This is a genomic window from Streptomyces sp. NPDC006711 (genome assembly GCF_042869775.1).
Taxonomy (GTDB): domain Bacteria; phylum Actinomycetota; class Actinomycetes; order Streptomycetales; family Streptomycetaceae; genus Streptomyces.
In genome coordinates this window covers 1-57,671 of sequence record NZ_JBIAGO010000023.1, presented here as the reverse complement: position 1 = coordinate 57,671, position 57,671 = coordinate 1, and the positions used below count along the sequence as shown (strand labels likewise).

General features: G+C 69.0%; 32 protein-coding genes and 1 pseudogene. 21 read left to right on the top strand and 12 right to left on the bottom strand.

Features of this window, described 5'->3' with window-relative positions:
- Positions 1-350 precede the first annotated feature (350 nt).
- Positions 351-1,421, top strand: coding sequence for a serine hydrolase domain-containing protein (locus tag ACFYM2_RS31260; RefSeq protein ID WP_388840927.1), 1,071 nt, complete (start codon positions 351-353; stop codon positions 1,419-1,421).
- Between the two features lie 344 nt (positions 1,422-1,765).
- Here ACFYM2_RS31260 and ACFYM2_RS31255 read toward each other — a convergent pair whose 3' ends face one another.
- Both ACFYM2_RS31255 and ACFYM2_RS31250 read right to left on the bottom strand, forming a co-directional pair.
- Complete coding sequence (locus tag ACFYM2_RS31255) at positions 1,766-3,292, bottom strand: UDP-N-acetylglucosamine 1-carboxyvinyltransferase (protein ID WP_350233224.1); 1,527 nt, start codon at positions 3,290-3,292, stop codon at positions 1,766-1,768.
- Between the two features lie 356 nt (positions 3,293-3,648).
- Positions 3,649-8,646, bottom strand: a complete 4,998-nt coding sequence (locus ACFYM2_RS31250) for a ricin-type beta-trefoil lectin domain protein (protein WP_388840880.1) — start codon at positions 8,644-8,646, stop codon at positions 3,649-3,651.
- A gap of 438 nt (positions 8,647-9,084) precedes the next feature.
- On the opposite strand from ACFYM2_RS31250, the gene ACFYM2_RS31245 reads away from it, so the two are divergent.
- Both ACFYM2_RS31245 and ACFYM2_RS31240 read left to right on the top strand, forming a co-directional pair.
- Positions 9,085-16,404, top strand: a complete 7,320-nt coding sequence (locus tag ACFYM2_RS31245; RefSeq protein WP_388840877.1) for a polymorphic toxin-type HINT domain-containing protein — start codon at positions 9,085-9,087, stop codon at positions 16,402-16,404.
- A 6-nt stretch (positions 16,405-16,410) separates the two neighbouring features.
- Positions 16,411-17,046 carry a hypothetical protein gene (locus tag ACFYM2_RS31240; protein ID WP_388840874.1) on the top strand — a complete coding sequence of 212 codons (636 nt, stop codon included), beginning with the start codon at positions 16,411-16,413 and terminating at the stop codon, positions 17,044-17,046.
- Positions 17,047-17,168: 122 nt separating this feature from the next.
- Here the strand turns inward: ACFYM2_RS31240 and ACFYM2_RS31235 are convergent.
- Positions 17,169-17,977, bottom strand: a pseudogene (locus tag ACFYM2_RS31235) (tyrosine-type recombinase/integrase); the annotation flags it as partial.
- Between the two features lie 98 nt (positions 17,978-18,075).
- Between ACFYM2_RS31235 and ACFYM2_RS31230 the strand changes: the two are divergent.
- The 5 genes from ACFYM2_RS31230 (at position 18,076) to ACFYM2_RS31210 (ending at position 25,483) form a co-directional block, all read left to right on the top strand.
- The gene (locus tag ACFYM2_RS31230; RefSeq protein ID WP_359005834.1) at positions 18,076-18,273 is read left to right on the top strand and encodes a hypothetical protein; all 198 of its coding nucleotides are present in this window, start codon (positions 18,076-18,078) and stop codon (positions 18,271-18,273) included.
- Between the two features lie 134 nt (positions 18,274-18,407).
- Positions 18,408-19,190: a hypothetical protein gene (locus ACFYM2_RS31225; protein WP_388840870.1), complete on the top strand. Its 783-nt coding sequence runs from the start codon at positions 18,408-18,410 to the stop codon at positions 19,188-19,190.
- Between the two features lie 175 nt (positions 19,191-19,365).
- Positions 19,366-19,632 (top strand): hypothetical protein, encoded by a 267-nt coding sequence (locus ACFYM2_RS31220; protein WP_388840867.1) that lies wholly within the window; start codon positions 19,366-19,368, stop codon positions 19,630-19,632.
- A 1,828-nt stretch (positions 19,633-21,460) separates the two neighbouring features.
- Positions 21,461-24,190 carry an aconitate hydratase AcnA gene (acnA, locus tag ACFYM2_RS31215; RefSeq protein ID WP_359005843.1) on the top strand — a complete coding sequence of 910 codons (2,730 nt, stop codon included), beginning with the start codon at positions 21,461-21,463 and terminating at the stop codon, positions 24,188-24,190.
- A 954-nt stretch (positions 24,191-25,144) separates the two neighbouring features.
- On the top strand, positions 25,145-25,483 hold the full coding sequence (locus tag ACFYM2_RS31210) for a MerR family transcriptional regulator (protein ID WP_359005846.1): 339 nt from the start codon (positions 25,145-25,147) through the stop codon (positions 25,481-25,483).
- Between the two features lie 167 nt (positions 25,484-25,650).
- Here the strand turns inward: ACFYM2_RS31210 and ACFYM2_RS31205 are convergent, their stop codons facing one another.
- Positions 25,651-26,640: an aldo/keto reductase gene (locus ACFYM2_RS31205; protein ID WP_388840864.1), complete on the bottom strand. Its 990-nt coding sequence runs from the start codon at positions 26,638-26,640 to the stop codon at positions 25,651-25,653.
- A 10-nt stretch (positions 26,641-26,650) separates the two neighbouring features.
- Positions 26,651-27,631: an alpha/beta hydrolase gene (locus ACFYM2_RS31200; RefSeq protein WP_359005852.1), complete on the bottom strand. Its 981-nt coding sequence runs from the start codon at positions 27,629-27,631 to the stop codon at positions 26,651-26,653.
- Between the two features lie 130 nt (positions 27,632-27,761).
- Here ACFYM2_RS31200 and ACFYM2_RS31195 point away from each other — a divergent pair, with 130 nt between their 5' ends.
- On the top strand, positions 27,762-28,415 hold the full coding sequence (locus tag ACFYM2_RS31195; RefSeq protein ID WP_359005855.1) for a TetR/AcrR family transcriptional regulator: 654 nt from the start codon (positions 27,762-27,764) through the stop codon (positions 28,413-28,415).
- A 139-nt stretch (positions 28,416-28,554) separates the two neighbouring features.
- Here ACFYM2_RS31195 and ACFYM2_RS31190 read toward each other — a convergent pair whose 3' ends face one another.
- Both ACFYM2_RS31190 and ACFYM2_RS31185 read right to left on the bottom strand, forming a co-directional pair.
- Positions 28,555-29,511, bottom strand: a complete 957-nt coding sequence (locus ACFYM2_RS31190; protein ID WP_388840861.1) for an FG-GAP repeat domain-containing protein — start codon at positions 29,509-29,511, stop codon at positions 28,555-28,557.
- A 140-nt stretch (positions 29,512-29,651) separates the two neighbouring features.
- On the bottom strand, positions 29,652-33,476 hold the full coding sequence (locus ACFYM2_RS31185; RefSeq protein ID WP_388840858.1) for a GH92 family glycosyl hydrolase: 3,825 nt from the start codon (positions 33,474-33,476) through the stop codon (positions 29,652-29,654).
- A 482-nt stretch (positions 33,477-33,958) separates the two neighbouring features.
- Between ACFYM2_RS31185 and ngcE the strand changes: the two genes are divergently transcribed.
- The 11 genes from ngcE (at position 33,959) to ACFYM2_RS31130 (ending at position 49,000) form a co-directional block, all read left to right on the top strand.
- Positions 33,959-35,383: an N-acetylglucosamine/diacetylchitobiose ABC transporter substrate-binding protein gene (ngcE, locus tag ACFYM2_RS31180; RefSeq protein WP_388460419.1), complete on the top strand. Its 1,425-nt coding sequence runs from the start codon at positions 33,959-33,961 to the stop codon at positions 35,381-35,383.
- A 52-nt stretch (positions 35,384-35,435) separates the two neighbouring features.
- On the top strand, positions 35,436-36,362 hold the full coding sequence (locus tag ACFYM2_RS31175; protein WP_350233235.1) for a sugar ABC transporter permease: 927 nt from the start codon (positions 35,436-35,438) through the stop codon (positions 36,360-36,362).
- 10 nt (positions 36,363-36,372) lie between these two features.
- Entirely contained in the window at positions 36,373-37,284 is a 912-nt protein-coding gene (locus ACFYM2_RS31170; RefSeq protein ID WP_388840855.1) for a carbohydrate ABC transporter permease, read from the top strand.
- 248 nt (positions 37,285-37,532) lie between these two features.
- Positions 37,533-38,732, top strand: a complete 1,200-nt coding sequence (locus ACFYM2_RS31165) for an ROK family transcriptional regulator (RefSeq protein WP_359005868.1) — start codon at positions 37,533-37,535, stop codon at positions 38,730-38,732.
- 133 nt (positions 38,733-38,865) lie between these two features.
- Positions 38,866-39,969, top strand: coding sequence for a sugar ABC transporter substrate-binding protein (locus ACFYM2_RS31160; RefSeq protein WP_350234814.1), 1,104 nt, complete (start codon positions 38,866-38,868; stop codon positions 39,967-39,969).
- Positions 39,970-40,237: 268 nt separating this feature from the next.
- Positions 40,238-41,026 (top strand): ATP-binding cassette domain-containing protein, encoded by a 789-nt coding sequence (locus ACFYM2_RS31155; protein ID WP_328308512.1) that lies wholly within the window; start codon positions 40,238-40,240, stop codon positions 41,024-41,026.
- The gene (locus ACFYM2_RS31150) at positions 41,023-42,327 is read left to right on the top strand and encodes a sugar ABC transporter permease (protein WP_388840852.1); all 1,305 of its coding nucleotides are present in this window, start codon (positions 41,023-41,025) and stop codon (positions 42,325-42,327) included. Before ACFYM2_RS31155 ends, ACFYM2_RS31150 begins: the two co-directional genes overlap by 4 nt.
- A 178-nt stretch (positions 42,328-42,505) precedes the next feature.
- Positions 42,506-44,431 carry a 1-deoxy-D-xylulose-5-phosphate synthase gene (gene dxs / locus ACFYM2_RS31145; protein WP_359005874.1) on the top strand — a complete coding sequence of 642 codons (1,926 nt, stop codon included), beginning with the start codon at positions 42,506-42,508 and terminating at the stop codon, positions 44,429-44,431.
- A gap of 147 nt (positions 44,432-44,578) precedes the next feature.
- Positions 44,579-46,072 carry an amino acid permease gene (locus ACFYM2_RS31140; RefSeq protein ID WP_359005877.1) on the top strand — a complete coding sequence of 498 codons (1,494 nt, stop codon included), beginning with the start codon at positions 44,579-44,581 and terminating at the stop codon, positions 46,070-46,072.
- A gap of 110 nt (positions 46,073-46,182) precedes the next feature.
- A complete protein-coding gene (locus ACFYM2_RS31135; protein ID WP_388840849.1) occupies positions 46,183-47,640 on the top strand; it encodes a glycosyltransferase family 39 protein in 1,458 nt (485 codons plus the stop codon).
- 205 nt (positions 47,641-47,845) lie between these two features.
- The gene (locus ACFYM2_RS31130; protein WP_359005882.1) at positions 47,846-49,000 is read left to right on the top strand and encodes a hypothetical protein; all 1,155 of its coding nucleotides are present in this window, start codon (positions 47,846-47,848) and stop codon (positions 48,998-49,000) included.
- A gap of 152 nt (positions 49,001-49,152) precedes the next feature.
- On the opposite strand, the gene ACFYM2_RS31125 is transcribed toward ACFYM2_RS31130, so the two are convergent.
- From ACFYM2_RS31125 to ACFYM2_RS31105, 5 genes are all read right to left on the bottom strand, one after another.
- On the bottom strand, positions 49,153-51,285 hold the full coding sequence (locus ACFYM2_RS31125) for a 3-hydroxyacyl-CoA dehydrogenase NAD-binding domain-containing protein (protein ID WP_359005885.1): 2,133 nt from the start codon (positions 51,283-51,285) through the stop codon (positions 49,153-49,155).
- The gene (locus tag ACFYM2_RS31120) at positions 51,282-52,508 is read right to left on the bottom strand and encodes an acetyl-CoA C-acyltransferase (RefSeq protein ID WP_359005888.1); all 1,227 of its coding nucleotides are present in this window, start codon (positions 52,506-52,508) and stop codon (positions 51,282-51,284) included. The genes ACFYM2_RS31125 and ACFYM2_RS31120 overlap by 4 nt, the downstream gene beginning before the upstream one ends.
- Before the next feature lie 614 nt (positions 52,509-53,122).
- Positions 53,123-54,406: a ribonuclease D gene (locus ACFYM2_RS31115; RefSeq protein ID WP_359005891.1), complete on the bottom strand. Its 1,284-nt coding sequence runs from the start codon at positions 54,404-54,406 to the stop codon at positions 53,123-53,125.
- 99 nt (positions 54,407-54,505) lie between these two features.
- Positions 54,506-55,168, bottom strand: a complete 663-nt coding sequence (locus ACFYM2_RS31110; protein WP_114039865.1) for a response regulator transcription factor — start codon at positions 55,166-55,168, stop codon at positions 54,506-54,508.
- Positions 55,169-55,773: 605 nt separating this feature from the next.
- The gene (locus tag ACFYM2_RS31105; RefSeq protein WP_359005894.1) at positions 55,774-56,427 is read right to left on the bottom strand and encodes a DUF3000 domain-containing protein; all 654 of its coding nucleotides are present in this window, start codon (positions 56,425-56,427) and stop codon (positions 55,774-55,776) included.
- 91 nt (positions 56,428-56,518) lie between these two features.
- Between ACFYM2_RS31105 and hemE the strand changes: the two genes are divergently transcribed.
- Positions 56,519-57,586: a uroporphyrinogen decarboxylase gene (hemE, locus tag ACFYM2_RS31100; RefSeq protein WP_359005897.1), complete on the top strand. Its 1,068-nt coding sequence runs from the start codon at positions 56,519-56,521 to the stop codon at positions 57,584-57,586.
- Positions 57,587-57,671 lie beyond the last annotated feature (85 nt).

The following is a 57,671-nucleotide window of genomic DNA, read 5'->3' as shown; positions in this document are numbered from 1 at the left end:
GGAGCCGGGCCTGCGCGGTTCGCCGGGTGGCGTCGCGCACGTGGTCGCCCGGGGTTGGACGTGAGGTGCGCCGGTACGGGGTCTGGGAGTGGTACCTCAGCCGCCCGGAGGCCGGACGTCTCCGGGGGGTAACCCCACCTGGGGTTGGGCGGGTAGCGGGATCGTGGCGGAAGGCGGTGCCCGGACATGCTGGACCGACCGCACACCGCTGCGTTGTCCGCAGATCCCGTAGGAGTCACTTCGTGCACGAGCAGCAGTCATGGACGTTTTCCCGTCCTTCCCAGCAGCGCCGGACGAGTTGGCGCAGAGCCGTGCCGGCCGTGGCCGCCGTGGCCGTGGGCGTGCTGACGATGAGTGCCATGACCCCGTCCGCGGCGTCCGCCGCCACCCGGCACGACACCGTCCAGCAGGGACTGAACGCGCTGGTGGCGGAGGACGGCATCCCTGCCGCGCTGGCGAGCGTCCAGAGCCGCGACGGCCAAAACCGTACCTACACCGCCGGGGTCGGCGACCTCGCCACCGGTGCGGCGGTGCCCCGTGATGGTCAGGTGCGCGTCGGCAGCAACACCAAGACGTTCACCGCCGTGGTCGTCCTGCAACTGGTCGGAGAGGGGAAGATCAGCCTCGACGCGCCGATCGACACCTACCTGCCGGGCGTCGTCCGCGGGGACGGCATTGACGGAGGCCGCATCAAGGTCCGCCATCTCCTGCAACAGACCAGCGGTCTTCCCAACTACAGCAACTACCTCGGTGAGGACGTCCAGCACTTCGAACCCCGCCAACTCCTCGACATCGCGCTCCAGCACAAGGCCGAGTTCGACCCCGGAACGCGCTGGAAGTACAGCAACACGAACTACGTCCTGGCCGGCTTGATGGTCGAAAAGGTCACCCACCGGTCGCTGGCCAAGGAGATCGACCAGCGGATCATCCAGAAGATCGGTCTGCGCCACACCTACTTCCCCGCCCCCGGTGACGCGACCATCCGCGGACCCCATCCCACCGGCTACTACCGGGATTCACCCGATGCGCCGCTGCGGGACGTGACGGAGCTGGACCCCTCCTGGGCCTGGGCCGCGGGAGCGATGATCTCCACCAACTCCGACCTGGACCGGTTCTTCTCGGAGCTGCTGACCGGCGACCTGCTCAAGCCGGCCCAGCGCGCCGAGATGCGCACCGGTACCGTTCCCGCGGAGGAGACCTTCGGCCCCGGCGCCCGCTACGGTCTGGGGCTCGTCAGCAAGCCGCTGTCGTGCGGCGGTCTCTACTGGGGCCACGGCGGCAGCTATCCGGGATACGAGACGCGGGGCGGGGCCACCGTGGGCGGCCGCGCCGCCAACGTCGCGGTGAGCTTGCAGCTGTCCGACGAAGCGACCAGAGGACGTGTCGACCGAGTCGTGGACGCGGCCCTGTGCCGCCGCTGAAGGAGACCGGCACGGGGCCCACCGAGGCATCGGGCGACGGGGCCCGGTGATCGTCGGCCGACGAGCCACCGGGCGGTGGGTGTTCCGGGCGGCTGCGACCGCCAGGACCGCGAAGCCCCCCCCGCACCTGCGACTCACCTCGCGAGTTCCGTCGTCTCGTCCAGCCGCGTCAGCTTCCGGCATCGACGCGATTTCCGCGTAGCCGCGGCCGGCCGGCAGGAGCTGTGGAGCGGGGTTCGTAGCCACCGCAGGCCCAAAGGCCCAGAGAAGTCCCAGAGATGCCGCCGCGCCCCTCCCTGACCCGCTGAGCCGCAGGTCAGACGGGGCGCGGCGGCATTCGCGCATCAAATATCGCGGAAGATCTCGATCTGCGCGCCCACCGAGTTGAGGCGTTCCGCCAGGTCCTCGTAACCGCGGTTGATGACGTACACGTTGCGCAGGACCGACGTGCCCTCGGCGGCCATCATGGCGAGCAGGACCACCACCGCGGGGCGCAGGGCCGGGGGGCACATCATTTCGGCGGCGCGCCAGCGGGTGGGGCCCTCCACCAACACCCGGTGGGGGTCGAGGAGTTGGAGGCGGCCGCCGAGACGGTTGAGGTCGGTGAGATAGATCGCGCGGTTGTCGTAGACCCAGTCGTGGATGAGCGTCTGGCCCTGGGCCGCCGCCGCGATCGCCGCGAAGAACGGCACGTTGTCGATGTTGAGGCCGGGGAACGGCATCGGGTGGATCTTGTCGATGGGCGCCTCCAGTTTGGAGGGGCGCACGGTGAGGTCGATGAGCCGGGTGCGCCCGTTGTCGGCGGCGTACTCCTCGGTGCGGTCGTGGTCGAGGCCCATCTCCTCCAGGACCGCGAGCTCGATCTCCAGGAACTCCACCGGGACCCGGCGGATCGTCAGCTCGGACTCGGTGACCACGGCGGCGGCCAGCAGGCTCATCGCCTCGACCGGGTCCTCGGACGGCGAGTAGTCGACGTCCACGTCGATGTCCGCCATGCCGTGCACGGTCAGGGTGGTGGTGCCGATGCCGTCGACCCGTACCCCGAGCGCTTCCAGGAAGAAGCACAGGTCCTGGACCATGTAGTTGGAGGAGGCGTTGCGGATGACGGTGACGCCGTCGTTGCGGGCGGCGGCCAGCAGCGCGTTCTCGGTCACGGTGTCGCCGCGCTCGGTCAGCACGATCGGGCGGTCGGGCGCGGTGCGGTCCACCTCGGCGTGGTAGATCCCCTCGGTGGCCGTGATGTCCAGGCCGAACCGGCGCAGCGCGATCATGTGCGGCTCGATGGTGCGGGTGCCGAGGTCGCAGCCGCCGGCGTAGGGCAGCCGGAAGCGGTCCATGCGGTGCAGCAGCGGGCCGAGGAACATGATGATGGAGCGGGTCCTGCGGGCGGCGTCCGCGTCCATGGCGTCGAGGTCGAGCCGGGCCGGCGGCACGATCTCCAGGTCGGTGCCCTCGTTGATCCAACGGGTGCGTACGCCAATGGAGTTGAGGACTTCCAGGAGCCGGTAGACCTCTTCGATCCTGGCCACGCGGCGCAGCACGGTGCGGCCCTTGTTGAGCAGGGAGCCGCAAAGGAGGGCGACACAGGCGTTCTTGCTCGTCTTGACGTCGATCGCGCCCGAGAGGCGACGGCCGCCCACGACGCGCAGGTGCATGGGGCCGGAGTAGCCGAGCGAGACGATTTCGCTGTCGAGCGCTTCGCCGATGCGCGCGATCATCTCAAGGCTGATGTTCTGGTTTCCGCGCTCGATCCGGTTCACGGCGCTCTGGCTGGTGCCCAGAGCCTCGGCCAACTGCGTCTGTGTCCAGCCTCGGTGCTGCCGGGCGTCACGGATGAGCTTGCCGATGCGTACGAGGTAGTCGTCTGCCATAGGGGCAGGTTATCTCAGATATGAGATGGCGCTCGCGCTGGGCTGGGCCGTCAGGGTGAGGACCCGTCACCTCCGATCCTGCGCGTTCCTTGCGGGGGCGGCAAATGGGCTGGTCCGTCCGGGGTGCATTGTTTTGCGAAGTTCGGGCGTGTCGTGCGCTTGTTCGTGCCTGTGTAGGAGCCTGCCGCATTGCGTGAGAACTCGGTGGGTGCACGCCGCGCCTGGGCTGCGGGTGTCTGGCTGGGCTCCCGATGGGTGGCTTCCCAGCGGTGGATAACCGCGTACCCGCACGGACGGCGGCCGCCCCCAGGTAAGGGGGCGGCCTCCGTGGTCTGCTTCTTGGTGGCTCTTCCGTTCTAGAAGCTGGAGCTGGTCCACTCCAGGCGGGGCGCGCTCAAACCGTCCCCGATGCCGGTGAAGGTCCACAACCCGTTTTTGCTGTGACCATCGCTGGTCTGTCCGTAGTCGTACAGAACCTCGGCATCGGTCTTTCCGTCGCCGTTGAAGTCGCCTGCGACAAGGGTGCTGGCATTCCAGTTCCAGCTGTCAGTGCTGTCCCACACCTTCTTTGGCGCGCTGACTCCGTCGGCTTCCCCGGAGAGAACCCACATTCCGGTGTGGTTGCTGCCGTCGGCGTCCCGGCCGTAGTCGTAGAGAACAGCGATGTCGGACTTCCCGTCACCGTTGAAGTCGCCGGAAGCCACTGTGCTGGCGTTCCAGTTCCAACTGGAGGAGCTGTCCCATATTTTCTTCGGGGTGCTCAGCCCCGTGGCGCCGCCGGCGAACCACAGGCCTGTGTGGTTGTTGCCCGTAGAGTCTTGGCCGTAGTTGTAGAGGATGGCGATGTCGGTTTTTCCGTCGCCGTTGAAGTCGCCGGAGGTGAGTTTGCTGGCGTTCCAGTTCCAGCTGTCGTCTCCGCTGTCCCACTGTCCTTGCGGAGGGAGCAACGCCTTGCCATCGCTCAAGGACACCCAAAGGGCGCTGCGGTTGCCCGTGTCGGTGCGTCCGTAGTCGTACAGCGTCGCGACGTCGCTCTTGCCGTCGCCGTTGAAGTCGCCGGAGGCGACCTGGGCCGGCTGTGACGGGGTCGGTTGTTTGCCGTTGGCCGGCAGGGGGGCAGGGGAAGGCAGCGCGGCGGTGCCCAGGGTGGCGGTGGCCCATCGCTGGGAGGGGGCGCCGTTGCACTCGTAGAGCTGCAATTGGGTGCCAGGGGTGAAAGTGCCGCCTGGTCGGTCCAGGCAGCGGTTGGAGACGGGGTTGAGGTAGCTGCCGTCAGCGCGGGCCTGCCACTGCTGGTTGGGGGCTCCCGTGCAGGTCATGAGCTGGACCAGGGTGTTGTTGGTGGTCCCGCTGTTCGCGGCCTCGACGCACTTGCCCTGGATGCGGACGGTGGCGTCGTCCCGGAGCTCGAACTGCTGGGCGTCAGACTGGTTGCAGGTGTAGATCTCGATCTGATTTCCGTCGGTGCTCGCCGCGTGGTCGTCGTCGACGCAGGTGCCCGAGTCGGTCGCGGCAGTGATGGGGCCCGTGGCCCCGGGCGCGGTGACGGAGGCCGCGTACGGGTAGATGGCGAGGTTGCTGATGCCGCCGTGCAGGCCCCCGACAGCGTTGGGCTTGCCGTCGGCCTGGTAGCGGCCGAGGGCGAATGGTCCGTCCGGCTTCGGGGCGGGGCTGGCGGACGGGTTGTGGTGGCCCGAGCCGACGAGAACGCCGTCCGCGTACAGACCCATCCGCCCGGTGCGCGCGTCGTAAACGGCCGTCAGTTTGGTCCAGACATCCGGGTGGAGGAGGGCGTTGGCATTGATGCTGGAGGTGCTGTCGTACCTCCAGCCGGAAGTGGTGTCCTGGGTGTTGCCGATGGCGAACCGCCAGTAGGCGCCATCATGCTCGGGGAAGAGCATGAAGTCGCTGGCCTGGGAGTTGTCCTGGCTGACGATGACTCCGTTGGCGTCTGATGCCTTGGCCCAGGTGCTGATGGTGAAGCTCTTGCGGGTGTCGACTACGGCGGTGCTGGTGGTGATCGCCGACTGCGTGTCGCTGAAGAAGGCGTAATCGGTGTTCCGGCCGTCGACGGTCGCCGTGGGCCACAGGATGTTCGTGGCGGTGGCCGGGTAATTGCCGGTGCTGCTGTCCACCTTTCCCTGGGCGTTGGGGCCAGTGAGCTTCCACCCGGCCATGGGCATGTTGAGGTTGCCCAGCGGTACGACGGTCGAGACCAGACTCGTGACCGTGGGGTACGGGGCGGTGTTGGTGGGAGCGTTACCGGCGCCGGAGAAGGAGACGAGCTGCTGGTTGGTGTCGACTGCCCACAGATCCGGAATGCCGTCGCCGGTGAGGTCGCCGTCGGAGCCGACGCGCGGGTAACGCTCGGGGTCGATGGCGGCCTTGAGGTCCACACCCTGCGCGGGGTCGATGAAGCCGGTCAGGTCCGGGGCGTCGGCGCTGCCCTTGACCGTGAAGGCACGGACGGCGCCGGTGGTCTTCGACCGGGCCCACAGGGTGGGAAAGTCATTTCCGTTGGTGCGGCCCGGGGTGATCAGTTCGTAGTTGTCCCAGCGCTGGTCGTTGGCCGACAGCAGCATGGCCCGGCCCAGGTGGTTGCTGCTGTCGCGCAGGGCGAGCCAGAGCCGCCCGTTCTCCACGAACAGCAGCGAGGTACGCGGCAGCGCGTACTGGCCGGTGCCCTGGACCGCGCCGGAGTCACCGCTGGGCGAGCCGAACGCCGCGATCTGGGTGACCTTGGACCAGTTCCCGCCGTAACCGTAGTCCGCGCACGTGAGAGCCGAAGAGGTCGCGTCCACGCAGGAGGTCGGCTTGTCCAGGGGTACGGGTGCCTGGCCGTCGAAGCGGCCCCCATTGGTGTCGTTGAGGTAGTCGTAGAGCATGGCGGCACCCGGCTGGTGGGCCAGGAGATCGTCGACGTTCTTGCTGGCGAGGCTGCCGCGGTGGGTGATCTGGATGCCGGTCCAGCCGTTGTTGCCTGGCGCCGCTTGGATACGGGCGTTGGGCGCGGTGTTGGGGTCGGTGCCGCCGCCGATCTGGCGGAGGTCGCCGGCGCTGTCGGGCAGGAGCACGTCCGGGATGGAATCGCCGGTGACGTCGCCGAAGACAGGGCGGGGGCCGTTGAGGTCGGACGGTGCGTAGTAGCTGTAGACCGCGGGTTGGGACATGTTGCCCGCATTGTCCTGGGTTTGCAGGTAGACGAAGTTTGTACCCCAGTGCGGGGGCGTGATCTTGATATCCGCCTTGCCTCCGGTGAGTCTGACGATGCCCTTGGCCGAGTCGGTGCACCTCCACCCGGTCGCGGCCGCCTGGACAGGGTCGGTGGTCCAGCGCGCGCACGCGAGCCCGGAACTGCGGCCACCGTCAACGGGTGCGGGATCAGTTCCGGTGAGGGTGAAGGTGCCTTCCTGGCCGGCCTTGAGGGGCTGGGCGTTGGGGGTGCCGGAGGGAGGGAAGTCGCTGGAGGCGACGGTTGCCGTGGGCGGGGTGCGGTCGACGCGGAAGTAGCAGCTTCCGGTCGGGTCGCTCGACAGCGTGCCGTCCGTGGTGATCGCCTGCCAGCCGTACTGGTGACCGTCAACAAGACTTCCCGAGTTGACGGTGACGTCGCCGGCGGAGTTCCAACCGGTGGTGAAGGTCGAAGTCTGGTTGCCGTTGTCGTTGTCCCACAGCTTGAACGTCGTGTACAGCTGCTCGTTTGTGCGCGAGTCGGTGTTGGCTGTCAGTGCGGTGCTGGTTGCGCCGATCCAGCCGGGCTCCTCCGGAAGGTTGCACTGGGTATAGGAGCCTGTGCTCGCCAGGCCCGGGGCCGGACTGGTGCGGGGGTTGCCGATGGCCGGGTTGATGTCGTAGGTGACGACGACGTGAGGGGCCTGGCCGCCCTTCGACGTGAAGCGCTGCCGGTAGTACTTGTTGTTCTCGTCGTCGGGGGCGAACCCGAACGAGAAGTTGCCCCAGCGGTTGGCTGACGCCCGTCTCATCGTCGAGGTGACGTCGTACGCGACGCTGCCGGTGCCCGAGACCGAGAGGCTCGCACCGATCTTGGAGCAGCCGCCCATGACGGAACCGGTGCCGCACGGCTGGTGGTTCCAACTGGTCGGATCGCTGATCGTGCCCGTCTCGTACAAGCCCAGCGGGGTCCTGGTCGAGGGGCTGGAGGACGCGATGACCGTGGCGTACAGACGCGCGTCGAGGACGGTGGCGCCATAGATCGCGGATCCGATGCCGACCTGGAAGTAGGCGCGGGTCCGGCCGGTGGGGGAGCAAGGGTGTTCGGTGTCGACGTATCCGCAGTAGCCGGTGGCCGGTGTGTCCTGGCCGTACTGTGTGCCCTTGTACTCATTCGTACTGGGATAGGCCTCCTGTACCTGGGCCCAAGCCTGCAGCGTGTTGTCGGTCGACGGGTTCCAGCCCGGGTCGATGAACCACGGCCCGGTGCCCTTCTCGAGCACCCCGGTGTCGGGGACGAGGTCGATGCCGTGGTCGTCGGCGGTGGCGGCAACCTTGGCGACGATCGCACCCGCGCCGGGGCCATCCGCGGTGGAATCGGCTCCAGTGCCGTCCGCGGAGGCGGTCAGCGCGGCGTGACGGGCGAAGGACTTCTGCGTCCCTGATGGCGTGGGAGGCGTGGACGAGTCCCACATGACGGGGCTCGGCGCGGAAAAGCGGGCCCGGCCCAGGGCGTCGGCCGCCTTCAGGTTTCCGGCCGCGTCGGCGCTCACCGTCAGCCCGTCGGCCACCACGTCGAGATGGAGCCTTTTGACGGCGGGGTCGGCGGCAGCCCGCGCGGTGTGCACGATCAGCACCTGGCGCCAGCCGCCCAGAGGGGTGGCCGTCAACTCCAGGTCCACATCAGGCATGACGGCCTCGTAGAGGGCGCTGTCACCGTCGAGGACCGGCTTGGGCAGTCTGAAAGGCGCCTTGATGGCGAGCTTCTTGCCGTCGCTCGTGGTCATGGTCGCCATGGGGCCGTCCCCGCCACCGGAGAAGACCAGAGGTGACGGCACGGTGGTCGGCGTGACAGTGCCGTCCGCGCGGGCACGCAGCGTCGCGTCGATGTCCTGCCACGTCCCCTCGGCGGATCGGACGCGCAAGGGGCTGGACGAGGTGTCGGTGCTGAGTGTGCCGTCGGGGTTGGCGACGGTCTGCGCGTTCTGCGTCGTCAGGTACCCGATGGCTACCGGCTTCCCGGTGCTTTTCGCCTGGGCGCGTGCCGCGTCGAGGGCCTTCTCGTTTTCGGTGGGCTTCTTGGGGGGCGGAGCAGGCCAGGCAGAGTCGGCCGGACCGTGCCCGGCACTGCCGCCGGCGACCGCCCCGGGGGCAGCGAGTACGCCGATGCCCAGAGAGAGCACGACGGCACCGGCGATCGTTCCCAGCGGCGCGCGGACGGCCCGTCGGCGACGTGAGGCCCCCGGCCCCAGTATCCGCGGATGGAGAAGTGATGGCCTCAAGATGGAGGTCCTCGCTGTGGTCTGTGAGCGGGCAGAGGTCATCCGCACAGTTCCTTCACAGCATCGCCCCTGTCAACGGTGTCGCTTGTGAAATGCCCTTTCTGCCCCGTGAGTTACCGCAGTGCACCTGGACGTGACATTGGCCACGCGGCCGGAATTTTAAATTCCGCTGTACGTGCCAAATTGCTGATCCATAGGGTGCCGTTTACCCCGGCCGTGATCCGCCGGGGGATTTCGCATTGCATGTTTGTTTTCTTCTGTGTCCTGTGGGGGAACCAGTTGTCTCGTCGGGGTGGGCTTTTCACGCGCTCGAACACCGGGCGTTCGCGGATTGCCGTGATGGCCGCGCTGTCGGTGCTGTTCGGCGGGCTCGGCCTCCCCGCTGTCGAGGCGAAGGAGGCGCCCCCGAAGGTCTGGACGCCGCCGAAGACCCCGCTGCCGGACACCAAGCCGGTCAAGGGCTCAAGCCTCAAGCCGGCCGCCGCCAAGGCGCCTACCGGGAAGAGCTGGTCTCCGCCTGCCGCGAGTGACACTCCGTCCGGCACGGCGACGGCCGTCGTGGGCCGTTCCTCCTTCGGGAAGTCCCCCTCGCGAAATCCGGGCACGGCGCCTCCCCTCACGCAGGCCGGCACGCTGCCGGTCTGGATCGCTCCCGGCCAGGAGCCGGATCACGCGGCGAAGACCTCCGCCGCCGTTTCTGCGCCGAGCGGCGATTCAGCCGTGCGCGTCGAGGTGGCGGACAAGCGCAAGGCGGGCAGAGTGGGCGTCAACGGCGCCCTCGTATCGCTGACCGACACCGGAACCGGCGCGGCCCCCGGGAAGGTCCGGGTAGGCCTGGACACCTCCGCATGGGCCAAGGCGGCCGGTGCCAACTGGGCCGACCGGGCCCGGGTCGTCGAGCTTCCCGGTTGCGCGCTGACCACGCCCAAGGCCCCGGGCTGTACGCGGCGCACCCCGGTGACCGCCGGCACGGACGCCTCCGGCCGGCTGGTGGCCGAGGTCGCGATGCCGTGGAGCATGGCGCGTGGGAACGCCAAGTCCTCGTTGTTCAGCGCTGTCGAGGCTCCGCAGGCCATGGCGGCGCAGAGCGTGGTGCTGGCCGTGGAGCCCGGCCCGGCGGGGGCCGGCGGCGACTTCAAGGCCTCTCCGCTCAGCCCCTCGGCTTCCTGGCAGGCGGGCGCCAACGCGGGCAACTTCACCTACGGCTACACCGTGGAGGTCCCCTCCGCTCTGGCCGGTCCGGCTCCCAGCCTGTCGCTGGGCTACGACTCTTCGTCCGTGGACGGCAAGACCGCCTCCACCAACGCCCAGGCGAGCTGGATCGGCGACGGCTGGGACTACCATCCGGGCTCGATCTCCCGTACGTACAAGAGTTGCGACGACGCGGGTGTCAAGGGCTCCGGCGACGAGTGCTGGGGTGGTGACCTGCTGAACCTCTCGCTCGCGGGGCACGCGGGCCAGCTGGTGCGCGACGACACCTCGTGTGCGTGGCACCTGCAGGGCGAGGACGGCACCCGAGTCGAGCGGTTGACCGGCCTGGACAACGGCGCATGGAAAGGCGAGGGCTGGAAGGTCACCACCAACGACGGCACCCAGTTCTACTTCGGTGCCAACCACTTGCCCGGCGGTGACGGCAGCGACCCCGCCGCGGACTCCGTGTCCACCATGCCCGTCTACTGGCCCGGCGACGCGGACAAGTGCCTCGGCGCCGGCTCCGCCGACAAGGGGACCTGGTCGCAGATGGGCTGGCAGTGGAACCTCGACTACGTCGTCGACCCGCACCAGAATCTGATCAACTACCGCTACGCGCAGGAGGACAACTACTACACACGCGGTGGCGGCCAGAACAACGGCAACGGCACCCTCACCAAGTACCAGCGCGCCAGCCACCCGGCCTGGATCGGATACGGCCAGCGCCTGCCCGACCAGATCGCCGCCAAGGGCAAGGCCAATCCCGCCGCCCAGGTGTGGTTCCGCACCGATGAGCGCTGCTTCGCCAAGGACACGATCACCTGCGCCGAGTCCCAGCGCACCAAGGACAACGCCACGTACTGGCCCGACAGCCCGCTCGATCAGAACTGCGCCAGCAGTGGCCAGTGCCTGAACCTGTCGCCCACCTTCTGGACCACCAAGCGCCTCAAGCGGATCGATACCGAGGTCCTTGACGGGACCTCCTACCGCAGCGTCGACTCCTTCGCCCTCAACCAGTCCTTCCAGGACCCGGGAGACGGAAGTTCACCGTCGCTGTGGCTGGACTCCGTCCAGCGCACCGGCTCCAACGGCAAGACCCCCATCACCCTGCCCGCGGTCTCCTTCCAGCCGCTTCAGATCGCCAACCGAGTGGACGGGAACGTCGTACGCCCCGACGGCACCGAGGCCACGACGTCCACGTTCAAGCGCCCGCGCATTCAGACGATCACGACCGAGACCGGCGGCAGGATCAATGTCGTCTACCGGCCGGCGGAGTGCTCCCGGCTCAACCACACGATGCCGTCCTCCGAGGACCGCAACACCATGGCCTGCATGCCGGTCAGGTGGTACCTGCCCGGGCAGTCCTACCCCGACCCCGTGAAGGACTGGTTCAACAAGACCGTCGTCCAGAGCGTCACCGAACAGGACACATTCGCCACCGCCCCGACCAAGGTCACCGACTACGAGTACGGCGGCGGCATCGCCTGGCACCGCAACGACTCCGAGCTGACGGACTCCAAGACCCGTACCTGGGACCAGTTCCGCGGTTACGCCACTGTCACCACGCGCACCGGCTCCGGCAACCAGACCGAAGCCCCGCGCACCAAGGCCGTCAGCACCTACTTCCGCGGCATGGACGGCGACATCCTGGCCGACGGCTCCAAGCGGAGCGTCACCGTCGACGCCGCTGCCGTCGACGGCAGCACCAAGGTCCAGAGCGTCACCGACGACAACGTCCTGTCGGGCTTCGTCCGGCAGAGTCTTACGTACGACCGCGACGGTGGCAGTGTCATCGGCGACGAGGTCAGCACTCCCTGGCAGGGCCCCGTCACCGCGACCCGCGCCCAGTCCGGCGGCATGCCGGACATCACCGCCCGCGCCGTCAACACCGCTGAGGTCACCACCCACTCCAAGCTGGCCGACGGCAGCTGGCGCACTTCCGAGCGCAGCTCCACCTACGACAGCACGCTCGGCGCCCGCCCGGTCCAGGTCGACGACAACAGCGACGTCGGCCACCCGGAGAACCGGCTCTGCACCACTTTCACGTACGCCACCGGCCTCGACCTGGCACCCAAGCCCCTAGCCTCGCGCACCCTGATCCTCTCCGGCGGTTGCGACCAGGCGCCCACCTCCTCCAACACGGTCGCCGACACCCGTGTCTACTTCGACGGTCTGCCGCTCGGCAAGGCTAACGCGACCGGGGATCAGACCTCGACCGAGGTCCTGGAGCGCTACGCCGCCGACGGCACCCCGGTGTACCGGAAGAACGCCGCCACCACCTTCGACGCCTACGGCCGCGTCACCAGCACCGCCGACCCCACGCGCACCGACGCCACCCACCCGGACGGTGCGGTCACCAAGACCGAGTTCACCCCGTCCACCGGCGCCCTGCCCAGCCAGGTCATCCACACCAACCCGCTGGGCTGGAAGACGGTCACCAATCTCGACATCGGCCGTTCCCTGCCCCTGAAGGCCACGGACGAGAACAGCCGCGTCAGCGAACAGGACTACGACGCCCTCGGACGCCTCGTCGCCGCCTGGCAGCCCGACAGCGACCGCTCGACCGGCGCGCCCGCCGACCGCAAATTCTCCTACGCGATGAACGGCACCAACGCGCCCTCCTCCGTGCTCAGCCAGGCCCGGATGCGGGACGGCAACTACACCTCGTCCTTCACGATCTACGACGGTCTCGGCAGGGTCCGGCAGACCCAGGCCAGCACCCCCTCGGGTGTGGCCGGCCGGACGATCACTGACGCCCTCTTCGACTCGCACGGCTGGCAGACCAAGACCAGCGCGGCCTACTACAACGACGAAGCCGCCCCCGTCGGAGCGCTGTTCCTGCCCAACGGCGGTGTCAACCCGGACAGCAAGGTCCCGTCGCAGACCGTGCAGGTCTACGACGGTCTGGGCCGCGTCACAGCCTCCGTCTTCCAGTCGTACGGCATCGAGCAGTGGCGCACGAAGACCGACTACCCCGGGGCCGACGAGGTCCGCACCACCCCGCCCGCCGGCGGCTTCGCCACGGCCACCATCTCCGACGGCCTCGGCCGGCCAGTGGCGCTGCGCCAGTACCAGAGCAACACCCCCTCCGGCGCGTACGACGAGACCACCTACGGCTACAACGCGCAGGGCAAGGAGCTGTGGCGCAAGGACTCGGCGGGCAACCAGTGGACCTTCGCCTACGACCTGCTCGGCCGCCCGGTGAAGTCCACCGACCCCGACTCCGGCACCTCGACCACCGCCTACGACGACACCAGGAACCTCGTCACCACGACGGATGCGCGAGGCAAGAGCGCCACCACCGTGGCCGACCTGCTGGGTCGCACCGCCGCGACGTACGAGGGCAGCGCGATCGACCCGGCCAAGCAGGTCGGGAAGTTCACCTACGACACCCTGGCCCTTGGCAAGCCCACCGCCGCCACCCGATTTGTTGGCGGCGCCTCGGGCAGCGCGTACACGTCGGAAACCACCGGCTATGACAGGGGCTACCGCCCGCTCGGCACCAGGACCACGATCCCGGCATCCGAGGGCAAGCTCGCGGGAACGTATACGACCACCAACGCCTACGACGCCTTCGGCTACCTGAAGACGACCAAGCTGCCCGCCCTGCCGGGGGCCGGCCTGGGGGCCGAGACACTGATCTTCGGCGTCGACACGATGGGCAACCAGACCTCGCTCGACAGCACCATCGGTCTCACCAACGTCCCCTACGTGGCGGATCTTCGCTACGACCCCTACGGCCGCACCATCCGCACCACCGTCGGTGACACCGGTGCCCAGATCGTGTCCACTCTGGACTACGACAACTCCACCGGCCGCGTCATCCGCTCCATCCTCGACAAGCAGAACGCGCCGACTGCCAGCGTCGACGTCAACGAGTACACCTACAACGCGCTGGGCCAGGTCACCTCCGTCCGCGACACCCAGGACGGCAACGCGGTCGATCAGCAGTGTTTCACCCACGACTATCTCGGCCGTCTCACGCAGGCCTGGACCGACACCGGCGCGCAGACCACCGCCCCGCAGCCCAGCGTCCGCGGCATCGGCTCGTGTGCCAACAGCGGCGGACCGGCGGTCGACGGCGCAGGCAAGCCCAGCGTCGGTGGCCCCGCCCCGTTCTGGCAGCAGTACACCTTCGACAAACTCGGCAACCGCACCAAGCTCGTCAAGAAGGATGTCACCGGCGCGGCGGCCAAGGATGTGACGGTCACCCAGACCTTCGGCACCGGCCCGAACACCCCCTCCTCCGACCCGCAGTCGGGCGGCGGCACGGGCGGCCCGCACGCTTTGATGGCTTCTACGGAGACCGGTCCCTCCGGCACCACGGCCACCTCGTACACCTACGACGCGGTCGGCAACACGACATCCATCACCAGCACGCCCGGCACCAAGAATCTGACCTGGGACGGACAGGGCAAACTAGACAAGATCACCGGCACCGGCCAGAGCGCCGGCACGAGCTACCTGTACGACACCCAGGGCAACCAGCTCATCCGTCGTGATCCGGGCAAGACCACCCTGAACCTCGGTGCCGATCAGCTCACGCTGGACACCGCCAGTGGCGCCCTCACCAACGTCCGCACCTATGGGGCTCCCGGCGGCCTGTCCATCACCCGCACCACTACGGGCGGCAAGTCGACCCTGGCCTATCAGAGTTCGGACCCGCACGGCACCAATGGCATCCAGTTCAACTCCTTCGACCTGTCCCAGGCCCGCCGTCCCACCGACCCGTTCGGCAACGACCGCGGCAACCAGCCGGCAGAGGGGACGTGGGCGGGCGACAAGGGTTTTGTCGGCGGCACCAAGGAGAAGGCGACCGGCCTCACCCTGCTCGGAGCCCGCGAATACGACCCGAAGACCGCCCGTTTCATCAGCCCCGACCCCATCGTGGACGGCGCCGAGCCGCAACAGTGGAACGCCTACGCGTACGCCAACAACAGCCCCGTCAACAGGGCCGACGCCACCGGTCTCCGCATGGACTGCGGCACCGCCGCCGAGTGCCAGGGGGTCAACGAGTACTACGAAAAGCTGGCGGGGCAGTCAAAGGGGGGCGCGGGCTCGACGGGCGGCACCACAGGCGGCACGACGGCCGCCGAGACCCAGGCCGAAAGCACGCTGGACCAGGCCGAGACCACCGTCACCAAGGTCAAGGCGAAGCGCGAGGAGTTGCAGAAGCAGGTCATCCACATCGTCGGTGACTTGATCGGCTACAACGACGCCCGCGACTGCTTCACCAAGGGCGACGTCATGGCTTGCCTCAACACCGCGCTCGGCGCGGTGCCGTGGGGCAAGATCTTCAAGGCCGTCAAGATCGGCATCAAGGCCTTCAAGATCTACAAGGAGATCAACAAGACCTACGACGCCATCCGGGCCGCCGAACGCACCGCGGCCGAAGCGGCCAGAGCGTATGCGAAGGCCAAGAAGGCCGGCGACGAAGCTCGCGCCGCGGAAAAGGTCGCGGCCAAGGCGGCCGAAGAGAAGGCCGCCAAGGAGACAGCCACCGACGCGGCGGGTACCGAAGCGAAGTCCGCCAGAGCCGAGGCCGACGCCGAAGCCAAGGGGGCGGGTGAGGGCAAGGAGGCCCCCACCGAGTGCAACAGCTTCCCCTCGGGCACCCGAGTCATGATGGCCGACGGCACCACCAGGGCCATCCAGGACATCCACGACGGCGACACGGTCCTGGCCACCGACCCCCAGACCGGCCAGACCCGGCCCGAGACCGTCACGGCCACCATCACCACCCCCGACGACAAGCAGTTCACCGACCTCACCCTCACCGACGACGCCCACCCCCGCGGCCCCCCGGCCAAGGTCACCTCCACCCATCACCACCCCTACTGGAGCCAGACCCGCCACCAATGGGTCGACGCCGGCGAGCTCCGCACCAACGAACAGCTCCGCCAGCCCAACGGCGCCACCCTCACCGTCACCGCCGTCCGCAACTACGGCTACGCCGTCACCACGCACAACCTCACCGTCGAACAACTCCACACGTACTATGTGCTCGCGGGGACCACGCCGGTCCTGGTTCACAACTGTGGTCCTGGGGTTGCAACTGAAGACGATGCAATGCTTGCTCTCAACCGTGCGGAAGAGTTGCAGGCGTCCCGCAATGATTACTTCATGGCGGACGTGAAGGGCACTACGGCGGTAATTGGCGTCTTCAACTCTGAGACGAAGGCATTCACCACTCGGATCGGAATCAATGGGGGCGGTGCAATGCCTTCCGGATGGACACTTCGGCCGGGAGAGGAATTCGTGCAGGCGGCTGGGCATGCAGAGGAAGGGATCCTTAACAGCTTGGGGCCAAATGAGCATGCAGTGTTCGGTGCGGCATCGCGAAACTTCTGCGTTGCCATCTGTTCGCCCATGCTGAACGTTCGCGGGGTGACGTTGGGTGGCGCAGGGATCCGCGGTCATGCTGCACAGAACTCCCCATTCACAATCTTCTGGGCCACTGGAGGCTAGAGGGATATGGAGATTCCGTCAGAAATTCAGGCGATTCCGAACGCTTCGGACTCTGAGCTCATGCTGATCTGTGCTGCAGCTGCGGAACGGGGGGTGGCTTTCTGTCGAGCCCTAGGCCCTTCGGAGTACTTGACGTGGGTCGATGCCTCGCTTGAGCTTGCTTGGGCGGCAGCTGCTGGCGAGTCTGTCCAGGACGAGTGCGCCGAGGCGTTGGATGAGCTGGAGATGGAACCTCAGGATGGTGAGGATGATTCCTCTCGCCCAGAGTTCTATGTGACTCAGGCGGTGGGGCTCGTGGGAAATGCTCTTGCCGTCTCCTTGAGGCCTTCAGTCCCGAAGGTGGAGATGTCCATCAATGCCCTCAGGTCACTGCTCTCCATGCTCGACTTCAAGCTATCAGGAGAAAATCCCGTAATTGTAAGGTACGGAGAAGAGCCTCCTCCTCCTGGGCGGCTAGTACAAATGGAGATTGACGCCGAGCGTGAGGTCCTTGCCCTTTTGTCTCAGGGGTCAGAAGGTTCCGCTCAAGGCGTGATCGGCCGCTCGGCGGCAACTCAAGCGCAGGCATCAGCAAGCGCATTTGCCGTGCAGCTGATTCCTTCTATCGAGGAGTTTACCGAACTAAACAACTGGGAACTTTGAGAGGCGAATTAAACTCAAGATTCCGCGTCCTAAAGTAAGTATATGAAGACGCCATGTAGCTCTCCCGGAGCTGTTCCGGGGAGAGCTACATGGCGTCTTGACGGCAGTAGTTGACGGCAACGTCAGCGGACGGGGGCTGCACAAAGCGGCGGGCCGTCTCCGTCGTCGGGGTTGGTGGCGGCCTCGGAGGTCTTGCCGGGGGTGCGCCCGAGGAGGTCGATGGCGTCGCGCTGGAGGCGGAGGCGGACGTGGGCGTACACCGCCGCGGTTACGCCGATGTGGGCATGCCCCAGAAGCTCCTTGATGACGACGAGTTCGACGCCCTTCCAGGAGGAGGGTCGCGGTCGAGTGCAGGAGTGCGTTGAAGTGGTGGGTGAGGGTGGCGGGTTCGATGGGGTGGCCGTCCGGGCGTGTGAAGACGAGACCGTTGTTCACCCACTCTTGACCGGCCTGCTGCTTCTCGCGGGCCTGCCGGTCGCGGTGCGCGCGGAGCGAGGTGATGCAGGCGGCCGGGAGCGCGATGCGGCGTTCCGAGCTGATGGTCTTGGTCGGCAGGGTGGTGGGGCCGCCGGTGCGAGTGCGTTGGAGGGTGCGGCGGATGCTGGCGGTGCCAGCGTCGAGGTCGAGATCTTCCCAGCGCAGGCCAAGGAGTTCGCCCTTGCGTAGCCCGGTGCGAAGGGCGAGCTCAAACAGAGTCTGGAAGCGGTGGCCGTGGACGGCCGTGAGGAAGTGCCGGGCTTCGTCGGCGGTGAGGGGTTCGAAGCGGCGGAGGCGCGGAGTGGGTGCGGACGTTGCGGGCGACGTTGCGCGGGATCTCTTCCTCGCGGACGGCGTGCTCCAGGGCGGACTTGAGGACGGAGTGGATATAGGCGAGCGTCAGCGGGGACAGCCGCTTGCGGCAGCACTTCCCGATGGCGCAGCAGCGGGGTCGGCGGTCGGCCTGCGCGTCCGGCTTGCGGCCTGTCGCCGAAGGCGTGGAAGCGACTGGGCAGGCCCAGCACGAATGACGGGAACCGCTTCACGCTGGACATGGCGCGGGCCCACACGCGAACCGGAGACCTGTCGGCGGCCATGGACGAGCTGACCCGCGGTCGGGAAGCCGCCCCCGAGTGGCTGAGGCACCAGAACTCGGCGGCCGAGACGATGCAGGAGATCCTGAGCAAGCGCAAGCGCACACTGACCAGCGACATGCGCGAGATGGCCGGCTACCTGGGCGTGGTCGGATAGCTGCTACGCCGCGTGGCAGTTCGCGGACCTTGCGTTGCGATCTGCTCTGCTGGGCACGTGGATTGACAGGTAGTCAGGTCGTTACGGTCGCCGTGTCCTGTTCCAGCGACTGAGGCCGGGGATCCACTGTGGGTATGCCGAAGAGCGACGCGGACCGTCTGTGTCGCAGGGAGTTGCACGAAGCGGCGTCGGGCATGGCGGGACCTCGCCTGCTGCCATGGACCACCGAGGACGGACGCCCCTGCTACCTGAGCACCGACGGCAAGGGCTACATCTCGACGCTCGCCGACGGCATCGAAACCGTGCAGCTCGGCATGGGCCAGGAGCTGCTGGACTACGCCCGGGGCACCCTGGCCCCCGGAGCCAAAGCGCAGTCGGCGATCGAATACCGCTGGCTCGCCTGCCGGCTGACCGAGGCCCTGTCGGACGCGCTCAGGGTCGCCGAGTCGCGCGGAGAGCGCATCCCGGTGCCGCAGGAGGAGGTGGCCGAGGAGGGTGAACCTGCGAACGCCAGCCCCCTTGGCGGGCAGGGGGGAAGACTGATGGGCAAGGCCACCCGCTACCGCTTCCGCGAGTACCACGTGACCACCGCGACCGACCCTCTGGCACTGCCGACCTTCGAGGCGATCTGCGTCACCGGCGAAGAACAGGACTGCGCTGCCGCGTCCGGCGAGCTGCACACCACCGAGGAACTGACGCGCTGGATCGCCGGGCACTGCGCGCAGACCGGTCACCAGTCGTACGAGCAAACCATGCGCACCGTCGTCCGTGCCGAGCCCGGAGCTTGGCAGTGGGATCCCGCGCAGCGGGCGACGGCACCACGACTGGTCTACACCTCTGATGGCAGTAGCGACGGCAACAACCACGGACTTTGGCGCACATTCACGGACACCGACGGACCGTCAAACCACCATTGACCTGCGAAAAGGCAGGTGGAGAGGGGGCGCGTAGCACACGTACTATGTGCTGGCGGGGACTGCGCCGGTCCTGGTTCATAATTGCGGAGACGCCCCCACTCATGTCACAGGCAAGGGTGATGACCCGCTAGTTCCGGAGCTCATCAACGACATTAATGCCCGCTATCCCGGGCATGTGCGAGCTGAAGGCGTCACGATAAATGGGCCGCATGGTGAAACGCTCACGGACTTTGACGTCGTGACCCGGAATGCTGTGGTGCAGGTGAAGAGCGGTTCAGGAAAGGGTGCTCTCAAGCAGGCTCTAAAAATGCAAAGCCTGACGGGCTTCCCCGTCATCGTCTACCTCCCGCAGGGGCGGGGCAGCGTGATCAAGAGTCTGGAGCAGGCTGGCATCATGGTGACAAAAGACAAGGACCTACTACTCGACGTCCTGGCCCAATAGGCTGCGAAATCCTCTGTCCGGTTTGCAGTCTTCGACGGGAAGGGAGTCGCAGTGCGACCTACCATCGTCCTTCTGAGTCCTCATGGTGATCACGAGAAGCTGGTGACGCGCTTGCGTGGAGTCGGCTCCTATCGGGAAGCCGAATTCTTCGATCACTTGGACCGAGGGGAATGCCGATTCGGGGTGACGTTTCTGGAGATGTTATCGGCGAGTTTGACGAGGAAGATCTTTCTGGGATTTCCGAGGAACTCGGAGAGTTCGGGGCGGTCCTCATTGCATACCCCGGCATGACGTGTGTTCGCAACCTTCTTGTGGACGTGCTTTCAGGAATTCGGGGAATCCTGGACACAAATTACGGTGAACTTCTGGACTATGAGAGCGTCTTGCGGAGGTTTCGACTAGACCCGTCATGGGACTGGCGTGCCAGTGGGGGCGAAGTTATCCCGGGGCCAATTCCTGAGGCATTTACGTCGATGCAAAGCTTGGGCCCCTCCGGGCGAATTCGGAGGGGCCCAAGTGGTTTTGGCGGCAGTAGTTGACGGCAACGTCAGCGGATGGGGGCTGCACTGAGTGGTGGGTCATCCCGGTCATCGTGTCGCCTCACGTTCTGCTTCCCGTGCTTCACGATGTTCCGTCAATGAGCGGATGCACTCGCCGGGGAAAGCGATTCGTCGTTCAGATGCACGGGTATTGGTGGCAGGGCGGTCAGCCCGCCGGTCTGGGGGTGCTGGAGGGTGCAGCGGATGCTGGCAGTACCCCTGCGGAGGTCTAGGTCTTCCCATTGACGGCCGAGGAGTTCGCCCTTGCGGAGTCCGATGTGGAGCGCGAGTTCGTACAGCGCGAGCGGGCGGTCATTGCGGGCGGCAGCGAGGAACTGGCGGGCTTCATCTGCCGTGAGCGGTTCGAACCGACGGGGGCGGGGGGCTGCCGGTGCGGACGTTGCGGGCGACATTGCGCGTGATCTCTTCCTCACGTACGGCGTGCTCCAGGGCGGACTTCAGCACGGAGTGGATGTACGCCAGTGTCAGCGGGGAGAGCCGCTGGGAGGGGCACGTTCCGGCAGCGCAGCAACGGGGCTGATCACGGCGGGCGTCAGTGCCACGGGTGCAGCACTGGCATGTGGTGCGGAGCTGGTTGAGCCAGGTACGGACGCCCTTGGCAGGGTTCGCCGAGCGGCGAGCAGGACCGCGTCCTGGGGCCCCGGAGGCCTTTCGACTGCCGGGAGCCCGGGTTCCACCGGGGTGCCACCGCCGCGCCCCGGCGGTCCTGGCGTCGACCGGCACTTTCCACCCTGGCCGCCCGGCGGCTCGGTGTTGGCTGGCGTCGACGACCTTGGCCGCCCTGGGCGGCGGTTCGGTGCCGCCGACGTCGACCGCCTTGGCCACGCGGCCGGCGGCCAGGTGTCGGGCGGCGTGTGCGCCCCTGGCCTGCCCGGCGTCCGAGGCCGCGCGAGTGCGGGCGTGACCGGGCCGGGGCGGAGCCCGAGGCGCTTTTCGGTCTTTGCCGCACGGCGGGTGGCGAGTGGATGAGGGTGTGGCCGCGACCCCGCCCTCACACGGGTGCGCCCATTCAGGGCCCCCGGGTGCCGCAAGGCAACCCGCACGCTCGAGCGCAGCCCCGCCGAGCGCGGCGGCCCGGCCGCCGTCGGTGCCGCAGGGCTCGCCCCCGCATGACCTACCCGCAGCCATGTACTAGAGTTATCTCGACATCGAGATATCTACCGAGGCGCACCGCAGCCGACGCCGGTAAGGGTTACCTAACTTAGCCTTACCTCAGCGGATCGACAAACCCGTCGTGGCGGCAGGATTGTGGTGGAACGCGCACATCAATGAAGGAGACTGTCGTGTCGGCGAACAGCTTCGACGCCCGCAGCACGCTGCGCGTGGGCGACGAGTCGTACGAGATCTTCAAGCTGGACAAGGTCGAGGGCTCCGCGCGCCTCCCTTACAGCCTGAAGGTTCTCCTGGAGAACCTGCTCCGCACCGAGGACGGCGCGAACATCACCGCCGACCACATCCGGTCGCTCGGCAACTGGGACTCCCAGGCCCAGCCCAGCGAGGAGATCCAGTTCACGCCGGCCCGCGTGATCATGCAGGACTTCACCGGTGTGCCCTGTGTCGTGGACCTCGCCACCATGCGTGAGGCCGTCAAGGAGCTCGGCGGCGACCCCGCGAAGGTCAACCCGCTCTCCCCGGCCGAGCTGGTCATCGACCACTCCGTCATCGCCGACAAGTTCGGCACCAAGGACGCCTTCAAGCAGAACGTGGAGCTGGAGTACGGGCGCAACAAGGAGCGCTACCAGTTCCTGCGCTGGGGCCAGACCGCGTTCGACGACTTCAAGGTCGTCCCGCCGGGCACCGGCATCGTCCACCAGGTCAACATCGAGCACCTGGCCCGTACGGTCATGGTCCGGGGTGGCCAGGCCTACCCCGACACCCTCGTCGGCACCGACTCGCACACCACCATGGTCAACGGCCTCGGCGTGCTCGGCTGGGGCGTCGGCGGCATCGAGGCGGAGGCCGCGATGCTGGGCCAGCCGGTCTCGATGCTCATCCCGCGCGTCGTCGGCTTCAAGCTGACCGGCGAGCTGAACCCGGGCACCACCGCCACCGACCTCGTCCTCACGATCACCGAGATGCTGCGCAAGCACGGCGTCGTCGGCAAGTTCGTCGAGTTCTACGGCGAGGGCGTGGCGGCCACCAGCCTCGCCAACCGTGCCACCATCGGCAACATGTCGCCGGAGTTCGGCTCCACCGCCGCGATCTTCCCGATCGACGACGAGACCCTGAAGTACCTGCGCCTGACCGGCCGTGACGCCCAGCAGGTCGCGCTCGTCGAGGCGTACGCCAAGGAGCAGGGCCTCTGGCTCGACCCGGCGGCCGAGCCCGACTTCTCCGAGAAGCTGGAGCTCGACCTCTCCACGGTCGTCCCCTCCATCGCCGGCCCCAAGCGCCCGCAGGACCGCATCGTCCTCGCCAACGCCGCCGAGCGGTTCGGCCAGGACGTGCGCAACTACGTCGAGGACGACGACGAGGCGGGCAAGGAGTCCTTCCCGGCCTCCGACGCCCCGGCCACCACCAACGGTGTGCCGAGCCGCCCCACCACGGTCACCCTGGCCGACGGCACCACCTTCGAGATCGACCACGGCGCGGTCACGGTCGCGGCCATCACGTCGTGCACCAACACCTCCAACCCGTACGTCATGGTCGCCGCGGCGCTCGTCGCGAAGAAGGCCGTCGAGAAGGGCCTGACCCGCAAGCCGTGGGTCAAGACCACCCTCGCGCCGGGCTCGAAGGTCGTCACCGACTACTTCGACAAGGCCGGCCTCACGCCCTACCTCGACAAGATGGGCTTCAACCTCGTCGGGTACGGCTGCACCACCTGCATCGGCAACTCCGGTCCGCTGGACGAGGAGATCTCGAAGGCGATCAACGAGCACGACCTCGCGGTCACCTCGGTGCTCTCCGGCAACCGCAACTTCGAGGGCCGGATCAACCCCGACGTCAAGATGAACTACCTGGCGTCCCCGCCGCTGGTCGTCGCGTACGCCATCGCCGGTTCGATGAAGGTCGACATCACCACCGAGGCCATCGGCACCGACACCGAGGGCAACCCGGTCTTCCTCAAGGACATCTGGCCCACCGAGGCCGAGGTCAACGACGTCGTGGCCAACGCCATCGGCGAGGACATGTTCAACAAGTCCTACCAGGACGTCTTCGCGGGTGACGCGCAGTGGCAGTCGCTGCCGATCCCGACCGGTGACACCTTCGAGTGGGACTCCGAGTCCACCTACGTCCGCAAGCCCCCTTACTTCGAGGGCATGACGATGGAGACCACCCCGGTCTCCGACATCCAGGGCGCCCGCGTCCTGGCGAAGCTGGGCGACTCGGTCACCACCGACCACATCTCCCCGGCCGGCGCGATCAAGGCCGACACCCCGGCCGGCAAGTACCTCACCGAGCACGGCGTCGAGCGTCGTGACTTCAACTCCTACGGCTCGCGCCGTGGCAACCACGAAGTCATGATCCGCGGCACCTTCGCCAACATCCGCCTGCGCAACCAGATCGCGCCGGGCACCGAGGGCGGCTTCACCCGCGACTTCACCGTCGAGGGCGGCCCGGTCTCCTTCATCTACGACGCCTCGCAGAACTACCAGGCCGCCGGCATCCCGCTGGTCATCCTGGCGGGCAAGGAGTACGGCTCGGGCTCGTCCCGCGACTGGGCCGCCAAGGGCACCGCGCTGCTCGGCGTCAAGGCCGTCATCGCCGAGTCCTACGAGCGCATCCACCGCTCGAACCTGATCGGCATGGGCGTCCTGCCGCTCCAGTTCCCCGAGGGCGCGACCGCCTCCTCGCTCGGCCTGACCGGCGAGGAGACCTTCTCCTTCACCGGCGTCGAGGAGCTGAACAACGGCACCACCCCGCGCACGGTGAAGGTCACCACCGACACGGGCGTCGAGTTCGACGCGGTCGTACGCATCGACACCCCCGGCGAGGCGGACTACTACCGCAACGGCGGCATCATGCAGTACGTGCTGCGCCACCTTGCCAGCTCCTGACCTGATGTGAACGAGCGCCCTGCGCCCGCGCCCCGCGCGCGGGGGCAGGGCGCTCGCGCGCGGAACGTTCCCCGGAGCGGAGCCGCGCTCCTGTGACAACGAAGAACCCCGTACCTGGCACCAGGTGCGGGGTTCTTCGTCGTTGCCTGGCCGCGTCGTTGTTCGAGGGCGATTACCTGATCGGTGGACGCCCGGAAATCTATGGCGGCTGGAGTAGACATTGGGTGGTGGTGTGGATATGGTTTCTCTCGTAGCCGAGATCGAGCAAGGCCCGGCAGAGACGAACTGCCGGGCAGCAGTACCCGCAAGTGCAGGTGCAGGACGGTGCGGTGACGGAGTTTCGAAGCCAGGGTGGTTGCTGGACGGCGACGGGACTGGTGACCGGACCGGGTGGCCCGCAGTGATCAGGGGCCGCCGCAAGCAGTACCGCAGTGGCAGTACAAGCGCAGTACCAGTAAGCGCAGTTCGCAGTACCCGCAGTGAAGTGAAGTGAGCAGTACCTCGGTGAAGGCGTCGGCTGCGGGCGCGCGCACCGGGAGGTTCGGCAGTGGGGTTCTAAGCCAGAGCAGACGCAGGACGGGCGACGGGGCTGGCTGCCGACGGTGGTGCTGGGAGAGGCCACCAGCAGTGCAGGCAGTACACGCAGTACGCGGTAACAGCAGTACGCAGTTCCCAGGTAAGTGGTTCACCCAAGAGGGAAAGAACGGAGGAATCGAGCACCGTCGGGATCGCCCGGACGCCACGCGAGTCCGGGTACCGCAGGACATCGATAGTGAGGTGGTCTGAGGTCACGCATCCGCGATCCCCGCAACCGCCACGCATCCCCCCGGTGGCGATGCGGACACACAGGCCGGCGCACGATCAGGGCCGGCAGATGGTGTAGGAGTTCCTTCGGGGCCCGGGTGCCAGTAGTACGGCACCCGGGCCCCTCAACGCGTTCCACAGAGAGGTGCGATGACAGCAGACGACTCCTTCGGCCGTCTCGATGACGACGACTACCCCGCCTACACCATGGGCCGCGCCGCCGACCTGCTCGGCACCACCCAGAACTTCCTCCGGGCGATCGGTGAACACCACCTGATCACCCCGCTCCGCTCACCGGGCGGACACCGCCGCTACTCCCGGCACCAGCTGCGCATCGCCGCCCGCGCCCGCGAACTCGTCGACCAGGGCACCCCGATCGAGGCGGCCTGCCGCATCATCATCCTGGAAGACCAGCTCGAAGAAGCCCAGCGCATCAACGCCGAACACCGCCCCGCTCCCGCAACGGTCAAGACATCCGCCGCAGCGTGAACTGGGGCCCGCCCCCTGATTCCCGACGGGCCCCCGGCCGCCTCTTTCCCGAGGGCCCACGCCCGGCCCCGGCCCGCGCCGAGACGAGTGACCCACGTTGCGCGTCACCGTCATGCGCAACCGCGCGCCGCCCGATCAGCGCCTTCCGCCGGAACGGGCCGATCAGGTCAGTGGTCGATCAGGGCGATGCCGTGGTCGCTGTATCGGGCGCCCTGGGCCCCGGTGTCGGGGACGGCGGCGTCGATGGCGGCGAGGTCGGCCGAGGTCAAGCGCAGGTCGAGGGCGGCCAGGTTGTCGCGCAGGTGCGGGCGGCGGGAGCTGCCGGGGATGGGGACGATGTCGTTGCCGCGGGTGAGCAGCCAGGCGAGGGCGATCTGGGCGGGGGTGGCGCTCTTGGCGGCGGCGAGGCGGGTGATGGCGTCCACGGTGGCCAGGTTGGCCTTGAGGTCGTCGCCGTTGTACCGGGGAGCGGTGGCACGGAAGTCGCCGGGTTCGTAGCGCGTGGTGGCGCGGACGGCTCCGGTGAGCAGGCCGCGGCCGAGAGGGCTGTAGGCGATCAGGGTGCCGCCGAGACCGCGGAGCGTGGGCAGGATGTCGTTCTCGACATGGCGTTCCCACAGCGAGAACTCGGTCTGGACGACACTGATCGGGTGGACGGCGTGGGCGCGGCGCAGAGTGGCGGCCGAGACTTCGGACAGGCCGACGCGGCCCACCTTGCCCTGGGTGACCAGGTCGGCCAGGGCGCCGACGGACTCCTCGACCGGGACAGCGGGGTCGATGCGGGCGAGGTAGTACAGGTCGATGTGATCGGTGCGCAGCCGGCGCAACGAGGCTTCGCAGGCACGCCGCAGATCGTTGGGTGAACCGGCGGGGACCAGGCCCTCGGCGGTGCGGCGGACTCCGGCCTTGGTGGCCAGCACGGCGCGGTCGCGGTGCGGTGCGAGGGTTTGGCCGAGCAGTTCCTCGTTTGCTCCGTCGCCGTAGAAATCGCCGGTGTCGAACAGGGTGACACCCGAGTCAAGGGCCTCCAGCAGGGTGGCCGCGGCCTCGTGCGGGTCAGCGGGACCGTAGATGCCGGTCATGCTCATGCAGCCGAGGCCGAGTCGCGAGACGGCCGGCCCATCGGGGCCGAGGGTGGGGGTGGGGGTGGGGTGCATTGCTCCTCCGTCACTTTGCCAGGGCCGCGCGGAGGAACTGGACAATTTCCGCCTGGGCGGCCTCGGCCTGTGGTTCCACGCCGGGCATGGCGAGGAACGCGTGCTGTGCTCCTGGGTATTCGGAAAGCCGCACGGGGGTCCCTGCCGCGCGCAGCCGTTCGGCGTAGCGGCGGCCGTGGTCGGCGAGCGCGTCCCGGGTGGGCACCACCACGAGCGCGGGAGCGAGCCCGCTCAAGTCGTCCGCGTACAACGGCGAAAGTACGTGGGCGTCGGCTCCCGGCGGAACGGCGAGCCGCTGGACGAGCCGCAGTTGTGGCAGGGCCCGGGTCGGGTTGTACGCGTACGCGGCCATCGAGGCGTAGTCGAACATCGTCTCGGTCACATCGACCGCGGGGTTGACCAGCACCTGCGCCTGGAGCTCCAGGCCGGCCTCCCGGGCCCGGACGGCCGTCAGGGCGCTGATCAGTGCGCCGCAGCTCTCGCCGAATACGGCCGCGCGTGCCGGGTCGGCGCCCCACCGCGCGGCGTGCCGCAGCACGTGGTCGAGCACGTCCCAGCCGTCGTCGACGGCGTTCGCGAGCGGGCTGTCCGGGGCGAGGAGGCGGTGCTCGACCGAGACGACGAGCGCGGGGAGTCGGGCGGCGAGGTGGCTGTTGGTCCAGTCGCACTGCGCCGCCGTGCCCACGAAGCCGCCGCCGTGGACGTGGATGACCAGTGGCAGACCGGTTCGGGCGGCGGCCTCGTCGTCTTTCGTCGGGGCCGGCCGGTACACCCGGACCGGCAGGTCGCGGCCGGGCAGCGCGATGTGCTGCCAGTCGATCGCGGCGCCGGGGTCCGGCTCCCCGAGGATCGACCGCGCCGCGCGGGAGGCCCGGAAGCGGTTCTCCGCATCGCGGTAGGCGCGCAGTTCCTCGGGCGTCATCACCGAGAAGTCCGGCTCCGGCGGCCGCGTCGCGGTGGTGGTCTCAGCGGTCTCAGTGGTCTCGCTCATGTCTCCTTCTCCCTTCCCGGCTGGATGCCGGGTGTGCCATCGCGGTCGGACAGTGCGTTGCCCTCATTATGCACGCGGTGCGTGCATCGGTGGGTGCATACGTTAGGATGAGGTGGACAAGAGGGGCGAGATGACTGGCCGAAGGCGATGGTCGACCGAGGAAATCCTCGACACGGCGGCGGAACTCCTGCGCACGGGCGACGCCGAGTCGTTCAGCGTGCGCAAACTCGCCGTGGCGCTCGGGACCGACTCCTCCAGCCTCTACCGGCACTTCCGCAACAAGACCGAGCTGCTGCGCGCGGTCGCCGACCGGGTCCTGCTGGCCGCCATGGACGGCTACCACCCCGAGGGCGACTGGAAGCGGCGCGTCACCGCCCTGGCCCTGCGCCTGCGCGAAGCCTTCGGTGAGCAACCCCAACTCGCCACGGTGTGGGGCCGCTACGCGTCCGGCGGCACCGGGTCCCGCCTGGTCATGGAGGAGCTGCTACAGGCCCTGCGCGCGTCCGGACTGCCCGACGAGGAGGTCCCGGTGCGCTACCACCGCATCGTGATCCTCCTCGCCGCGCTGATCGCCTCCGAGGCCGGCATCAGCACCATCGGCCCCACGGAGTACGAACAGGGCATGGAGCAGTTCCGCGTCGCGGTGCTCGGCGCCGACCCCGAACGCTTCCCCGCCCTGGCCCACTTCGCCCGCGACGTACGCCCCCTCGGGGCGGACCGCCGCGCCGCGTTCGAAAACATCCTCGCCGCTCAACTCGCGCACATCGAGGCGCGGATCCCCTGACAGGCCCGCCGATCGCCGGTGTGACACGGTCTGTCGTCCGCGAGTGCGCTCAGGTGACCGGCGACGACGGCAGGGCCGCACCCCCCGCGCGGGGAGTGCGGCCCCTGCCGTGTGTGCGTAGAAGCCGGGCTTCGGAAGGTCAGGACGTCATCAGGCGGTAGATGTTGTAGTTGCTGCCGATCTGTACGCGTGTCTCGTAGGGGTCGGCCGCCAGGCCGCTGCCCTTGTACAGCCACAGGCCGCCGTTGGTGTCCCGGGCGAGGAGGTCGGTCCTGCCGTCGAGGTCCACGTCTCCGGTCGAGACGATGCGGTTGAACATGTTCCAGCCGGCGCCGATCCTGGTGCGGGGCGCGAATGGGGCGTTGTAGTTGCCCGTGCCCTTGTAGAACCAGAGCACGCCGGCCGTGTCGCGGGCCACGATGTCGGCCTTGCCGTCGCCGTCCAGGTCGCCCTTTCCGGCGAGTTGGGTGTAGACCTCCCAGCCGCCCCCGACCTTGATGCGGCTGGTCACCGTGCCGTCGCCGTAGCCGAGGTAGAGCCACAGCACGCCCGCGCTGTCCCGCGCGATCACGTCGTAACCCTGGGCGCCGCCGAGGTTGCCGGGGGAGAGTTCCGTGTCGTAGATGTTCCAGCCGCCGCCGATCACCTTGTCCGGGGTGTTGGCGTCGACGAAGTAGTGCAGCGTCCCGTCGTTCGCCCACTCCCACTGGCCGTCGAGGTAGCCGTCGGCGTTGTTGTCGACGAACGCGTTGTTGGTCACGGACGGGAGGCTGCCCGCCGCCTCACGCGGCGTCAGGCCGCCGATGCCGTCGGGCCCGTACGCCCAGGCGTCGCCGGAGTTGTCGATGCCGAGCAGCGGGAAGACCGGGTCGGCGGCGATGTCCGCCGCGGACGTCGCCGTGAGGCTGCGGATGTGCGGGGCGCGCGCCGGCATCTTCGGCAGGGGGTGGGCCGGGCCGATACCGCCGGCCCGGACCGGGACCGGGACCGAGGCCGAGGCCGCGCCGGCGCCCGTGGCGACCAGCGCGGCTGCTATCGCGGCCACGGCGAAGCGGGAGAGGGTCCTGCCACTCGTACGGACCTTGAGGTGGGCCACGTAGTGCTCCTTCGGTGAAGCGCGTCACGGGTGACACGCGGTACGACCCATGAGTCGTACCGCATCACCGCGACCGCCGCACGGCGTCTTTCAACATTCAACCGGGTTGAAACAGAAGGGAGATGAGCCGTGCGAGTACGTCAGGACAGCAGTTCGACCTCCGCGAGTGTCGCCGTGCCGCCCCCGCTCACCAGCCGGTAGTGCGGATAGGACCCGGGGGAGTGGACCGTGAAGACCCGGGTCTGGCGGTCCCAGCCGAACGTCTCACCCGCCCGCCGGTCGAGGTCCTTCCATGTCGTGCCGTCCGCCGAGGCCTGCAACGTCCAGGACGCCGGAGCCTTGGCGCGCTCCGCCGAGGTGAGCGTGTACTGGACGCACCGTGTCGGCGCGGACAACGGCAGCTCCACCGAGGTGAACGCGGCGGAGGTGGCCGAGGAGTTGTCGAACAGGGGGCCAGAGCCGGTGATCGCGTCGCTGGGCGGCGTCGGCACCTTGTCGTCCTTGGTGAGGGAGACCGGCGCCGCGTCCTTGCCCGTGCCCCACGACGAGGGCCTGGATCCCATGGCGAAGTCGAGCGTGCCGCCGCGCGCGAGCAGATCGTGCGGGAGCGCCGTGGAGTTCCACGCCTTCCCGTTGACCTTCAGGGACTGCACGTACACGTTGGCGGCACTGTTCTTCGGCGCCCTCACCACCAGGTCGCGGCCGTTCTCCAGATGGACGGTCGCCTTGGTGAACAGGGGCGAGCCGATCGCGTACTCACCGCTGCCCATCACCAGCGGGTAGAAGCCGAGCGCCGAGAACACATACCAGGCCGACTGCTCGCCGTTGTCCTCGTCGCCGTGGTAGCCCTGCCCGATCTCGCTGCCGTTGTAGAGCCGCCGCAGGACCTCGCGGATCTTCTCCTGCGCCTTGAAGGGCTGGCCCGCGGCGTCGTACATGTACGTGACGTGGTGCGCGACCTGGTTGGAGTGGCCGTACTGACCCATCCGCACGTCACGTGCCTCCGTCATCTCGTGGATGACGCCGCCGTAGGAACCGGCCAGCTCGGGTGAGGCGGTCTCGGGCGTCGAGAAGTACGTGTCGAGCTTCTTGGCCAGGCCCGCCCGGCCGCCGTAGAGGTTGGCCAGGCCCCGGGAGTCCTGCGGGGCGGTGAAGGCGTAGCCCCAGCCGTCCGTCTCGGTGTAGTCGTAGCCCCAGACGCGGGGGTCGTAACTGGCGCTGTCCAGGCGCCACTTGCCGCCCGCGTCCTTGCCCTGGAAGAAACCGGCCTTGGAGTCGAAGAGCTTGACGTAGTTCTGGGCGCGGCCCAGGAAGTACGCGGACTCCTCCTGGTAGCGGGGCTTCTTGGTCTTCTCGTACAGGGCCTGGCCCATCTTCGCGAGGCCGTAGTCGTTGACGTAGCCCTCCATCGACCAGGACAGGCCCTCGGGCGTCGAGGTCGGGGTGTAGCCGAGGAAGGGGGAGGTGTCCATGCCCTTGCGGCCCACGCCCGAGGCGGGTGGGGCGACCGTGGCGTTCTTCAGGGCCGCCTCGTAGGCGGCTTCCGCGTCGAACTTCACGCCCTTCACGTAGGCGTCGGCGAAGGCCACGTCCGAGCTGGTGCCGGTCATCAGGTCCGCGTAGCCGGGCGATGACCAGCGGGAGATCCAGCCGCCGTCCTTGTACTGCTGGACGAAGCCGTCGACCATCTCGCCGGCCTTCTTGGGTGTGAACAGCGAGTAGGCGGGCCACGTGGTGCGGTAGGTGTCCCAGAACCCGTTGTTGACGTAGACCGTGCCGTCGACGACCTTCGACCCGGTGTGGGTGGGGGTGTCCTCGCCGCTCTTCGGCGAGAACGGACTGGCGTACTGGTTCTTCGAACCGACCTTCTCGTAGCCGGAGTTGGGGTAGAGGTAGAGCCGGTAGAGGGAGGAGTAGAGCGTGGTCAGCTGGTCGTGGGAGGCACCCTCGACCTCGATGCGGCCCAGGATCTTGTCCCAGGCCGCCCGCGCCCGGTCCCTGACCGTGTCGAAGCGGGTTTTCGCGGGGACCTCGGCCGCCAGGTTGGCCTTCGCCTGGTCCACGCTGATGAGCGAGGTCGCGAGCCGCAGCGTGACGGTGCGGTCCTTGCCGGGCTTCAGGCGCGCGTAACCGGTGACGTCCGCGCCCCCGCCGCCGGGCAGCTTGCCGCTCGCGGTCACCGGCGCGTCGAACACCCCGTACACGAAGAGGCGTCCGGCCCCCGCCGACAGGCCGCTCTTCACGTCCGAGTAACCGGTGAAGGAGGAGGTCGCCGGGTCCAGGGTGAGGCCGCCCTGGTTGGTGACGTTGTCGAGAACGACGCTGGCGTCGTCACCGGGATAGGTGAACCGCATCATCGCCGCGTGGTCGGTCGGCGCGATCTCCGTCTTGAGGCCGTTTTCGAAGGTGACGCCGTAGTAGTACGGCTTCGCCGTCTCGTTCTCGTGCCGGAAGGGCAGCGCCCGGGCGGTCCGGGAGGCGTCGGGTGTGCCGGCCGCCGCCGACGGCATGACCTGGAAGGTCTGGCGGTCACCCATCCACGGGCTCGGCTCGTGGCTCGCGCTGAACGCCTGGAGGGTGGGCAGGTTGTCGGCGTTGTTGCGCCGCGCGTAGTCGTAGAGCCAGTCCTGCGAGCCGGCGTTGGTCACCGGGGTCCAGAAGTTGAAGCCATTGGGGACCGCCGTCGCGGGGAAGTTGTTGCCGCGCGAGAAGGAGCCGCTGGAATTGGTGCCGCGCGTGGTGAGCGCGTAGTCCGAGAGATGGGTGAGCGGCTTCTCGGGCTTCTTCGGCGCGATGGAGAGGTCGTCGATCCAGCCCTGGAACTTCGCCGGGCCCCTGGGGGAGTCGTACGCCACCAGGATCCGGTCCACCGTCTTGCCGGCGGCGACCGTGCCGATCACCGAGGAGACCTGGTTCCACTGGTTGACGTACAGCGTCTTGGCGGCGCCCTGGCCCTGCGGGCTGAGCACCCCGCCGTGCGCGTCGAGGGCCCCCAGGTCACTCAGATAGGTGCCGTCGGTGAAGGCGAGGTCCACGGACACGTTGGTGGCCGGGTAGGTGAGGTCGGTCTCCGTCATCGAGGGGAAGACCTTGTAGTCGAGTTCGGTGTCCCGGCCGACGCGGGTGTTCACGTCGAAGACCTTGTTGTACGAATAGGCGCGCCCGCCGGGCTTGTGCGTGCCCGCGTAACGCAGCGCCCGCACCCCGGTGAAGCCCGCGTGCGCCTTGGCGGTGGGGGAGCCGCCGGGCCCTGCGTCCGCGACGGTGAGCATGTCCGGCGGGACGGGGGCGGTGGTGTCGCCGTCGGAGAACTGGACATCGGCGAGCTGGGTGAGGCCCGCGCCGCCATTGGCGGTGATCTCCAGGCGGTAATGCGCGTAGGCGGTGGTGTTGGTGAAGTCGTACGTCTTGGTCTGGCCCCGGTCCTTGAAGCTCTCACCGGCGCGGCTGTCCAGGGTCTTCCAGTCCTTGCCGTCCAGCGAGCCCTTCAGGGTCCAGTCCTTGGGGTCGCGCTCGGGGGCGTCGTTCGCCGAGGTCAACGCGTAGGTGACCGTCTTCACCCGTTCGGACAGATCGAATTCGAGCCAAGCTGTCGGCTGGAAGGCCAGCCATTTCGTGCCGGCCTGACCGTCGATCAGGTTCTCCTTCACCTCCCCGCCGTCGGTGTTCTCGGCGCTGGCCCGGACGGCGGTGACCTTGTCGGTCACATTGCCCGGTATGCCGGTGGCGAAGCCGCCGTCGACGCCCGAGGACCGCTTGGCGCCCGCGCGGTCGCGCTCGACGGTGCTGGTCCAGTCCGGCTGGGGCTGGCCCGTTTCGAACGAGGTGCTGAAGCGGCCGTCCTCGGGCGGCCGGGCGGTCGCGGACGGCGCGCCGACGGCCGACTGCGCCGTCACGACGAGCAGGAACGAGGCGGCCACGAGGGCGGCCGCCGGTCCTCGTCGGTACCGGGATCTGGGCAGCATGCGGGCCCTTTCCTTCCGCGCAGGCCACGGGGGCGTGCGGAGGCGTAGTGGACAACGTTGTCAGGGTGAAAACGCAGGATCCAGTAGCACGGCAAGTGCCTCATGGTGTCAAGGGTGTTGAGAAGGAATGGATGGCCGAAATCCAGGGGCAATGAGGGCGTCAAGGTGTGTAATGCGCGTCAAAAGGAGCACCCTCATCCGCATTGGTACGTACCAACGGATATATCCGCGAGGTCTCAACTCGGGAAAGACTGACGGCCAACCCTGCTTTCGATCTTGCTCAGTTGACGGGAAGTGGACTATACCTGTCGGCGTCCGGGCAACCCGCTGAACGCGGGCGGGGGAACCGCGTGCGGGCCGGTCTGCCCGGGACCGGGCAGCCTCCGCGATGGATGTACGGCATCACTCACGCTTCAACTGTTCGCGGGCGCCGGCGGATTCCGCTGCACCGCATGAGTCCTGGAGAAGGCGAGGACTTGAGCATGGGATCCGAGATCAACCGCCGTGACGCACTCAAGCGGGCCATGGCGATCGGCCTGCTGGCTGTGCCGGCGACTTCACTGCTGAGCGCGTGCGCGAGCTCAGACGGCGGAGACAGCACCACAAAGCCGAAGTCCCAGGGCACCAAGTCGGCGGACAATCCGCTCGGCGTCAACAAGGGCACCGCCCTTGAGGCGTTCGTCTTCAAGGGAGGCTTCGGCGACGACTACATCAAGTCGGCCGAGGCCGACTACAACGCCAAGTACGGCATCACGGTCAAGCACACCGGCACCCAGGCCATCGGCCCCAAGCTCCAGCCGCGCTTCGCCGGCAGCACCCCGCCGGACTTCATGGACAACTCCGGCGCCGACAACCTCGACACCGCCGCCCTCGCCAAGACCGGCAAGCTCCAGGACCTCACCCCGCTCCTGGACGCGCCGACCATCGACGACCCGTCGAAGAAGGTCCGCGACGTCCTGATCGCCGGCACCGTCGAACAGGGCCAGTTCGGCACCAAGGAGATGTACGCGTTCAACTACGCGTTCACCGTCTACGGCACCTTCTACTCCAACAAGCTGTTCAAGGAGAAGGGCTGGACGTATCCCCAGACCTTCTCGGACATGCTGGCGCTGTGCAAGAAGATCAAGGCCGAGGGCATCGCCCCCTTCACGTACCCGGGCAAGTACCCGTACTACGTCCACTTCGACCTGCTGCACCAGATCGGCAAGGTCGGCGGCAAGGAAGCCCTCAACGCGATCGACAACCTCGACGACGGCGCCTTCAAGACCGACGCCGTCAAGGAAGTCGTCTCGTACTACGAAGAGCTCGCAGGACAGGGCTACTTCCTCCAGGGCTCCGAAGGCATGACGCACATTCAGATGCAGACCGCCTGGACGCAGGGCCGCGCCGCGATGGTGGCCGACGGCTCCTGGGTGGAGAACGAGGCCGCGCCCACCATGCCGAAGGACTTCGACCTCGCGGTCGGCTCCCTCATCGGCTCGGGCCCCAGCGACAAACTGCCCTTCGGCGCGCTGTACGCGGCGGCGGGCGAGCCCTTCATCGTCGCCAAGGACGGCAAGAACCCCACCGGTGGCATGGAGCTGCTGCGCATCATGCTCAGCAAGAAGCAGACCACCAACTTCACCAACGCCATCAAGTCCCTGACCTGTGTCCAGGGCGCCGCCGACGGGCTCACCCTCACCCCGGGCCTGACCTCCGCGAACGCCGCCCTGAAGGCCGCCGGGCCCAACGTCCTCAACTCCCGGCTCCAGGACTGGTACAAGAAACTGAACAACGAGACCATCGGAAACCTGACCCTCGACCTGCTTTCCGGCAAGATCAAGGCGGCCGAGTGGATGGACAAGGCCCAGAAGGCGTCGGACGACACCAAGAAGGACTCCTCCGTCCCGAAGTTCAAGCACCTCTGATCAAGGCGCTCAGGCCCTGACCCCACTGGCTGACACGAGAGCGACCGGCGACATGCGACACGGCAAGTACCGGTTCATCATCGGATTCCTGGCAATTCCCCTGGCGCTCTACGGGGTCCTCGTGATCTCGCCGTTCCTCCAGGACTTCCAGATTTCGATGACGAGCTGGAGCGGACTGACACCCGAGAAGAACTTCATCGGGCTTGACAACTATCAGAAACTGATCCACAACGACCTGTTCTGGAAGGCGTTGTGGCACAACGTCCTTCTGCTCCTTTTCGTGCCGGTCGTCACGCTGGCCTTCGGTCTCTTCTTCGCCTTCATGCTGAATGTCGGCGGCCGCCGCAAAGGCTCCGCGGGGGTCGCCGGCGTACGGGGCTCGGGCCTGTACAAAGTCATCTTCTTCTTCCCCCAGGTCCTGTCCATCACGATCATCGCGATCCTGTGGCAGCAGATCTACAACCCCGATCCCCAGAACGGGATGCTCAACTCGCTCCTGTCGAGCGTGGGCCTCGGCTCGCTCCAGCAGTCCTGGCTCGGCGACTCCAGCATCGCGCTGATCTGCATCATGGTCGTGATGGTGTGGGCGAACGTCGGGTTCTACGTCGTCCTGTTCTCCGCCGGCATGGCCTCCATCCCCGGCGAGATCTACGAGGCGGCCCTCCTGGACGGCGCCTCGCGCGTCAAGACGTTCTTCCGGATCACCCTGCCGCTGCTGCGCGACACCGTGGCCACCGCCTGGGTCTACATGGGCATCATCGCCATGGACGCCTTCATCTATGTGCAGTTGATGTCGGTCAACGTCGGCGGCCCCGACGAGTCCACCGACGTGGTCCCGCTGCTGCTCTACAAGACGGCGTTCCGGGACAACAGCCAGTACGGAATGGCCGCCGCCATGGGTGTCGCGATGCTGATCGTGACTCTGGTGTTCGCCGTTCTCAGCATGCGGCTCTCGCGCCGTGAGCGCATCGAATTCTAGGGATGGCGCGATGACGACCGAAACCATGCCGGTGGACGGCGAGCCGTCCACCGTCCCCGCCACCAGTGCCGCCCGCTGGAAGTGGCGCAGCAGCGAGGGCGGCGTGCTCAACGCCTTCTCGCACGTGTTCCTGCTGGTCTGGGCGCTCATGGTGGGCGTGCCCCTGCTGTGGGCGCTGTGGAGCTCGTTCAAGACCTCCGGCGACATCCTGACCCACCCCTGGTCGCTCCCCTCCGAGCTGCACTTCGAGAACTGGGCGCGGGCCTGGAGCAAGGCCAACATCGGGCGGTACTTCCTCAACACCGCCTTCGTGGTGGGCTTCTCGACGGTCGGCACCATGCTGCTCGGCTCGATGGCGGCCTATGTGCTGGCGCGGTTCGAGTTCCCCGGCAACCGGTTCATCTACTTCCTGTTCGTCGGCGGCATGGCCTTTCCCGTGGTCATGGTGCTCGTCCCGCTCTTCTTCGTCACCAAGAACCTGGGCATCCTCAACACGCTGCCCGGCCTCGTCCTGATCTACATCGCCTACTCGCTGCCGTTCACGGTCTTCTTCATGACGGCGTTCTTCCGGACGCTGCCGACCACGGTCGCCGAGGCCGCCCTGATCGACGGGGCCTCGCACACCCGCACGTTCTTCCAGATCATGCTGCCGATGGCCAAGCCCGGCATCATCAGCATCGGCATCTTCAACGTGCTCGGCCAGTGGAACCAGTACCTGCTGCCCCTGGTGCTCAACCAGGGCGACACCAAGAACTGGGTGCTCACCCAGGGCCTGGCGGACCTCGCCGTGCAGCAGGGCTACCAGGGCGACTGGGGCGCGCTCTTCGCGGGCCTGTCCATCGCGATGCTGCCCGTGCTCGCCGTGTACGTCGTCTTCCAGAAGCAGGTCCAGGCGGGCCTGACCGCGGGGGCGCTCAAGTAGCGCCGCCGGCACCGCGCCGCGGCGCGGACCCGTCCTTCCCCCGACCGCCCGTGGGCCCCGCGCCCACGGGCGGTCGCGCGTTCCCGATCCGCTCCGTGCTCCTCAGGTCCGCTCAGGTCTTGACGGGAGACCACCCAGAAGGCTGAGCTTAGGGTTCACATGTTGGAGAAAAGACGGGGCCTCAATGCTGCGGCTCCGTGCGGGGGCGGCCGTCGTGCCGTCCGCCTACGGCGGGAGTGGATGAGTCGATGGAGACTCCGGGGTCGCAGACGTCATTGCACCGGGCCAACCTTGAGCGAGTCGTACGCGCCGTGCGGATGGCGGGCTCGCTCACCCAGGCCGAGATCGCCCGGACGACCGGCCTGTCCGCGGCCACGGTCTCCAACATCGTGCGGGAGCTGAAGGACGGCGGCACCGTCGAGGTCACCCCCACCTCGGCGGGCGGGCGCCGGGCCCGCAGCGTCTCGCTCAGCGGCTCGGCCGGCATCGTCATCGGCGTCGATTTCGGCCATACGCACCTGAGGGTGGCCGTCGGCAACCTGGCCCACCAGGTGCTCGCCGAGGAGGCCGAACCGCTCGATGTCGACGCCTCGTCCGCCCAGGGCTTCGACCGGGCGGAAGAGCTGGTCAAGCGGCTGATCGCGACCACCGGCATCGGCCAGGACAAGGTCATCGGCGTGGGCCTCGGCGTGCCGGGTCCCATCGACGTGGAGTCCGGCACGCTCGGCTCCACCGCGATCCTGCCGGGCTGGACCGGCATCAACCCGCGCCAGGAGCTGTCCGGCCGCCTCGGCGTCCCGGTGTACGTCGACAACGACGCCAACCTCGGCGCGCTGGGCGAGCTGGTGTGGGGCGGCGGGCGCGGGGTGCGCGACCTGGCGTACATCAAGGTCGCCAGCGGTGTGGGCGCCGGTCTGGTGATGGGCGGGCAGATCTACCGGGGGCCCGGCGGCACCGCGGGCGAGATCGGGCACATCACCCTGGACGAGTCGGGCCCGGTCTGCCGGTGCGGCAACCGCGGCTGCCTGGAGACCTTCACCGCCGCGCGCTATGTGCTGCCCCTGCTGCAATCCAGCCACGGCGCGGACCTGACCATGGAGCGCGTGGTGCGGATGGCCCGCGAGGGCGACCCCGGGTGCCGCCGCGTCATCGCGGACGTGGGACGCCACATCGGCAGCGGGGTCGCCAACCTGTGCAACCTCCTGAATCCGAGCCGGGTGGTGCTCGGCGGCGACCTCGCGGAGGCCGGCGAGCTGGTGCTCGGCCCCATCAGGGACTCGGTGTCCCGGTACGCGATCCCCAGCGCCGCACGGCAGTTGTCGGTGCTTCCCGGGGCGCTGGGCGGCCGCGCCGAAGTGCTCGGCGCGCTCGCGCTCGCGCTGAGTGAAATGGGGGATTCGACCCTGTTGGACAGCGCCGTGCCCGCCTCCGCGCCTGCCTTCACTTAGATAACGGATGGCACCGTTGTCATCTCGTTAAGGATTTACTCCTTGACGGTGGGCTTAACGCCGAGTTGACTTCCAGCCACCTCGGCCGCAACGTCGCGGCCTCGTCAGGGAGGTTTCTGAAGTGAACACGAACATGCGTCGTGCCGCTGTAGCCGTTGCCGCCACCGCGATGGCCGTCTCACTCGCCGCCTGTGGCAGCGCCAAGGAGTCGGGCGGCGGCACCAAGTCGTCCGGCGGGTCCAAGAAGGGCGACGACCTCAAGATCGGTCTGCTGCTCCCCGAGAACCAGACCGCGCGGTACGAGAAGTTCGACAAGCCGCTGATCGAGGCCAAGGTCAAGGAGCTCACCGGCGGCAAGGGCCAGATCGTCTACGCGAACGCCAAGCAGGACGCGACGACCCAGAACCAGCAGGCCGACACGATGATCACCAACAAGGTGGACGCGCTCATCGTGGACTCGGTCGACTCCAAGGCCATCGCCGGCTCGGTCAAGAAGGCCAAGCAGGCCGGCATCCCGGTCGTCGCCTTCGACCGTCTCGCCGAGGGCCCCATCGACTCCTACGTCTCCTTCGACAACGAGGAAGTCGGACACGTGCAGGGCAAGGCCCTCCTGGAGGCCCTGGGCGACAAGGCCAAGTCCGGCGACATCGTCATGATGAACGGCGCCGTCACCGACCCGAACGCCGCGCTCTTCAAGAAGGGCGCCCACGCCGAGCTCGACGGCAAGGTGAACATCGGGAAGGAGTACGACACCAAGGAGTGGAAGCCCGAGAACGCCAACGCCAACATGGAGGGCGCGCTCTCCGCCCTGGGCAAGGACAAGGTCATCGGCGTCTACTCCGCCAACGACGGCATGGCGGGCGGCATCATCACCGCCCTCAAGGCGGCCGGCCTCTCCAAGCTCCCGCCGGTCACCGGCCAGGACGCCGAGCTCGCGGGTGTGCAGCGGATCCTCTCGGGCGAGCAGTACATGAGCGTCTACAAGTCCTACCCGCAGGAGGACGCGATCGCCGCCGAGATGGCGGTCAAGCTCGCCAAGGGCCAGGACCTCGGCTCGATCGCCCCGAAGAAGCTGGACTCGCCGACCACCAAGGGCGTGCCGTCCAACATCGTCCCGGTCGTCTCGCTGACCAAGGCCAACGTCAACGACACCGTGATCAAGGACAAGATCTACACGGTCGCCGAGATCTGCACGCCGACCTACAAGGCCGCCTGCGACGCGGCCGGCGTCAAGTAGTTCCCTCGCCCCGCCGCGTCAAGTCCCTTGATCGCCAAGGGACTTGAGCGCCCAGGAACCCTCCGGCGCCCCGCGCCCGCCTTGTACCCCGCCGCGGCGGGGGCGCCGGAGAAAAACGTTTCCCTCATCCGGGCCCCGCCGGCCCTGCCAGCCCCTCCGGTTCCGCAGGACCTCCGGTCCCTCTGTTTCTCTGCTGTTCTCTTCTGCTCGACCTCCGCGCCCCCACCCCTTCGGGCGCGGCATCCCCGCCGGTCAGGCGGCGAAGGAGATGGTTCACGTGTCCGCTACGCCCGTGTTGGCGTTGCGCGGGGTCTCCAAGCGGTTCGGTGCCGTTCAGGCGCTCACCGACGTAGAGCTTGAAGTCCACGCCGGTGAAGTGCTCGCCCTGGTGGGCGACAACGGCGCCGGAAAGTCCACGCTGGTCAAGACGATCGCCGGCGTGCACCCCATCGATGACGGCGTCATCGAGTGGGAAGGCAAGGCCGTCCAGATCGGCAAGCCGAACGACGCCCAGAACCTGGGCATCGCGACCGTCTACCAAGACCTCGCGCTGTGCGACAACATCGACGTCGTCGGCAACCTCTACCTCGGCCGGGAGCTGAAGAAGCGCGGCATCCTCGACGAGGTCGAGATGGAGCGCCGCTCGCGCGAGCTCCTGACCACGCTGTCGATCCGGATCCCGAGCGTGCGCATCCCGATCGCCTCGCTCTCCGGCGGCCAGCGCCAGACCGTGGCCATCGCCCGCTCGATGCTCGGCGAGCCCAAGCTCGTCATCCTCGACGAGCCGACCGCCGCCCTCGGCGTCGAGCAGACCGCGCAGGTCCTCGACCTGGTGGAGCGGCTGCGCGAGCGCGGCCACGCGGTCGTCCTCATCAGCCACAACATGGCCGATGTGAAGGCCGTCGCCGACAAGGTCGCGGTGCTCAGGCTCGGCCGCAACAACGGTGTCTTCGATGTGAAGACCACCTCGCAGGAAGAGATCATCTCCGCCATCACCGGAGCCACGGACAACGCCGTGACCCGTCGTGCGGCGCGCAACGCGGAGGTTCAGAAGTGAGCACCGACAAGACCTCCCCGGCCGGCCTCGGCAAGGCGCACGCCGCCCCGGTCGACGCGCCGCCCGCGGCCGACGCCGCCGTCACGGCCGTCGACCCCCGGCTGCTCGTGCGCGAGCAGGGCTTCGGCGGCTACGTCGGCGAGCTGAAGCGCAAGATCCGCGCCGGTGACCTGGGCGCCCTGCCCGTCATCATCGGCCTGGTCATCATCTGCGTCGTCTTCCAGAGCCTGAACTCCAACTTCCTCACCGCGGGCAACCTCTCCGACATCTCCGTCGCCATGGTGGGCACGGGCATGATCGCGGTGGGCATCGTCTTCGTGCTGCTGCTCGGCGAGATCGACCTGTCCGTCGGCTCGGTGAGCGGTCTGGCGGGCGGCGCCTTCGCGGTCCTCAGCGTCACCCACGGCATGTCCCAGTGGCTCGCCCTGGTCCTGTCCATCCTCACGGGTACGGTCGCGGGCGCCATCCACGGCTACATCTTCGCCAGGATCGGCGTCCCCGCCTTCGCCGTCACCCTGGCCGGTCTGCTCTTCTGGAGCGGATTCATGCTGAAGATCCTCGGCGACAACGGCACGATCAACACGAGCGAGACGGGCGTCTTCTACGACCTGTCGAACTACTTCTTCAGCGATGTCGCGGTCGCCTACGGCGCCGCCGCCGTCGCGGTCGCCGTGTACTTCGCGTCCGCCTTCTTCGACAGCCGCCGCCGTGAGGCCGCGAACGTCCCCTCCCGCCCGCTGGGCGAGATCGTGCTGCGCACCGTGCTGCTGGCGGTGGTGGCCTTCGCCGCCGCGTACATGTTCAACCAGAACAAGGGCCTGCCGCTCGCGGTGGTCATCTTCCTGCTGGTGCTCGTCCTGACCGACTTCGTGCTGCGCCGCACCTCCTACGGCCGCATGATCTTCGCGCTCGGCGGCAGCGTCGAGGCCTCGCGCCGCGCCGGTATCAACATCGTGTGGGTCCGCACCTCGGTCTTCGCGATCTCCGGCACCTTCGCGGCCATCGGCGGCCTCTTCCTCGCCTCCAAGATCAGCGCGGCCAACCAGGGCGCCGGCAGCGGCGAGCTCCTGATGAACGCCATCGCGGCGGCCGTCATCGGCGGCACCAGCCTCTTCGGCGGCCGCGGCCGCACCTGGAACGCGCTCCTGGGTGTGCTGGTCATCGTCTCGATCCAGTACGGCCTGGCGCTCGAAGGCGTCGCGGCGGCGATTCAGCAGATGATCACCGGCGGTGTGCTGCTGCTCACCGTGATCATCGACGCTGTCACCCGGAAGACCCAGAAGTCCGCGGGCCGCGCCTGACCTGCCCCGCTTCCGTCGTGCCCGGTGCCCCTGTGGCGCCGGGCACGGCCGTTTCCAGGGCGAGTGTCAGCCATACGAGTGACGTAGAACGCACCGCCCTGCGAACGCCGACGCGGGCGGAACATTAGACTCATCGGATCGGCATGCTCGACCAGCACGGACGCAAGAGGAGGCACGGGTGCCGCTGCTTACCCGCATCAGGGGACCGCGCGATCTTGACCGGCTCAACCCGGAGCAGCTCGACCAGCTGGCGGCAGAGATCCGGACCTTCCTGGTGGACGCGGTCTCCAAGACCGGCGGACACCTCGGTCCGAACCTCGGTGTGGTGGAACTGACCATCGCACTGCACCGCGTCTTCGAATCCCCCAAGGACCGGGTCCTGTGGGACACCGGACACCAGAGTTACGTCCACAAGCTCCTGACGGGGCGCCAGGACTTCTCGCGGCTGAAGATGAAGGGCGGCCTCTCGGGCTACCCGGCGCGCGCCGAGTCGGAGCACGACGTCATCGAGAACAGCCACGCCTCCACGGTCCTCGGCTGGGCCGACGGCCTCGCCAAGGCGAACGAGGTCCTGAAGAAGGACGACCACGTCGTGGCCGTCATCGGCGACGGCGCGCTGACCGGCGGCATGGCCTGGGAGGCGCTGAACAACATCGCCGCCGCCAAGGACCGCCCCCTGGTGATCGTGGTCAACGACAACGAGCGTTCGTACGCGCCGACCATCGGCGGCCTCGCCAACCACCTCGCCACCCTGCGCACCACCGACGGCTATGAGCGCTTCCTGGCCAAGGGCAAGGACCTCCTGGAGCGCACTCCGGTCGTCGGCAGGCCGCTGTACGAGACGCTGCACGGCGCCAAGAAGGGTCTGAAGGACTTCATCGCCCCGCAGGGCATGTTCGAGGACCTGGGCCTGAAGTACGTCGGCCCGATCGACGGCCACGACATCGAGGCCCTGGAGTCGGCGCTCCAGCGCGCCAAGCGCTTCGGCGGCCCGGTCATCGTGCACTGCCTCACCGAGAAGGGCCGCGGCTACCAGCCGGCCCTCGCCGACGAGGCCGACCGCTTCCACGCCGTCGGCAAGATCCACCCGGACACCGGCCTTCCCGTGTCGACCTCCGGTCTCGACTGGACCTCGGTGTTCGGCGAGGAGATGGTCGAGCTCGGCAAGGAGCGCGCGGACATCGTCGCGATCACCGCGGCCATGCTCCAGCCGGTGGGCCTCGACAAGTTCGCCAAGGCGTTCCCCGAGCGGGTCTACGACGTCGGCATCGCCGAGCAGCACGCGGCGGTCTCCGCGGCCGGCCTGGCCACCGGCGGTCTGCACCCCGTCTTCGCGGTGTACGCCACCTTCCTCAACCGCGCCTTCGACCAGGTCCTCATGGATGTCGCCCTGCACCAGTGCGGTGTGACGTTCGTGCTGGACCGGGCCGGTGTCACCGGCACCGACGGCGCCTCGCACAACGGCATGTGGGACATGTCGCTCCTCCAGGTCGTGCCGGGCCTCAGGATCGCCGCACCGCGCGACGCCGAGCAGGTCCGCGCCCAGCTGCGCGAGGCCGTCCAGGTGGAGGACGCGCCGACCGTGGTGCGCTTCTCCAAGGGCGCGGTCGGGCCCGCCGTCCAGGCCGTCGGCCGCGTCGGCGGCATGGACGTGCTGCGCGAGCCCTCGTCGGCCGCGGTCCGCCCCGATGTGCTCCTGGTCTCCGTCGGCGCGCTCGCGCCGATGTGCCTGGAGGTCGCCGATCTGCTCGACGCCCAGGGCATCTCGACCACCGTGGTCGACCCGCGCTGGGTCAAGCCGGTCGACGAGGCCATGGCGCCGCTCGCCGAGAAGCACCGCGTCGTGGTCACCGTGGAGGACAACAGCCGCGCGGGAGGCGTCGGTTCGGCCATCAGCCAGGCGCTGCGGGACGCGGGCGTGGACGTGCCGCTGCGCGACTTCGGCATTCCGCCGCGCTTCCTCGACCACGCCTCGCGCGGCGAGGTGCTTGCGGAGATCGGCCTGACCGCCCCCGACATCGCCCGTCAGGTCACCGGCCTGGTCTCCAAGCTGGACGGACGCTTCGAGGAGAACCGCACGGCGGTGGAGCCCGCCCGCGACTGATCATGTGACACGCGGCCAATGGGCCGGACCGGTCTCCCTTATGGGTGATGGGTCCGGCCCGTTCGCGTGAAAAACGCGCTCAGCCCGGTACTCGTACCTCCCTCCTCCCGATCATGGCGAGGACGATGAGCTAGCGGAGGTGCACGGGTGGCCAGTACCGGTCTGTTCCGGACCAAATCGATCGAGCAGTCAATCCAGGACACAGAGGAGCCAGAACACGCGCTCAAAAAGTCCCTGTCCGCTCTCGACCTCACCGTTTTCGGGGTCGGAGTCATCATCGGCACCGGCATCTTCGTCCTCACGGGCAAGGTCGCCAAGGAGAACGCGGGGCCGGGCGTCTCGCTCGCGTTCGTGGCCGCCGGCATCGTCTGCGCGCTCGCCGCGCTGTGCTACGCCGAGTTCGCCTCGACCGTGCCGGTCGCGGGCTCGGCGTACACCTTCTCCTACGCCTCGCTCGGCGAGCTGCCCGCCTGGATCATCGGCTGGGACCTGGTGCTCGAATTCGCCCTCGGCACCGCCGTGGTGGCCGTCGGCTGGTCGGGCTATGTGCGCTCGCTGCTCGACAACGCGGGCTGGCACCTGCCCGCGGCGCTCGGCGGCCGTGACGGCGCCCACGGCTTCGGCTTCGACATCCTGGCGGCCGCCCTGGTCCTGGTGCTCACCGGCATCCTCGTCCTCGGCATGAAGCTCTCCGCCCGGGTCACCACCGTCGTCGTCGCCGTCAAGGTGACCGTCGTCCTGATCGTGATCATCGCGGGCGCGTTCTTCATCACCTCCTCCAACTACTCGCCGTTCATCCCCCCGGCCCAGCCGCAGACGGCGGGCAGTGACCTCAAGGCCCCCCTCATCCAGCTGATGTCCGGCTACGCCCCCACCAACTTCGGCGTCATGGGCATCTTCACCGCCGCCTCGGTCGTCTTCTTCGCCTTCATCGGCTTCGACATCGTGGCGACCGCCGCCGAGGAGACCAAGAACCCCCAGCGCGACATGCCGCGCGGCATCCTCGGCTCGCTCCTCATCTGCACCATCCTGTACGTCCTCGTCTCCATCGTGGTGACGGGCATGGAGCACTACACCAAGCTGTCGGTGGACGCCCCGCTCGCCGACGCCTTCAAATCCACCGGGCACCCCTTCTTCGCCGGCGTCATCAGCTTCGGCGCCGCCGTGGGCCTGACCACCGTGTGCATGATCCTGCTGCTCGGCCAGACCCGGGTGTTCTTCGCGATGAGCCGGGACGGGCTGCTGCCCCGGTTCTTCTCCCACGTGCACCCGCGCTTTCGCACCCCGCACCGCCCGACCATCCTGCTCGGCGTCATCATCGCGATCGTCGCGGGGTTCACGAGCCTGAGCGAACTGGCCGACCTGGTCAACATCGGTACCCTGTTCGCGTTCGTCGTCGTCTCGGTGGGCGTCGTCATCCTGCGCCACACCCGCCCCGACCTGCCCCGCGCCTTCCGCACCCCGCTGGTGCCCTGGGTGCCCGCGCTCGCGGTGGCCGCGTCGCTATGGCTGATGATCAACCTGCCCGCCGAGACCTGGATCCGGTTCGGCGTGTGGATGGTGATCGGCGTGGTCTTCTACTTCGGCTACGGCCGCAGGCACAGCGGCCTCGAAACCCGCGCCGGGCGCGACTCCCGGTAATCGGCCCCGATTCCCACCGGCCCCGTATGTCCGTCCTCACCGGACATACGGGGCCGCATAGGGTGGCCCGCATGCTCGCCGAGCCGCCGCCCTCGCTACGATCCGTCACCATGAGCGCGCCGTCGAGCCGGCGCCGCCGCCCGGCCGGGCCGCCCCCCTCCCCCCGCGGCCGTTACTGGCGGCGGCTGCTCCCCCTCCTCGCTGCCCTCGCGCTCCTGACCCGCCTGCCCTCCTTCCGGCACCCGCTGTGGAACCCCGACGAGGGCTATCTCGCCGTCCAGGCACGGCTCCTGGCGAGCGGCGGCACGCTGTATGCCACCGTCGTCGACCGCAAACCGCCCCTGCTGCCCTGGCTGTACGAAGCCGCCTTCGCCCTGTGCGGCGACACCTCGCTCACCCCGCTGCGCCTGGCCGCGGCCGCCGCCCAGCTGCTCACCGCGCTCGCGCTCGCCTCCACCGCGCGCCGCCGCTGGGGCGACAGCGCGGGCCGCACCGCGGGCGTCCTCTATCTGCTGGCCTCCGTGGGGCTCAGCCCCGAGGACGCCCAGGCCGCCACCTTCGAAGTGTTCATGCTGCCCTTCACCGCGGCGGCCGTGCGCTGCGCGGACCGGGGCGGCTGGCTGCGGGCCGGGCTCGCGGTCGCCGGTGCCGGTCTGACCAAACAGACCGGCGGCGCGGTCCTCGCCCCCGTCCTGTGGCTCCTGTGGCAGCACCCCGGCCCCCGCCGAACTCCCCTTCTGTGTACGGTGGTTGGCGTGGCGGCGCCCATCGCGGCGGCGGCCTGGCTCACAGGGCCCGCCCGCTTCCTGTTCTGGACGGTGACCGGATCCTCGGCGTACGCCTCCTTCGCCGGATCCGAACTCCACGTCCTCGCCCGGGGTTTGGTCAACACCGCGCTCCTCGGCGCCGGCTGCGCCGGACTGCTGCCGCCCATCGCGCGGGTACTGCGGATCGCCCGGACCGGCGCGGTGGACCTGTGGCTGTGGCTGGCCGCGTCCGCCGGCGCGGTCCTGCTCGGATTCCACTTCTTCGGCCACTACTACCTCCAGCTCATCCCGCCCCTGGTGCTGCTCGCCACCGGCGCCCTACAGATCCTGCCGGCGTACCGGCTCACCAGTGCGCTGCTCACCTCGGCCTGCGCCTGCGCCCTCTTCGTGCTGTGGGGCCTGCTCGCCCCGCGCCCCGAACTCGCCCACGCCGTGCGGATCGCCGCCGAGGTCGAGTCCCGCACCGGCGCGGGGGACCGGGTCCTCATCTGGGGCATACACCCCGAGACGTACTGGCTGGCCCACCGCACGCCCGCGAGCCGGTTCCTGACCGCGGGGCTGCTCACCAACTACAGCGGCGGCCGCGACGGGCCCCGGGTGGGGGAGAAGTACGGCATCGACGGCGCCTGGCGGGACTTCCGCGCCGAGCTCGCCGACCGCCCGCCCGCGCTGGTCGTGGACGACTCACGCGGCAAGCCCTTCGCCCCCGCCCGCCTGCCCACCCTGCGCCGCTTCCTCGCCCGCGGATACGACAGGAGCGGCGTGGTGGACGGGACGGTCTTCTACGTACGGGCTCAGTGACGCGGGCCCGGGGTCCTCACCCGACCGGGCGAACCGGCGAAACGGCCGCCGGCGGGCTTTGCCAGGTGACGAAAAGCCGCACGTCGGGACGGAAATACCAGGGGAAATCGGGGGGCGGCGACCAGTGTTAGGGTCGCAGAAAGTCGCTTTGTTGCTGGACCCGGACGCCTCGCGCGGAACCGGTGGGGAAAGGTGGTCGCGGACCATGGCACTGAGGTCTCGAGGGACGTCGCAGCAGGGGCCGGTCAGGTCAGGCGGCATCCGGACCGCTCCCGCGCCCGCCATTCCGGTCGTCGCGGCCGAGGACGGCAGCCCCACCGTCACCGCCTGGCTGCGGCTCGGCAAGGACGGCCGGCTCTCCGCGTACGCGCCCGCCGAGGGCGGCGTGGCCCGCTGGACGGAGACGACGCCGGGCGGCGCCTGGACGGGTCCCGAGCTGGTCGCCCCCGGCCCCGGCCTCCAGTCGCACCTCTCGGTCGCCCAGGGCAGCGACGGCTATGTGCACCTGGCGGCCCTGCGCCACACCCCCATGCCGGACGGCGGCACCTGGACGGAGCTGGTGCACGCCATCCAGTACCAGTCGGGACGCCCCGTCAAGAACTGGGCCGTGATCGGCTCGCCCTACTCGCGCAAGGCCTGGGAGAACGGTCTGCGGATGGGTCACCCCTCGGTCGGCGTGGACTCCTCGGGCAACGTACAGATCGTGGTGCGCAACGCGTTCGGCGGCGTGTCCGCGCGCGGCCAGGACCCGTCCGGCAAGTGGCGCGGCTGGGACGACCTCAACGGCAACGGCGCCGACCGCTCCATATCGATCGTCGCGGGCCAGGACGGCCGGATGGTCATCCACGCCCCGTGCGACAGCGGCATCCACGTCTACGAACGCCCCAAGGGTGACGCCGAGTTCGTCTGGCGCGGCAAGCCGATCGAGGGCGCAGCCGCGACCGGCACCGTCAACGGTATCGAGACCGGCGAGAACGGCCGCGTCACGTTCTTCCTGCGGGACGCGGCATCGGGTGAACTGCGGGCCTGGCGCGGCGAGGAGCCCGCTGTCTCCATCGGCGGCAAGGGCTCGGGTCCGGTGGCGCTGCTGCGCCACGAGATCGACGGCGTCGACTGCATGGTGCTGGCCCAGCGCGACACCGAAGGACGCCCCGCCATAGCGGTCTACCCCACCGAGCAGGAAGCGGCCGGGGTCACCTGGACGCCGGTCGGCGAGGCGTGCGCGGGCGCCCCGGCGCTCGCGGTGGACGGCGAGGGCCGCGTGGTGCTCGGCGTGTTCACCGCCGAGGGCCGGCTGCGGCTCGCCCGCCAGCGCACCGACACGGCGGGCCTCGCCTTCGCGGCCTGGCAGCAGATCTGAGCGCGCTCACCGCACCGCGTACGTCACGGGCCCGGCACCCTTCCAAGGTGCCGGGCCCATGACGCACCGTCAACAGAGGTGTTGAGCAAGGACGTTGAAGTACGACGAAGGCCCCCGCACCGAGGTGCGGGGGCCTTCCTCGTACGGGCGGGTTACGCGGGGACGCTCGCGACGCCCTGCGCCAGGAACTTCTTTCCGTTCACGCGCTCCGAGACGCCTTCGCGGTCCAGGTACGGCGTGATGCCGCCCAGGTGGAAGGGCCAGCCGGCACCCGTGATCAGGCAGAGGTCGATGTCCTGGGCCTCGGCGACGACGCCCTCGTCCAGCATCAGACCGATCTCCTGCGCCACCGCGTCCAGGACGCGGTCACGGGTCTGCTCCTCGGTCAGGGCGACATCGCCCTGCTTGAGGAGGGCGGCGACCTCCGGGTCCAGCTCCGGCTTCCCGGAGTCGTACACGTAGAAGCCGCGCTTGCCCGCCTTCACGACCGCCGCCAGGTTCTCCGAGACCGTGAAGCGGTCCGGGAAGGCGCGGTTGAGGGTTTCGGAGACGTGCAGGCCGATGGCCGGGCCGACCAGTTCGAGCAGGACCAGCGGCGACATCGGCAGGCCGAGCGGCTCGACGGCCTTCTCGGCGACGGCGACCGGGGTGCCCTCGTCGATGACGTTCTGGATCTCGCCCATGAAGCGGGTCAGGATGCGGTTGACGACGAACGCCGGGGCGTCCTTCACCAGGACCGCGGTCTTCTTCAGCTTGCGCGCCACACCGAAGGCCGTGGCCAGCGAGACGTCGTCGGTCTGCTCGCCGCGGACGATCTCCAGGAGCGGCAGGATCGCGACCGGGTTGAAGAAGTGGAAGCCGACGACCCGCTCGGGGTGCTTCAGCTTCGAGGCCATCTCGGTGACCGACAGCGAGGAGGTGTTGGTGGCGAGGATCGCGTGCGCCGGGGCGACCGCCTCGACCTCCGCGAACACCTGCTGCTTGACGCCGATCTCCTCGAAGACGGCCTCGATGATGAAGTCGGCGTCCGAGAAGCCCTCGGCCTTGTCCAGGACACCGGAGACCAGGCCCTTGAGGCGGTTGGCCTTGTCCTGGTTGATCCGCGACTTGGCGAGCAGCTTGTCGATCTCGGCGTGGACGTAGCCCACACCCTTGTCGACGCGCTCCTGGTCGATGTCGGTCAGGACGACCGGCACCTCGAGGCGGCGCAGGAAGAGCAGGGCGAGCTGCGAGGCCATCAGGCCCGCGCCGACCACGCCGACCTTGGTGACCGGGCGCGCCAGGTTCTTGTCCGGGGCGCCGGCCGGGCGCTTGGCGCGCTTCTGGACCAGGTTGAACGCGTAGATGCCGGAGCGCAGTTCGCCGCCCATGATGAGGTCGGCGAGCGCGCTGTCCTCGGCGTCGAAGCCGGCCTGGAGGTCGCCGTCCTTGGACGCCGCGATGATGTCGAGGGCGCGGTAGGCGGCCGGGGCCGCGCCGTGCACCTTCGAGTCCGCGACGAAGCGGCCCTTGGCGACGGCCTGGTCCCAGGCCTCGCCGCGGTCGATCTCGGGGCGCTCCACGGTGACGTCGCCCTTGAGGACGTTCGCCGTCCAGATGAGGGACTGCTCCAGGAAGTCGGCACCCTCGAACAGGGCGTCCGCGATGCCGAGTTCGAAGACCTGCACGCCCTTGAGCTGACGGTTCTGGTTCAGCGAGTTCTCGATGATGACCGAGACGGCCTTCTCGGCGCCGATCAGGTTGGGGAGCAGCGTGCAGCCGCCCCAGCCCGGGACCAGGCCGAGGAAGACCTCGGGCAGCGAGAACGCGGGCAGCGCCTTGGAGACGGTGCGGTAGGTGCAGTGCAGACCGACCTCGACACCGCCGCCCATGGCGGCGCCGTTGTAGTACGCGAACGTCGGCACCGCGAGACCCGCGAGGCGCTTGAAGACCTCGTGGCCGCCCTTGCCGATGGCCAGCGCGTCCTCGTGCTTCTTCAGGAGCTCGACGCCCTTGAGGTCGGCGCCGACCGCGAAGATGAACGGCTTGCCGGTGACACCGACGCCCACGATGGAGCCCTCGGCGGCCTCCTTCTCGACCTGGTCGATGGCGGCGTTCAGGTTCGCCAGCGAGCCGGGGCCGAAAGTGGTCGGCTTGGTGTGGTCGAAGCCGTTGTCGAGCGTGATGAGCGCGAAGCGCCCGGCGCCGTAGGGCAGTTCGAGGTGGCGTACGTGCGCGGACGTCACGACCTCGTCCGGGAACAGCTCGGCCGCGCCCTTGAGAAGCTCAGCGGTGGTGGTGCTCACTTGCTGCCTCCGGCGTCCTTGTGGTGCGGGTTCTCCCAGATGACCGTGGCGCCCATGCCGAAGCCGACGCACATGGTGGTGAGGCCGTAGCGGACCTCGGGCTGCTCCTCGAACTGCCGGGCCAGCTGCGTCATCAGGCGTACGCCCGAGGAGGCGAGCGGGTGGCCGTAGGCGATGGCGCCGCCGTACTGGTTGACGCGCGCGTCGTCGTCGGCGATGCCGTAGTGGTCCAGGAACGCGAGGACCTGGACGGCGAACGCCTCGTTGATCTCGAAGAGGTTGATGTCCTCGATCGACAGGCCGGCCTTGGCCAGGGCCTTCTCGGTCGCCGGGATCGGGCCGTAGCCCATGACCTCGGGCTCCACACCGGCGAAGGCGTAGGAGACCAGGCGCATCTTCACGGGGAGGTTGTTCTCCCGCGCGAACTCCTCGGACGCGATGATCGACGCGGTGGCGCCGTCGTTGAGGCCGGCCGCGTTGCCCGCGGTGACGTTGCCGTGGACGCGGAACGGCGTCTTCAGGTTCGCCAGGCTCTCCAGGGTGGTGCCCGGGCGCATCGGTTCGTCGGCGGTGACCAGACCCCAACCGGTCTCGCCCACCTCGGCGTTGGTGTTGCGCACCGAGATCGGGACCAGGTCCTGCTGGATCTTGCCGTCGGCGTACGCCTTGGCGGCCTTCTCCTGCGAGCGCACGGCGTACTCGTCGGCGCGGCGCTTGGTGATCTGGGGGTAGCGGTCGTGCAGGTTCTCGGCGGTCATGCCCATGAACAGGGCGGACTCGTCGACCAGCTTCTCGCTGACGAACCGCGGGTTGGGGTCGACGCCCTCACCCATGGGGTGGCGGCCCATGTGCTCGACGCCACCGGCGATCACGGCGTCGTACGCGCCGAACGCGATCGAGCCGGCGACGGAGGTCACGGCGGTCAGGGCGCCGGCGCACATGCGGTCGATGGAGTAGCCCGGCACGGACTGCGGGAGGCCCGCGAGGATGCCGGCGGTGCGGCCCAGGGTCAGGCCCTGGTCGCCGATCTGCGTGGTCGCGGCGATGGCGACCTCGTCGATCTTCGCGGGGTCCAGGGCCGGGTTGCGGCGCAGCAGCTCACGGATGGCCTTGACGACGAGATCGTCGGCCCGGGTCTCGTGGTAGATGCCCTTCGGGCCCGCCTTGCCGAACGGGGTGCGGACGCCGTCGACGAAGACGACGTCCCTGACGGTACGAGGCACGATGGCTCTCCTCCAGGTGCGGGATGGCACTGCTGCGCTTGGCGCACGCGACTGAGCGTGCGCTCACCTGGCCCATGCTACTTACGGGTAACCAAACTGCCCAGTCCCCTGGCCCGGAGCGGCGAAGGTCACACTCCCGGGGCCCGCCCCGGCCCACTCATGCCCGCCCGGGCCGGGTGGGGCTTGCGCGAGGAGCGACCACGGTCCGCAGCCGAGGTCCCTGGGGCTCCGCCCCAGACCCCGTTCGCGCCTGAAGGGCGCTCGTCCTCAATCGCCGGACGGGCTGAGGGTGCTGGTGTAGGCCAGCATGAGCCCTGTCAGGGGCGCGGGGAACTGCGCGAGGAGCGACCACGGTCCGCGGCCGAGCTCCCTGGGGCTCCGCCCCAGACCCCGTTCGGCCTGAACGGCCTCGTCCTCAAACGCCGGACGGGCTGAGGGTGCCGGTGTGGGCCAGCATGAGCCCCGCCAGGGGCGCGGGGAACTGCGCGACTAGCCACGCACGGTCCGCAGCCGGGGTTCGGGGCCCACCCCTGGCCCGGGTTGTGTTCGTGCTTCCGCGCGGCAGCGCCAACCTGGGGAATTCGGCTGAAAGTCGTGGGTGGTTCACCCCGGGGTCAGGGCGTCGCCGGAGTGTCCTTCAGGGCGGCGGAGAGGAGGGGCGTCACCTGGGTGACCTGCCAGGGCCTCGCACCGTAGGACGAGAGCGCCTGCGCCACCGCCGCCTCGGAGCGATCCCCCGGCGGCTCCCAGCACACCCGCCGCACCGTATCCGGCGTGATCAGGTTCTCCTGCGGCATGTTCAGCCGCTCGGCGAGCGCGGAGACCGCCGCGCGGGCCGCCGAGAGCCGGGCCGCGGCCGCCGGGTCCTTGTCAGCCCACGCGCGCGGCGGCGGCGGCCCCTGCAAGGGCTGGCCCGGCTGCGGAAGCTCCGCCTCCGACAGGGCCTTCGCCCGGTCGACCGCCGCCTGCCACTGCTCGAGCTGGCGCCGCCCCATCCGGTGCCCGAACCCGGTGAGCGCGGTCAGCGCCGTCACCGTGGCGGGCAGGGCGAGCGAGGCCTCGATGATCGCGGAGTCGCTGAGGACCTTGCCGGGCGAGACGTCACGCCGCTGCGCCACCGCGTCCCGAGCCGTCCACAGTTCGCGTACGGCGGCCATCTGACGGCGCCTGCGCACCTTGTGCATGCCGGAGGTGCGGCGCCAGGGGTCCTTGCGCGGCGGGGCCGGCGGGGCCGAGGCGATCGCGTCGAACTCCTCGTGGGCCCACTCCAGCTTGCCCTGCCGCTCCAGCTCCTTCTCCAGCGCGTCCCGCAGATCGACCAGGAGCTCCACGTCGAGCGCCGCGTAGCGCAGCCAGGGTTCGGGGAGCGGCCGGGTCGACCAGTCGACGGCGGAGTGGCCCTTCTCCAGGGCGTACCCGAGCACGCTCTCGACCATCGCGCCAAGCCCCACGCGCGGGAAGCCCGCGAGGCGTCCGGCGAGCTCGGTGTCGAAGATCCGGGAAGGGACCATGCCTATTTCGCGCAGGCAGGGGAGATCCTGGGTGGCGGCGTGCAAGATCCACTCGGTGTCCGAAAGCGCCTCCCCCAAAGCGGAGAGATCCGGACACCCGACGGGATCGATGAGTGCGGTGCCCGCGCCCTCGCGGCGCATCTGCACCAGGTAGGCCCGCTGGCCGTAGCGGTAGCCGGACGCGCGCTCGGCGTCCACGGCGACGGGGCCGGTGCCGGCCGCGAACGCGGCGACGACTTCGGCCAGCGCGTCGTCGGTGGCTACGACGGGCGGAATGCCCTCTCGGGGCTCCAGCAAGGGAATCGGCGCCTTCTCGACGTCGTCCGGGGGAGCGCCCCCGGTGGTTCGCAGTGCTGTCTCTGCTGCGGTCTTATGGGCGTCGGTCACCTGTCAAGGGTATCTGTGTATGCGCGGCGCCCGTCGACGGAACGTTCCGTCGACGGGCGCGGTGGGGCGCGTGAGGGTCGTAATTCGGTCAGTATTCGGTCAGTGGATGATTCCGGTGCGCAGCGCGACAGCGACCATCCCGGCCCGGTCGCCCGTGCCGAGCTTGCGTGCGATCCGGGCGAGGTGGGACTTGACGGTCAGAGCGGACAGGCCCATCGAGACGCCGATCGCCTTGTTGGACTGGCCCTCGGCCACGAGCCGCAGCACTTCGACCTCACGGCCGGAGAGCTCGCGGTAGCCGCCCGGGTGGCTCGGGGCACCCGGGGGGCGGCGGTGCATACGAGCGGCCGCGGCGCCGATGGGGGCGGCGCCGGGACGGCCGGGGTGGCCGATGTTGGTGCGGGTGCCGGTGACGACGTAGCCCTTCACACCGCCCGCGAGGGCGTTGCGCACGGCGCCGATGTCGTCGGCGGCGGACAGGGCCAGGCCGTTGGGCCAGCCCGCGGCTCGGGTCTCGGACAGCAGGGTCAGCCCGGAACCGTCGGGCAGGTGGACGTCGGCAACGCAGATGTCGCGCGGGTTGCCGACGCGGGGACGGGCCTCCGCGATGGACGACGCCTCGATGACGTCACGTACTCCGAGCGCCCACAGGTGCCGGGTGACGGTGGAGCGGACTCGGGGGTCGGCAACGACGACCATGGCCGTCGGCTTGTTCGGGCGGTAGGCGACCAGGCTTGCGGGCTGCTCAAGAAGAACGGACACCAGGCCTCCTGGAAAGGTGCGGACCGGGCCGGCTCGGGGATGAAGCCGGGGGGAACCGTGCAGTTAGGGTCACAAACCTCTTCGGCACCAAAGCCTTCGGCCTTTAGAGAATGATCACGATTTGGTGAGAAACATTTAGGGCAATTCGGACACGTACTCGATCGTCGAGTGCGCGCCGGGGCGCGCGGCCGCGCGCGGGGGCCCACGAAAACGCCCCACACCCCGCCGTAGGCGAGGCGCGGGGCGGGCACAGGGAGGGGGCGCGGAGGGGTGAAAAGCGGGCGCCCCCCAGCCCCACCGCCAGCGCCCTCCCGCCTCGAAGGCCGCCGCCGCTCGGGCCCGGGCCGCAGCGCCCCTCCCACCTCGGAGACCGCCGCCACTTGGGCCCGCCCCAGCGCCCTCCCGCCTCGGGGGCCGCCGCGCTCGCGGCCTCCCTCTTTGCGGCCGCCACCGTCGGTGCCCTCCCGCCTGGAGGTCGCCACCTTCGCCGCCCGCCCGCTCGGTGACGGTCCCCGCCGGCCTTCCACTCGGGGGCCGCCACCACCCACGGTGACGGCCCCCTCGCCGGGCCTCCACCCTCCCCGGCGGACGCCGTCTCGGCGGCCTCAGCGTGGGTCGCGGCGTTGGGGGAGGGTGACTACGCCGCCGCCCCCGTCGTCGGCGCCCGAGGCCGGCGGCAGGCCAGCGATCTGGCACAGCAGGTCGCACCAGGCCGCCAGATGCCCCGCGGTGTCCGGCACCCCGCCGCGGCCCTCGTGGGGCGTCCAGGACGCGCGGATCTCGATCTGGGTGGCCGGAAGCCGCTCGGAGAGCCCGCCGAAGTAGTACGAACCGGCCCGCGTGACCGTGCCGCTCGCCTCCTTGTACGACAGGCCGCGCGCCTCCAGGGCGCCCGTCAGCCACGACCAGCAGACCTCGGGGAGCAGCGGGTCGGCCGCCATCTCCGGCTCCAGCTCGGCCCGTACGAGGGTGACCAGACGGAAGGTGCCCTGCCAGGCGTCGTGTCCGGCCGGGTCGTGCAGCAGGATCAGGCGGCCGTCGGCCAGATCGTCCTCGCCCTCGACGACGGCCGCCTCAAGCGCGTAGGCGTGCGGCGCGAGACGCTGGGGCGGCCGCGTCTCGTCCACCTCGATCTCGGGGCGCGGTCGCGCCGCGCGCAGTGCGTCGACGGCCTGACGGAAGGGGATCGGAACGGTGGTACCGTCCGCGGCTTCCCTGCCGTCGGCGCCATCCGAAGTTCGTCCCTGAGCGGCAGCCATGCGGGGAAGACTAGGCGGAACGCGGGCCCGGCGCCGGTAGGGACACCCGGGCCGGGGTGGCCGCTTGCGGCCACATGCGAAGATTCTGGACGTGAGCGCCAACGACCGCCCTGTGGGCCAGCCGAACAGCAAGACGCACGACTCCGCGTTCCTCAAGGCATGCAGGCGGGAAGCCGTCCCGCACACGCCGGTCTGGTTCATGCGCCAGGCGGGGCGCTCGCTGCCGGAGTACCTGAAGGTGCGCGAGGGCGTCCCCATGCTGGAGTCGTGCATGCGGCCCGAGCTGGTCACCGAGATCACGCTCCAGCCCGTGCGCCGTCACAAGGTCGACGCGGCCATCTACTTCAGCGACATCGTGGTCCCGCTCAAGGCCATCGGCATCGACCTCGACATCAAGCCGGGCGTCGGCCCGGTCGTCGCCGACCCGATCCGCACCCGCGCCGACCTCGCGAAGCTGCGCGACCTGACCCCCGAGGACGTCCACTACGTCACCGAGGCGATCGGCATGCTCACCGGCGAGCTCGGCGCCACGCCGCTCATCGGCTTCGCGGGCGCCCCGTTCACGCTCGCCAGCTACCTCGTGGAGGGCGGCCCCTCGCGCAACCACGAGAACACCAAGGCCATGATGTACGGCGACCCCGAGCTCTGGGCCGACCTGCTCGACCGCCTCGCCGAGATCACCGCCGCCTTCCTCAAGGTGCAGATCGAGGCCGGCGCCTCGGCCGTGCAGCTCTTCGACTCCTGGGTGGGCGCGCTCGCCCCCGCCGACTACCGGCGCTCGATCCTGCCCGCATCGGCCAAGGTCTTCGACGCGGTCGCCCCTTACAACGTGCCGCGCATCCACTTCGGCGTCGGCACCGGCGAACTGCTCGGTCTCATGGGCGAGGCCGGCGCGGACGTCGTCGGTGTCGACTGGCGCGTCCCGCTGGACGAGGCGGCCCGCCGCGTCGGCCCCGGCAAGGCGCTCCAGGGCAACCTCGACCCGGCCGTCCTGTTCGCGCCGACCGGGGCCGTCGAGGCCAAGACCCGCGAAGTCCTCGACGCGGCAGCGGGCCTTGAGGGCCACGTCTTCAACCTCGGTCACGGGGTGCTGCCCTCGATGGACCCGGACGCGCTGACCCGCCTCGTCGCGTACGTCCACGAGCAGACCGCCCGCTAGGGGGTGTCTGGTGGATCAGGGTCGGTCAGGGCGCGGCGTCTGGTGCGGTGCATCGCAAGGCGCCGGAGCGTCTCGATAGCGGAGC

Coding starts and splice junctions, on each gene's coding strand:
- ACFYM2_RS31260 (WP_388840927.1), top strand. CDS start 351: ATGAGTGCCATGACCCCGTCCGCGGCGTCCGCCGCCACCCGGCACGAC.
- ACFYM2_RS31255 (WP_350233224.1), bottom strand. CDS start 3,292: ATGGCAGACGACTACCTCGTACGCATCGGCAAGCTCATCCGTGACGCC.
- ACFYM2_RS31245 (WP_388840877.1), top strand. CDS start 9,085: ATGGCCGCGCTGTCGGTGCTGTTCGGCGGGCTCGGCCTCCCCGCTGTC.
- ACFYM2_RS31240 (WP_388840874.1), top strand. CDS start 16,411: ATGGAGATTCCGTCAGAAATTCAGGCGATTCCGAACGCTTCGGACTCT.
- ACFYM2_RS31230 (WP_359005834.1), top strand. CDS start 18,076: ATGGCGCGGGCCCACACGCGAACCGGAGACCTGTCGGCGGCCATGGAC.
- ACFYM2_RS31225 (WP_388840870.1), top strand. CDS start 18,408: ATGCCGAAGAGCGACGCGGACCGTCTGTGTCGCAGGGAGTTGCACGAA.
- acnA (WP_359005843.1), top strand. CDS start 21,461: ATGAAGGAGACTGTCGTGTCGGCGAACAGCTTCGACGCCCGCAGCACG.
- ACFYM2_RS31210 (WP_359005846.1), top strand. CDS start 25,145: ATGACAGCAGACGACTCCTTCGGCCGTCTCGATGACGACGACTACCCC.
- ACFYM2_RS31205 (WP_388840864.1), bottom strand. CDS start 26,640: ATGCACCCCACCCCCACCCCCACCCTCGGCCCCGATGGGCCGGCCGTC.
- ACFYM2_RS31200 (WP_359005852.1), bottom strand. CDS start 27,631: ATGAGCGAGACCACTGAGACCGCTGAGACCACCACCGCGACGCGGCCG.
- ACFYM2_RS31195 (WP_359005855.1), top strand. CDS start 27,762: ATGACTGGCCGAAGGCGATGGTCGACCGAGGAAATCCTCGACACGGCG.
- ACFYM2_RS31185 (WP_388840858.1), bottom strand. CDS start 33,476: ATGCTGCCCAGATCCCGGTACCGACGAGGACCGGCGGCCGCCCTCGTG.
- ngcE (WP_388460419.1), top strand. CDS start 33,959: ATGGGATCCGAGATCAACCGCCGTGACGCACTCAAGCGGGCCATGGCG.
- ACFYM2_RS31175 (WP_350233235.1), top strand. CDS start 35,436: ATGCGACACGGCAAGTACCGGTTCATCATCGGATTCCTGGCAATTCCC.
- ACFYM2_RS31170 (WP_388840855.1), top strand. CDS start 36,373: ATGACGACCGAAACCATGCCGGTGGACGGCGAGCCGTCCACCGTCCCC.
- ACFYM2_RS31165 (WP_359005868.1), top strand. CDS start 37,533: ATGGAGACTCCGGGGTCGCAGACGTCATTGCACCGGGCCAACCTTGAG.
- ACFYM2_RS31160 (WP_350234814.1), top strand. CDS start 38,866: ATGCGTCGTGCCGCTGTAGCCGTTGCCGCCACCGCGATGGCCGTCTCA.
- ACFYM2_RS31155 (WP_328308512.1), top strand. CDS start 40,238: ATGGTTCACGTGTCCGCTACGCCCGTGTTGGCGTTGCGCGGGGTCTCC.
- ACFYM2_RS31135 (WP_388840849.1), top strand. CDS start 46,183: ATGAGCGCGCCGTCGAGCCGGCGCCGCCGCCCGGCCGGGCCGCCCCCC.
- ACFYM2_RS31130 (WP_359005882.1), top strand. CDS start 47,846: ATGGCACTGAGGTCTCGAGGGACGTCGCAGCAGGGGCCGGTCAGGTCA.
- ACFYM2_RS31105 (WP_359005894.1), bottom strand. CDS start 56,427: ATGGCTGCCGCTCAGGGACGAACTTCGGATGGCGCCGACGGCAGGGAA.